This is a genomic window from Glaciimonas sp. Gout2, assembly GCF_035018905.1.
GTDB lineage: Bacteria > Pseudomonadota > Gammaproteobacteria > Burkholderiales > Burkholderiaceae_D > Glaciimonas.
In genome coordinates, this window is the sequence record NZ_JASJXA010000003.1 from 115,343 (window position 1) to 173,013 (window position 57,671).

Annotated in this window: 39 protein-coding genes (1 of these 39 cut by a window edge); 30 read left to right on the forward strand and 9 right to left on the reverse strand. The window is 49.3% G+C overall.

Annotation, left to right across the window (positions count from 1 at the left end):
- Positions 1–282: 282 nt before the first annotated feature.
- The 13 genes from rpsP (at position 283) to QN379_RS04240 (ending at position 16,282) form a co-directional block, all read left to right on the forward strand.
- Positions 283–537, forward strand: a complete 255-nt coding sequence (gene rpsP, locus QN379_RS04180) for a 30S ribosomal protein S16 (RefSeq protein ID WP_108439946.1) — start codon at positions 283–285, stop codon at positions 535–537.
- Between the two features lie 101 nt (positions 538–638).
- The gene (rimM, locus tag QN379_RS04185) at positions 639–1,187 is read left to right on the forward strand and encodes a ribosome maturation factor RimM (RefSeq protein ID WP_322240490.1); all 549 of its coding nucleotides are present in this window, start codon (positions 639–641) and stop codon (positions 1,185–1,187) included.
- 125 nt (positions 1,188–1,312) lie between these two features.
- On the forward strand, positions 1,313–2,068 hold the full coding sequence (gene trmD / locus QN379_RS04190) for a tRNA (guanosine(37)-N1)-methyltransferase TrmD (protein ID WP_322236367.1): 756 nt from the start codon (positions 1,313–1,315) through the stop codon (positions 2,066–2,068).
- Between the two features lie 195 nt (positions 2,069–2,263).
- Complete coding sequence (gene rplS, locus QN379_RS04195) at positions 2,264–2,647, forward strand: 50S ribosomal protein L19 (RefSeq protein WP_108439945.1); 384 nt, start codon at positions 2,264–2,266, stop codon at positions 2,645–2,647.
- 233 nt (positions 2,648–2,880) lie between these two features.
- Complete coding sequence (locus tag QN379_RS04200; protein WP_416186813.1) at positions 2,881–3,552, forward strand: CoA pyrophosphatase; 672 nt, start codon at positions 2,881–2,883, stop codon at positions 3,550–3,552.
- A 431-nt stretch (positions 3,553–3,983) separates the two neighbouring features.
- On the forward strand, positions 3,984–4,940 hold the full coding sequence (locus tag QN379_RS04205; RefSeq protein ID WP_323506088.1) for a CobD/CbiB family protein: 957 nt from the start codon (positions 3,984–3,986) through the stop codon (positions 4,938–4,940).
- A gap of 244 nt (positions 4,941–5,184) precedes the next feature.
- Positions 5,185–5,547, forward strand: a complete 363-nt coding sequence (locus QN379_RS04210) for a DUF3579 domain-containing protein (protein ID WP_323506089.1) — start codon at positions 5,185–5,187, stop codon at positions 5,545–5,547.
- A 731-nt stretch (positions 5,548–6,278) separates the two neighbouring features.
- Complete coding sequence (gene fumC / locus QN379_RS04215; RefSeq protein WP_323506090.1) at positions 6,279–7,670, forward strand: class II fumarate hydratase; 1,392 nt, start codon at positions 6,279–6,281, stop codon at positions 7,668–7,670.
- Between the two features lie 366 nt (positions 7,671–8,036).
- Positions 8,037–9,827 carry an autotransporter assembly complex family protein gene (locus tag QN379_RS04220; protein ID WP_323506091.1) on the forward strand — a complete coding sequence of 597 codons (1,791 nt, stop codon included), beginning with the start codon at positions 8,037–8,039 and terminating at the stop codon, positions 9,825–9,827.
- 197 nt (positions 9,828–10,024) lie between these two features.
- Positions 10,025–14,164, forward strand: coding sequence for a translocation/assembly module TamB domain-containing protein (locus tag QN379_RS04225; RefSeq protein ID WP_323506092.1), 4,140 nt, complete (start codon positions 10,025–10,027; stop codon positions 14,162–14,164).
- A gap of 85 nt (positions 14,165–14,249) precedes the next feature.
- Positions 14,250–14,774, forward strand: a complete 525-nt coding sequence (locus QN379_RS04230) for a M48 family metallopeptidase (protein ID WP_322236382.1) — start codon at positions 14,250–14,252, stop codon at positions 14,772–14,774.
- A gap of 154 nt (positions 14,775–14,928) precedes the next feature.
- Positions 14,929–15,489: a VTT domain-containing protein gene (locus tag QN379_RS04235; protein ID WP_322236384.1), complete on the forward strand. Its 561-nt coding sequence runs from the start codon at positions 14,929–14,931 to the stop codon at positions 15,487–15,489.
- A 190-nt stretch (positions 15,490–15,679) separates the two neighbouring features.
- Entirely contained in the window at positions 15,680–16,282 is a 603-nt protein-coding gene (locus QN379_RS04240; protein WP_322236386.1) for a DUF938 domain-containing protein, read from the forward strand.
- A 38-nt stretch (positions 16,283–16,320) separates the two neighbouring features.
- On the opposite strand, the gene QN379_RS04245 is transcribed toward QN379_RS04240, so the two are convergent.
- Complete coding sequence (locus tag QN379_RS04245; RefSeq protein WP_322236387.1) at positions 16,321–17,718, reverse strand: MFS transporter; 1,398 nt, start codon at positions 17,716–17,718, stop codon at positions 16,321–16,323.
- Between the two features lie 328 nt (positions 17,719–18,046).
- On the opposite strand from QN379_RS04245, the gene pabB reads away from it, so the two are divergent.
- Positions 18,047–20,008: an aminodeoxychorismate synthase component I gene (gene pabB, locus QN379_RS04250; protein WP_323506093.1), complete on the forward strand. Its 1,962-nt coding sequence runs from the start codon at positions 18,047–18,049 to the stop codon at positions 20,006–20,008.
- 139 nt (positions 20,009–20,147) lie between these two features.
- Here the strand turns inward: pabB and QN379_RS04255 are convergent, their stop codons facing one another.
- Complete coding sequence (locus QN379_RS04255; RefSeq protein WP_323506094.1) at positions 20,148–21,512, reverse strand: MgtC/SapB family protein; 1,365 nt, start codon at positions 21,510–21,512, stop codon at positions 20,148–20,150.
- A 437-nt stretch (positions 21,513–21,949) separates the two neighbouring features.
- Positions 21,950–22,891 carry a LysR family transcriptional regulator gene (locus QN379_RS04260; protein ID WP_322236392.1) on the reverse strand — a complete coding sequence of 314 codons (942 nt, stop codon included), beginning with the start codon at positions 22,889–22,891 and terminating at the stop codon, positions 21,950–21,952.
- Positions 22,892–23,315: 424 nt separating this feature from the next.
- Here QN379_RS04260 and QN379_RS04265 point away from each other — a divergent pair, with 424 nt between their 5' ends.
- From QN379_RS04265 to QN379_RS04275, 3 genes are all read left to right on the forward strand, one after another.
- Positions 23,316–24,101, forward strand: a complete 786-nt coding sequence (locus tag QN379_RS04265) for an SDR family oxidoreductase (protein WP_323506095.1) — start codon at positions 23,316–23,318, stop codon at positions 24,099–24,101.
- A 41-nt stretch (positions 24,102–24,142) separates the two neighbouring features.
- Positions 24,143–25,087 (forward strand): SMP-30/gluconolactonase/LRE family protein, encoded by a 945-nt coding sequence (locus QN379_RS04270; protein WP_323506096.1) that lies wholly within the window; start codon positions 24,143–24,145, stop codon positions 25,085–25,087.
- Between the two features lie 649 nt (positions 25,088–25,736).
- A complete protein-coding gene (locus QN379_RS04275) occupies positions 25,737–26,822 on the forward strand; it encodes a hypothetical protein (protein WP_323506097.1) in 1,086 nt (361 codons plus the stop codon).
- A gap of 185 nt (positions 26,823–27,007) precedes the next feature.
- Here QN379_RS04275 and QN379_RS04280 read toward each other — a convergent pair whose 3' ends face one another.
- Positions 27,008–29,173: an FUSC family membrane protein gene (locus QN379_RS04280; protein WP_323506098.1), complete on the reverse strand. Its 2,166-nt coding sequence runs from the start codon at positions 29,171–29,173 to the stop codon at positions 27,008–27,010.
- A gap of 493 nt (positions 29,174–29,666) precedes the next feature.
- On the opposite strand from QN379_RS04280, the gene kdpF reads away from it, so the two are divergent.
- The 8 genes from kdpF to rpiA all read left to right on the forward strand — a co-directional run bounded on the left by kdpF (position 29,667) and on the right by rpiA (position 39,941).
- The gene (gene kdpF / locus QN379_RS04285; RefSeq protein ID WP_322236400.1) at positions 29,667–29,756 is read left to right on the forward strand and encodes a K(+)-transporting ATPase subunit F; all 90 of its coding nucleotides are present in this window, start codon (positions 29,667–29,669) and stop codon (positions 29,754–29,756) included.
- Entirely contained in the window at positions 29,756–31,576 is a 1,821-nt protein-coding gene (gene kdpA, locus QN379_RS04290; protein ID WP_322236402.1) for a potassium-transporting ATPase subunit KdpA, read from the forward strand. The genes kdpF and kdpA overlap by 1 nt, the downstream gene beginning before the upstream one ends.
- 26 nt (positions 31,577–31,602) lie before the next feature.
- Positions 31,603–33,693 (forward strand): potassium-transporting ATPase subunit KdpB, encoded by a 2,091-nt coding sequence (gene kdpB / locus QN379_RS04295; RefSeq protein ID WP_322236403.1) that lies wholly within the window; start codon positions 31,603–31,605, stop codon positions 33,691–33,693.
- 10 nt (positions 33,694–33,703) lie between these two features.
- Complete coding sequence (kdpC, locus tag QN379_RS04300; protein ID WP_322236405.1) at positions 33,704–34,309, forward strand: potassium-transporting ATPase subunit KdpC; 606 nt, start codon at positions 33,704–33,706, stop codon at positions 34,307–34,309.
- Between the two features lie 344 nt (positions 34,310–34,653).
- Positions 34,654–35,388, forward strand: coding sequence for a TorF family putative porin (locus QN379_RS04305; RefSeq protein ID WP_323506099.1), 735 nt, complete (start codon positions 34,654–34,656; stop codon positions 35,386–35,388).
- A gap of 152 nt (positions 35,389–35,540) precedes the next feature.
- The gene (locus tag QN379_RS04310) at positions 35,541–38,357 is read left to right on the forward strand and encodes a DUF4118 domain-containing protein (protein WP_323506100.1); all 2,817 of its coding nucleotides are present in this window, start codon (positions 35,541–35,543) and stop codon (positions 38,355–38,357) included.
- A gap of 10 nt (positions 38,358–38,367) precedes the next feature.
- Positions 38,368–39,066 (forward strand): two-component system response regulator KdpE, encoded by a 699-nt coding sequence (kdpE, locus tag QN379_RS04315; protein ID WP_322236411.1) that lies wholly within the window; start codon positions 38,368–38,370, stop codon positions 39,064–39,066.
- Between the two features lie 203 nt (positions 39,067–39,269).
- Entirely contained in the window at positions 39,270–39,941 is a 672-nt protein-coding gene (gene rpiA, locus QN379_RS04320; protein ID WP_322240492.1) for a ribose-5-phosphate isomerase RpiA, read from the forward strand.
- 155 nt (positions 39,942–40,096) lie between these two features.
- On the opposite strand, the gene QN379_RS04325 is transcribed toward rpiA, so the two are convergent.
- The 3 genes from QN379_RS04325 to argA all read right to left on the reverse strand — a co-directional run bounded on the left by QN379_RS04325 (position 40,097) and on the right by argA (position 44,903).
- A complete protein-coding gene (locus QN379_RS04325) occupies positions 40,097–42,814 on the reverse strand; it encodes a M16 family metallopeptidase (protein WP_416348521.1) in 2,718 nt (905 codons plus the stop codon).
- A gap of 407 nt (positions 42,815–43,221) precedes the next feature.
- Positions 43,222–43,494: an oxidative damage protection protein gene (locus QN379_RS04330; protein WP_322236415.1), complete on the reverse strand. Its 273-nt coding sequence runs from the start codon at positions 43,492–43,494 to the stop codon at positions 43,222–43,224.
- Between the two features lie 98 nt (positions 43,495–43,592).
- The gene (argA, locus tag QN379_RS04335) at positions 43,593–44,903 is read right to left on the reverse strand and encodes an amino-acid N-acetyltransferase (RefSeq protein ID WP_322236416.1); all 1,311 of its coding nucleotides are present in this window, start codon (positions 44,901–44,903) and stop codon (positions 43,593–43,595) included.
- Between the two features lie 386 nt (positions 44,904–45,289).
- Between argA and QN379_RS04340 the strand changes: the two genes are divergently transcribed.
- The 3 genes from QN379_RS04340 (at position 45,290) to dcd (ending at position 51,524) form a co-directional block, all read left to right on the forward strand.
- Positions 45,290–46,333 carry an XdhC family protein gene (locus QN379_RS04340; RefSeq protein WP_322236418.1) on the forward strand — a complete coding sequence of 348 codons (1,044 nt, stop codon included), beginning with the start codon at positions 45,290–45,292 and terminating at the stop codon, positions 46,331–46,333.
- A gap of 101 nt (positions 46,334–46,434) precedes the next feature.
- Positions 46,435–50,607, forward strand: a complete 4,173-nt coding sequence (hrpA, locus tag QN379_RS04345) for an ATP-dependent RNA helicase HrpA (RefSeq protein WP_323506102.1) — start codon at positions 46,435–46,437, stop codon at positions 50,605–50,607.
- Between the two features lie 350 nt (positions 50,608–50,957).
- Positions 50,958–51,524, forward strand: coding sequence for a dCTP deaminase (gene dcd, locus QN379_RS04350; RefSeq protein WP_322236424.1), 567 nt, complete (start codon positions 50,958–50,960; stop codon positions 51,522–51,524).
- A 154-nt stretch (positions 51,525–51,678) separates the two neighbouring features.
- Here the strand turns inward: dcd and QN379_RS04355 are convergent, their stop codons facing one another.
- Both QN379_RS04355 and QN379_RS04360 read right to left on the reverse strand, forming a co-directional pair.
- The gene (locus tag QN379_RS04355) at positions 51,679–53,958 is read right to left on the reverse strand and encodes an arginine/lysine/ornithine decarboxylase (RefSeq protein WP_322236426.1); all 2,280 of its coding nucleotides are present in this window, start codon (positions 53,956–53,958) and stop codon (positions 51,679–51,681) included.
- A 326-nt stretch (positions 53,959–54,284) separates the two neighbouring features.
- Positions 54,285–54,809: a dihydrofolate reductase gene (locus QN379_RS04360; RefSeq protein ID WP_322236429.1), complete on the reverse strand. Its 525-nt coding sequence runs from the start codon at positions 54,807–54,809 to the stop codon at positions 54,285–54,287.
- Between the two features lie 541 nt (positions 54,810–55,350).
- Between QN379_RS04360 and QN379_RS04365 the strand changes: the two genes are divergently transcribed.
- Both QN379_RS04365 and mdoH read left to right on the forward strand, forming a co-directional pair.
- Positions 55,351–56,910: a glucan biosynthesis protein G gene (locus QN379_RS04365; RefSeq protein WP_416186814.1), complete on the forward strand. Its 1,560-nt coding sequence runs from the start codon at positions 55,351–55,353 to the stop codon at positions 56,908–56,910.
- On the forward strand, positions 56,883–57,671 hold the beginning of the coding sequence (gene mdoH / locus QN379_RS04370; protein WP_322236430.1) for a glucans biosynthesis glucosyltransferase MdoH. 1,917 nt of this gene lie beyond the right edge of the window; only the first 789 of its 2,706 coding nucleotides appear in the window; the start codon lies at positions 56,883–56,885; its stop codon lies beyond the right edge, outside the window. Before QN379_RS04365 ends, mdoH begins: the two co-directional genes overlap by 28 nt.

A 57,671-nucleotide genomic window follows, 5' to 3' on the forward strand; every position in this document is an offset into this window, starting at 1 on the left:
TGGTGGAAATCGCGGCGTCAGTATATCTAAAACAAGTATGGAAGCGCCCTATAAAAACTAGCGCGACATAATGGCGCGACCGAGCTCTCGGAGCAGGGAAAGCGTTAAAAAAAAATCACAGTAAGCCTATAATGAAGCCCTTTTAGAGCTGGCAACTCACCTTTATAGCGCGATTGATGCAGCGCCGCGACACTGTAGGATAGTCCGAGGTTGCAGGGTTGGCCTAACTTGCGTTATAATTTGCGGCTTTTTCCGTGTTCGACAACACTTTTTGGAATCATTATGGTCGTTATTCGTTTATCTCGTGGTGGCGCTAAGAAGCGCCCGTTTTACAACATCGTAGTAACTGATTCGCGCAATCGTCGCGATGGTCGCTTTATCGAGCGTCTGGGTTTCTACAATCCAGTTGCATCTGGTGCTTCGGAAAGCTTCCGTATTGCGCAAGATCGTCTGACCCATTGGGAAGGCGTTGGCGCGCAAATGTCGCCAACTGTTGCTCGTCTGGTCAGCCAGGCTGGTAAAAAAGCTGCAGTTTAATTCTGTAGCTGGTAACTGATTTGTCTACGCTTACTTCAGCAACTATCGTGGCTCCGGTCGCAACAGTCGCAAAATCAGCGGAAGCGGCGCAATCAGGAGTCATGACTTGCGTTGTGACTCCAGCAGATTTGATCATGGTCGGTTATATAACCGGCGCCTATGGACTTCAGGGCTGGGTGCGGATCAAACCGTATTCACCTGACGCTGATGCGTTACTGAATGCCAAAAAATGGTGGCTGGGTAGGCCAAATGTGGCAGATCTGCAAGATATTGAGATGATGCAGGCCAAAAACCACAGTGGTGACATTGTGGCGCGTTTGGTTGGCGTTGTTGGACGTGAAGCTGCGGAGGGCCTTAAAGGCACTGCAGTACATGTTCGCCGTAGCCATTTTCCTGCATTGGAAGATGGAGAATTTTACTGGATCGATTTAATCGGTCTGGCGGTTGAAAATCTGCAAGGCGAGCAATTAGGTGTTGTATCAGACCTGATGGATAACGGGGCGCATCCTATTTTAAGGATCGCGCTTCCGGCTATTGTCGGTCAGGATAAGGCTTCACCTGAATTGCTGGTTCCTTTTGTGGATCAATTCGTCAAGACCGTTGATCAGAAGGCAAAAAAAATCACGGTGGACTGGGGTCTGGATTATTAGATTCTTAATTGTAGGCTCTGCAAACCTGATGGTTGGTGTCGGATTTAGCCCGGCCTTCCATCTTGATGCGATCTTCCAGCTTAAGCGGCCGACAGTTCTGGTGGACGGTGAAATAGGTGGGCGTTATGCAATTTGATGTCGTCACACTGTTTCCAGAAATGTTTGCTGCGTTAACGCAGTCGGGTGTTACCCGGCGTGCATTCGAGCAAAAAAAGTGTGAGTTGGCGTTGTGGAATCCGCGTGATTTCACCATCGACAATCATCGCACGGTTGACGATCGGCCTTACGGTGGTGGTCCTGGCATGGTAATGCTGGCGAAACCACTGGAAGCGGCGATTGATGCTGCAAAAAAACGTCAGCAGCAACAGAATTTATGTTTGCCACGTGTTGTGTATCTGTCGCCGCAAGGCCAGCCACTTACACATCAGCGTGTCATGCAACTGAGCACCGAGTCTGGTCTGGTGTTGTTGTGTGGACGTTATGAGGCTATCGACCAGCGGTTGCTGGACCGCTGTGTGGATGAAGAAATCAGCCTTGGCGATTTTGTTTTATCCGGCGGTGAGTTACCGGCAATGGCATTGATGGATGCCGTTATCAGACAATTGCCTGGCGTACTAAATGACGGTGCTTCGGCAGTCGAAGACAGCTTTGTCAATGGCTTGCTGGATTGTCCGCATTACACCAGGCCAGAAGCATATGAAGGTGTGGTCGTGCCGCCTGTTTTAATGGGTGGGCATCACGCCGAGATCGAAAAATGGCGACGCCAACAGATGTTACTGGCAACTGTTAATAAACGACCAGATTTGATCGTGAAGGCACGTCAGGATGGTTTGCTGACGGCCAGTGACGAAAAGTTTATACGAACTATTGCCAGCGTTTAATTCAGCATTTTTACGCTGTTTGAAATGTTGCTAGCTTGTTTTGACAGAGGTAATAATAAGTGGCGCCCAATAAGTAGATTTTGTAATTCTTATAATGTTGTAAGAAGAGCGACCAACCGGTCGCATGTGTAACCCCATCCTCTACTGAGCAGTGCATTGCACATAGTGTCAGCAAGATGGTATTTGGAGCTAAAAATGGATCTGATCCAGCAACTTGAGCAAGAAGAAATTGCTCGCCTAGGTAAAGTTATTCCTGAATTCGCACCTGGCGATACTGTTATCGTTAGCGTCAATGTAGTCGAAGGTACGCGCAAACGTGCTCAGGCTTACGAAGGCGTTGTGATTTCACGTCGTAACCGTGGTTTGAACTCTAACTTCATCGTCCGTAAAATTTCTTCCGGCGAAGGCGTTGAGCGTACATTCCAGTTGTACTCGCCACTGATTGCTTCGATCGAAGTGAAGCGTCGCGGTGATGTACGTCGCGCTAAGCTATACTATCTACGTGAGCGTTCGGGTAAATCGGCGCGTATCAAAGAAAAATTGCCACAACGTCGTACTGTCGCTAAAACAGCAGCGTAAGCAGTTACAGATCTGGCATGTATTTTGCATGAAGAAGGGCGCCGGTAGGTGCCCTTTTTTGTTGTTTGATTTAAGTGTTTATAGTGATGTTGTTGGGGTATGAGTGCTGCCTCAACACGCTGCCACGTATGGGCAGACCTTGGTTTTGCGAATACCTCTCTTGAAATACATGTAGAGATACCACAGCAAAGGGATTGCACTAGATCGTAATGCGCCGCGGAATAGGAATTGTTTTGGTCAAACTTACTCTCGATCCTCTGATGATGCCAATTGATGCCGTCGCAGGTGAGTTGGCGCTCGCGCCTGATAGGATGAACGCCGACTGGTTACGTCAGCGTTTCGCACAGCCGCCCCTATGGTTTCCTGAAAGCGTCGGGCAACAATTACGAGGCCTGGCTGGAGAAGGAACGCCTACTGCCGCTGCAGTCCTGATTCCGATCATTATGCATCCTGAAGGGCCGACGTTACTATTCACCCAGCGTACGGCACATCTTACGGATCACGCAGGTCAGGTCAGTTTTCCCGGTGGCAGAACAGAGCTTACCGACAGTTCACCCACTGAGACGGCATTGCGCGAGGCCGAAGAAGAGATTGGATTACCGCGCGGTGAAGTAGAAGTGATTGGCACGCTGCCAGAATACTTTACAGGTACAGGATATCGGGTAACGCCTGTAGCTGGACTGATTCAACCCCCAGCATCGTTGCGCGCAAATCCCGATGAAGTGGCGGAAATTTTTGAAGTCCCACTCGCTTTTTTGATGGATGGTCTGAATCATCAACTGCGTACGTTTGATTTGCCAGATGGTTATCGACGTACGTTTTACGCGATGCCTTACGAGCGTTTTTTCATATGGGGCGCGACCGCGGCCATGCTGCGTAATTTATTCCACTTTCTGCGCGCGTAATTATCACGTTTTGGCTTATCTAAGGGCCACGAACCGGTGTCTCGTGTAATTGCTCTGGTCCGGCGAATACTAGTCAGCTGTCTTTCGATGCCTGGTATTGCTTCTTTTTGCTTCTAATACGCACAAAACTATCTTTTTCCAGCGCCTCTAAGAAATAAACTCTGTTAAATGACGGACAAATTTGATTCTGTCACTAGGCTGCGTTATCGTATGGTTTATCGTTTCGTTTAAATGACAATTCATGCAAAATTGTTGGAAGTAACACGCTTTATTGCGAGCTTGGCTGGAAGCCACACGAATCGTCGCGATCATTAAGACGTTATATTTTTTATGTACGCATGATTCGTACATAAAAAATGTAACTCTCTGCGACAATTTTGCATAGATTCTATAAATATAAAACAGGATTTGCTGACTTTTAAGGCTGGTTGATGACTTTTCTCTCTATTCTGTTTGCGTTATTAATCGAGCAATTAAAACCGCTCCGTGCGGACAATCCGGTGTACACGTGGGTTAAGCATTTTGCACTTATGGTGGAAGGCTGGCTAAACGCCGGTCAGGCACGCCACGGTCGCTTAGGTTGGTTTTGTATCATGTTGGCATTGATGGTTCCGACGGCGTTGATTTATTGGGTGTGCGTTCATATTGGTGCTTGGGCCGCGTTTGCATGGAACGTTATTATTGTCTATTTAACACTGGGATTTCGGCATTATAGTCATTACTTCACGTCGATCCAGCTGGCTTTAAATACCGGTGATGATGCCACTGCCCGGACTCTCCTGGCCGAATGGACCAAGCAAGATACAACCGATATGGAAGTGGGCGAGATTTCGCGTATTGCGGTGGAAAAGGCTTTAATCACCACGCATCGAAACGTATTTGGCGTATTTTTTTGGTTTTTGATGCCGCTCGGCCCGGCCTGCGCAGTGATGTATCGGGTTGCTGAATACTTGGCACGGGCCTGGAATGAACCTGACCACATGAAAAACGAACAGTTTGGTCGGTTTGCAACCCAAGCGTTTTATTGGATAGATTGGATTCCTGCGCGACTGACAGCGTCTGCCTTTGCCGTCGTTGGCAATTTTGAGGATGCTATTTTCGCGTGGCGCAATTTTGCTGATCGCTGGAAAAATGAGACTGATGGCATTATTTTGTCATCTGGTGGTGGGGCAATGGGTGTTTTGCTTGGAACCCCCAACGAGAATGCCAGCGATTTTCTTCCGATTGACGCCGCTACGGTAGACTCTACCGGGATTGAAACGGACAGTCCGCCTGGTGAATTGCCGACTCCGCGTGCATTGCAAAGCACAGTGGGCTTGGTCTGGCGTGCCCTGCTGCTATGGATGTTTTTGTTGTTACTTTTTTCAGTTGGCGTGTGGTTGGGCTAAGTGCTTTTTGAACGGAGCCATCTAATTTTTACATAGTCTTCTATAAGATATAATACGTAAGAATTGATCGCGTAATTGTAGATTGGATCAACCGACCGGCTTCGATCGAATGATTGGTTTATCGACGTGCATACGCTGCACGTCTGGTCTAATCATCCTCAATTACATAAAACCCTTGCTCTCATCTCATGAGGATGCTGAGAATACGTTTATTGTAAGTATCAAAAAGAAATGAGCTGTCCGCATGGCCGATATTATTAAACCCCCTAATGCGCCCGCCCGTGAATTTTTTATTCAGGGAATAACCTCCGATGGAAGACAGTTTCGCCCGAGCGACTGGGCGGAACGCTTGTGTGGCGCGATGTCCTGTTTTCGACCTGAAGGCGTTGGTGGCCGTAATTCACATTTACAATATTCTCCTTATGTTTTGCCAACGTTGCTTAACGGTATCCGTTCGGTCGTAGTGAATGAAGATTTAAGAGAAATCGAGCCACTCGCATATCATTTCGTTGTGAACTTTGCCAAAGACAATGATTTGCAGATTGTGCATGCGTGTTTGCTGCCCGATGCAGATCAATCTGGCGGCGAGTCACCAAAATCCTCCTGATATTGAAATCGGCTGAAAGCAGGTCGGCTATTCTGTCGCTACCTGCCTGATTGCGCCTGTAATGTGACTTCTGACGGAAACTTTATTCCTCCAATATTTGCCACACCACCAATTCTCCTTTAAATCTAGCAAAAAAGCTCTTCGACACATCTTCCAAGGCACGCGTTAAGGTATCTTTCAAGTGGCGCAGCGTAGTTAGGAGTTACTAGTAAATGGTGAGTAGTGAGTAGTAAGTAGTGAGTCCAACATTTTGCCCATATAGCCGGTACTGATTGAAATGTTGTAATGGTTGTAGCGCTTTTTTGATGCTACTCGATACGAATGTTGTTACATCCCATCCCATCCCATCCTTGAGCTGCTTTAACTTGGGTTTTTCTCCCGCAATAACCTCCAGACCATTTTTTAAAATCTCACATCAAATTACCATTTGTTCACTTTGATTCCGCTATTTTTATAGCTTGGACGAATCTCCTGATGAGCCGAAGTTTTCATCTATTTATCAGCAAAAAGTTTCCGATCGCTATTGGGAACGCCTGCACCAATTTGGGGTCGAAGAGGCCGCCAACTATCGGTGGATGCTAGACTGTAGACAAATCTGCTATAAAATTAGTCAAAGCATCTGGCTCTCTGCGTTTTGCATTGATGTATGGCGGTCTGAAAGACCTCGATTTGGGTGGCGCTTGATGGCGCAGCCAACACTCTGAAGTTGTATTTTTCTTTTGGAGCTAAAGATGGAAAGTACCAGAATTGAACGGGATACGTTTGGCAATATTGAAGTACTGAATGCGCGACTTTGGGGAGCGCAGACGCAACGCTCATTAGCGCATTTTCATATTTCCACTGAGCGTATGCCAGTCGAATTGATTACTGCGCTGGCATATGTCAAACACGCCTGCGCCCAAGTAAATTTGGATCTCGGCAAGTTGCCGGCACAAAAAGCCAATGCGATTATGCAAGCGGCGACCGAGGTCAGTAGCGGCAAGCATCCAGACGAATTTCCATTGGCAGTCTGGCAGACCGGTTCTGGTACGCAGAGCAATATGAACATGAATGAAGTGCTAGCGAATCGTGCTTCCGAGTTGCTTGGTGGAGAACGTGGCGAAACACGTTTGATCCATCCTAATGATGCGGTTAATCTAAGTCAGTCATCCAACGATATTTTTCCGACAGCGATGCATGTCGCCGCAGTGTTGGGCATGAGCGAATTGTTGCTGCCCGCGTTAAGTGCTTTACGCGACACATTGCAGAAAAAATCTGTCGCATTTGTCGACATCGTCAAGATTGGGCGTACCCATTTGCAGGACGCAACACCGCTCACGCTCGGTCAGGAATTTTCTGGCTATGTGGCGCAACTCGATTTCGCCGAACGTAATATTGCCGCTTCATTAGACGGTTTGTGCGCGCTTGCTGCGGGCGGCACGGCAGTCGGTACCGGCATGAATGCACATCCTGAATTTGGTGCGCGTGTCGCTGCCGAGTTAAGCAAAGCGCTGAATGTACCATTTCGTACGGCAGAAAATAAGTTCGCTGCGCTCGCCGCACATGATGCGTTGGTCGCGGCACATGGCGCATTAAAGACGTTGGCCGCAGCCCTGATGAAGATCGCCAACGATGTTCGCTGGATGGCGTCGGGTCCGCGTTCTGGCTTGGGAGAAATAAGTATTCCAGAAAATGAACCTGGTAGTTCAATTATGCCCGGCAAGGTCAATCCGACTCAATGTGAAGCATTGACGATGATTTGCTGTCAGGTCTTTGGCAATGACGTCGCCATTAACTTCGGTGGTGCATCGGGTAATTTTGAATTAAATGTTTTCAAGCCATTGATCGCGCATAATTTTTTGCAAAGCGTCCGTCTGCTTACGGACGGTATGCATAGTTTTGACCATCATTGCGCATCTGGCATTGCCGCCAACGAGGATCGTATCGCAGAACTGATGGCACGCTCGCTGATGTTGGTTACTGCGTTGGCACCGCATATCGGTTACGACAAAGCGGCTCAAATTGCCAAGCATGCGCATCACGATGGCAGTACTTTGAAGCAAGCGGCGCTGGATCTGGGTTACGTTACCGAAGATCAGTTTGTGGCTTGGGTGCAACCGTCCAGGATGACTTATCCAGAGTAATCTACAGCAGTTCAGCCTGTCATTGGTTGACGTGCCGGTTGAATAATTGATGCCGAAAAAATGTTAAATCAGGTTAAGTTTCCCTAAATATGCAGGTTTGCGAGGTTCTTGCGGCCTGCTTTATTTATAATGCACAATTAATGTCGATGGCTGCTTCGAAGATTGTCATCAATCTGTTTGCCTCAATTGCTATCGCCGCACTTCGCTACCCTGTTATGTTACTGAGATATTAATACGTACGTATTCTATTAGCGTAGCCTGACTTTTTTGTTAAATCCCGAACGCTATGCTTCAATTTCTTTTCTCTTATCAATGTTGTTGGGGCGCTGTTATGTCGAGCCGCTTTTGCTACGAGGACTATTGCGCATGAGGAAGTGCCACGGCAAGTCCGTTAGATGGTTCACAAACCGACTCTGCGGGGTTGTTTTCGGCGTTCTTTCCTTTAGTGCTACCGACGCCTTTGCCGTCTATAAGGTTGAGATTGAGGCTCCTAAAGAAATTAGTGCCCTATTGAAGCAGCATCTGGACCTAGTGCGCTATAAGGATCGCGACGACTTGAGTGACGATCAGCTAAAATTTATGCTCGATACGGTCAACGACCAAGTCACCCAACTCACGTCTACTGAGGGTTATTTTTTGCCCACCACCGAAGTGACGGTCGACGATGGAAAAGTCAAAGTCATCCATCTCAAAGTTGATGCACATAAACGGACGATCGTTTCCAGCGCAACTATCGATGTGACAGGGAAGGTAGCGACGGAGGTGCCAGAGCGGATTCCGCGTATTCAACGCAACTGGCGCTTGCCCGTTGGCCAGCCATTTCGTCAGAGTGATTGGGATGCGGCTAAGGAGCATAGTTTACAGCTGTTGCAATATAAGGGATTTCCGTCTGCGAAGATTGCCCATTCGGAGGCAAGGATTGAGGCCGACAACAGTGAAGCGCAGTTATCGGTTGAGTATGAAAGTGGGCCGTCATTTACGCTAGGTGCGTTGCAAATTACCGGAACTAAACGCTATCCGAATACGATCATCCAAAATGTTAATCCATTAAGTGTTGGCGAGAATTACGATCTGGACCGTTTGCTGTATCTGCAGCGGCAAATACAAAACACCGGCTATTTTGGTAACGTCATCGTGGGAATTGACGACGATGCGACCAACCCGGCGTTGACGCCGGTAAAGGTGCAGGTTACTGAGTTTCCAGCACAGCGTCTTAGAGCTGGAGTCGGTTATGCGACAGATACGGGTGCTCAGGTCCAGGGTGGCTACTCGAATTACAATGTGTTTGGCGATGCCTGGATATTTGACAGTACGGCCAAAATTGAACAGCGACGTCAGTATGGATCGCTCAGCTTAAACATGCCGCCGGACCAACGTAGTTTTGTGAATGGCATTAATACTTCATATGATCGCACTACTCTTCAAGGAGTGGACCTGCGCAGCCAGAGGATTGGGTTAAAGCGCGCACGTTCTCTGGAAAACTATGACACAGCATTGACGCTTGATTACTATCGCGATTCGCTGCAACAGACCGATGGCGCCGTTTTACCGCCGGACACTGTCGTTTTGCCAGGTAAACATCAAGCAGTAGTGCCAGGATTTAGCTGGACCCGGCGTGATGTCGACGATCAGATTTTTCCGACTGAAGGCCATATTTTTTCCGTACAAACGGGGATCGCTTTGAAGGGATTACTCACCGACCAAAGTTTTTTTCGCGCTTATCTTCGCTATAAAAAATATATTCCGATCGCTAAACGCGACATCATGATTTTCCGCGTCGAAGGCGGCGCGGTATTTACAAAAGGGGCCAGCGCGGAAGTCCCTGCATCGTTACTGTTCCGGGCTGGCGGGAATGAGTCTGTGCGCGGTTATAGCTATCAGGGTATCGGCAATACCCAAAACGGCACGGTCTATCCCACAAAATATCTAGTGACTGCCAGCGCCGAATATCAGCATTGGTTTAATCACAGTTGGGGCGCCGCAATATTCTACGATATCGGCGCTGCGACCAATAGCTTCGTCGATAGGGAAATTAAGGTTGGTACGGGAGTTGGTGCGCGCTGGCGCAGTCCCGTGGGTCCGGTCAACGTTGATCTGGCCTATGGCGTCCAGGACAGGCGTATTCGGCCTCACATTTCGCTCGGTATTGCATTCTGATGACTTTTTATGATTGTAAAAATATTTTTCGGTGCGGTGATTTTTTATAGACATAGGACAGATTTCTTATCTGTCATGCCCGTAAAATTTTGTTATTAAACCGATAGAAAAACAGCTGGATTGCAGTGGCCGTATAACGGTACTCAATCATTCGGGCAGGTGCCGGATCCATCCATTTACTACGACAAGATATTTGCATGACCAAAGCAATAGCATCAAACACCGATCAATCAGCCACGCCAAACCCAGCGCCGCCAGCGTCGGGAAAAAACGGCGGTGGCCGTTCAGGTTTCGTCCGCAGAATAGCCGCGCTAATGTTGACGCTACTACTCATTCTGGTGTTGATGATCTGCGCCCTGTTCATTGGACTCCGCACGGAATCCGGGACTAAAGCAATATGGAATACGGCGACTTGGCTATCGCAAAAACATCTAAGTGGCGAATTAGCTGGCGGTACGGTGGCGGAAGGCGTGCGGCTGAAGAACGTGGTTTATCGTGATGCAACGCAAGAATTTACTATCGATAAAATTGATGGAAGTTGGCGCCTGACATTTTCTCCATTGAAATTCAGTATCAACTATTTGCACATTGGCACCGTGGCAGCACGGATGCAGCCAACGCCGTCCGAGCCAATGGTATTGCCAACGCGATTAACGTTGCCGCTGGCATTATCGCTCGATAGTATTACGCTGGATAAGCTTGCCCTGACGGAAGGATTAAGTACAACGGAATATCGTAATCTATCGTTGCACGGACAATCTGACGGGACGCAACATACGCTGGTATTAGAACGTTTGGACACAGCATTCGGTAGCGCAAATGGAACGGTGCATTTACAGGGCACGAAACCGTTTTCGATTAGCGGTGGTGCAGAACTAAAAGGTGCTTACGAACAGGAAAAATATCAGATCGTTGCCAAAGTGTCGGGCACATTATCTGATTTGAATCTTGCTTTGCAAGGCAACGGCGACAAACTACGCGCCACTGCCGAGATTGCTGCGACACCGTTTGCACCGATCCCGTTTGAGCGCGTGCGTATCAGCGCTACGCACATCAACCCAAAATTATTCAGCGCCGGTGCACCGTTGGCGGACTTGAATATTCAGGCCGATCTGACGCCGATTTCTCCTCCGGAAGCGGTTGACGGTGTGCCAGCAAAGACGAACATATCAGGCAGCAAAGTTGATTTAGCGTTGCTGGCGGTGAGCGGCCCTTTGCATATCTCGAACGCGATTCCCGGTGCTCTCGATAAAGATCGCTTGCCGTTGATCTCCGTAGACGCGCAATTACGTCTGGACGCGAAAACCCAGCAACTATCAGGCTTGAAAATTAAATTACTGGATAAAGGTTTGATCAGCGGTGCGGGTGAATATCACGCCGATGGTAAAGAGAAAAATACCGGTAATTTTACCTTTGATGTTGCCGATCTCGATCTACATGCATTGCATGGAAAATTACAGACGTCGCAATTGCAAGGTCCAATTAGTGTCACTCTGACGCCGGATACACAAGTAATCGGATTAACCTTGGCCGACAAAAATTTTTCGGCAAAAATGGATGCGGTGATTGATCCCAAAAAAATAGATTTGCGCCTCGCAGAATTGGTAGCCGGGCCTGCACATCTTAATCTGAGCGGAACCGTGGATCGTACCAACGGTATGGCTTATACGATGAAGGGGAAACTACGTGATTTCGATCCTGCTTTATGGATAAAGAGTAGTTCTCCAGCGGCCAAAAAGTCGGACAAGAAATTTGAAAAGCAACCGCACATAAAGAGCAGCTACGTAAAGACAGCAAAACCTGTTTCTGCAAGCATCAACATGGATATTAATGCTGCCGGGAAGTTAGCGCCGACGTTGCAACTAAAGTTGGCATTCAATATTCTCGATAGCGTTTATGACCACCTGCCAATGACGGGGAAAGGCGTTATCAATCTGCTTGATAAGCGCTTATTGCCAAGTGAGGCGCAAATCTCCGTGGCAGGTAATAACGCCCAATTAAAGGGCAATTTTGGTGTGCCGGGAGATCATTTTAACTTCAAGGTAGATGCGCCGGAATTACAGCGATTGGGATTTGGTTTGTCAGGTGCGCTCAATACGGAAGGGCAGGTCAGCGGAAGCATTCAAAAGCCCGTCGTCAAGGCGACCTATCGCGCGGAAAAGTTAGTATTCGGGGCGCAGCAAATCGACAGTTTGTCCGGGCAGGCCGATATTCAAGCCGACTTGAGTGCCAAGGTATCCGCCGCCACCAACCGCCTCCAAGTCAGCATCGAAGCGCATGGTTACCGTGGCCCAGATATTGCGTTGAGCAAAATGAACGCAAGCCTATCCGGTACTTTTGGCGATCACAGTTTAAAGCTTGATACTGTTGGTATCGTGCGCGATAAGCCATTGGCACTGACTTTGGCCGCGCAAGGAAAAGTGATTCAAAATGCCACCGGCTATGGTTGGCAGGGCACGCTAGGCGAATTGAAAAATCAAGGTATTCCTCGTGTGTCACTAGACACGCCTTTGTCCATTAGCGTGGCAGGAGATAAGATTATTTTAGGCGCGACTCGGCTGACGATTGCCGATGCGGTCATTGATTTAAAAAATCTAAGTATCGATCATGGGCGCATACAGTCGGCTGGTGCCGTGAATGCGCTGAATGTGAAAACGGTAGTCGATCTTGTACATGAATTTACCGGCACTGCGCCACCGTTAAAAACAGACCTGGTCCTCGACAGTCGCTGGGATTTTGGATTGTCAGACAGCGCCACCGGGTTTGTTGAGATTAACCGACGTAGCGGTGATATCCGGGTGACATCAGGGCGCGGAGACATTCCGCTGGGATTGACAGAACTGCGCCTGCGTGCGGATCTTCAGGGAACACAGGTTAATGTGAATACGGCTCTCTCTGCCGCCAAAATCGGTTCAGTGAATGCGCAAGTGAAATTAGGTTTGAACCGTATCGGGAACGGGTTAATGATCACCGACAACGCGTCCTTATCGGGTGCAGTAAAAGCCAGCGTTCCGCAACTAAAAACGGTCGGCAGTCTGATCGGGCCGCTAGTCGGTTTAGACGGTAATCTGAAGATGGAGCTAAAGCTTGATGGGGTTTTAGGACAACCGACCCTGTCCGGTACGGTTGCAGGCGATAATCTGGCGGTCACCCTCTATGATCAGGGAATAAAATTACGTGATGGTATCGCACGGTTTAATGTGGAAAAAAATGTCATCGCATTACAGCAGTTGGAGTTTCATGGTGGCGATGGAACACTACGCGCCAATGGTCAACTTCAGCTTGGAAAATCGAATCCTGATGTGACGGCTACGATCGTCGCGGATCGGTTGCAACTATTTGCCAGTCCAGATCGTCAGTTGATGTTATCAGGGCAAGCCAAGGTAGCCAATGTCAACGAGCAGTTGCACGTGGATGGCAAGTTCACCATCGATAAGGCATTGTTCGATTTGCCTAAGACTAGTGCTCCGGCGCTCGGAGACGACGTCGTGATCGTTCGCAATGATGGGAAAACCCGTTCTGCGCCGTTGACCGACAAACAGAAAATAGCAAAAACGGCGGAAAAGCCAGCTGGAAGCTTGACCCCGATTATGAATATCGATGTCAATTTCGGCAATGATTTTCGTTTTCGTGGAAGCGGTGCCGATCTCAAATTAGGCGGCACGATGTCGGTGCATAGTGAACCGTTTGCGCCATTGCGTGCCAGTGGCACGATCCGTGTCACCGACGGAACTTATGAAGTATTTGGTCGAAAATTGGCAATTGAACGCGGGTTAATTAATTTTACCGGACCGCTGAATAATCCTAACATTAACATCTTGGCGATGCGGCGTAATCAAGATGTCGAAGCCGGCGCAGAAATTAGTGGTTATGCATCCTCGCCGCGGGTCAAGCTGGTATCTGAGCCAAATGTCTCCGACGAAGAAAAACTGTCGTGGTTAATGTTCGGTCATGGCAGCGACAGTAGTGCGCTCGGCCAGCGTCAGGCCGCCGGTCAGGCCTTGGCGTTTTTGGGTAATTATGGCGGCAAAAAAATAGCCCAAGGCGTCGGGCTCGATGAATTCTCGATTGGTTCCAGTGAGTCAGGTTTAGTCGATGAACAGGTTGTCAATATAGGCAAAGCAATTACCGAAAAAATTAATCTCGGTTACGAGCAGGGCCTGACCAGCGCAGCTAGCGTGTTAAAACTCACCTGGCAATTTTCGCGTCGATGGTCGATGGTTTTGCGTGGTGGCACCATCAACGGTCTGGACGTTTTGTTCACTAAGCGCTTTGATTCGTTTTGGGCAGAAAAGAAGGGGAAACCCCCCGCCGAGAAACCGGACGTAGATTTCTAGTAAGTAGTAGGGATGTGCAGTATTGCCGTCTTGGACAACAATTCTTCTTTTATACATGTAGTTATTTTTTAGATATCGCCGCTTTATGACTCCGCTTAAATACCTTCAGGCCTATCCGTCCGCATTGCAGGATCAGATACGCCAACTCATTGAACAAAAGCGTTTGGGGGAATATCTACTTAAGCGGTATCCGGGCAAACACGCGGTCCAAAATGATAAGGCTTTGTATGCTTATACTTTGTCATTAAAACAGGCACATTTAAAAAATGCACCGAATATTGATAAGGTGCTCTTCGACAGTCGGCTCGATTTGACGCACAAAGCGCTAGGACTGCACACCGCCATCTCGCGGGTGCAAGGAGGAAAACTGAAGGCTAAGAAAGAAATCCGCGTAGCGGCACTGTTCAAAGAGGCAGCGCCAGAATTTTTGCAAATGATCGTCGTACACGAACTGGCGCATCTGAAAGAGCAAGATCATAACAAGGCATTTTACAAACTATGTGAGTATATGCTGCCCGAATATCACCAGTTGGAGTTTGACCTGCGGGTTTTCCTAACCTTTCGTGAACTACGTAAAGCGGGGCTTGATATGGACAGTCAAGCGGTTTGATATGGTTACTTTTGCGGTACAGCAGACCCAAGAATCAGCATAGTGTAGTGGTAAATTGAATCCATGGCTAAACGATAAAAGATGGTTAACAACGATATGCTACTGACGTTGAGTTTGATCAGCAACATTTGACCTCCAGACGGAAAGGCGCACCATGCACCGCTACAAACGATTGTGTATCGTCATTCTGTTTTTGTTGGCGCTGCTCGCGCTATTTCAATTTTCTGGATTGAGAGAGCATTTCAACCTGGCTTTTGTCCGTCAACAGTTGGTCGATAACAAACTGACCGGGTTGCTGGTTTTTGTCGTGTTGTTCTGCGTCGGGAATCTGGTTCAAATACCAGGCTGGATATTTCTGGCAGCGGCGGTGCTCGCCCTTGGCAAAACCTGGGGTGGCGTGGCGACTTACATTGCGGCCACCATTTCGTGCTTGTTTACTTTCCTGACGATTCGCTTCGTCGGTGGCGATGCAATACGAGCAGTGAAAAATCGGTATGCGCTAAAGATACTGCATGGTCTTGATGCCCATCCGATTAAAAGTATTGCGTTGCTTCGCGTATTATTTCAGACCGTTCCAGCCCTCAATTATGCACTTGCACTTTCTGGCGTCAAATTTCACAAATATGTGATTGGAACGATGCTCGGTTTGCCATTGCCGATTATGTTGTATTGCTTATTTTTTGATTATATTGGCAAGGTGTTGCATGTGATTTGAAGCGTGCAGATGGTGCTGAAAATGATGCAATCTAGTAAGGCAATCATTCTCGATATCATGATTCTGTATTGCTGTTGAAACATGAAACTTCAATGAGCAGATAGCGCGGTAAGCCCTCACCATGCCGTCGAAGTTCGCTATTTTTGCTATTTCCGATAGTATATGCGTTCAATTGAACCGGAAAGCCACAATGACCAAACAGTTTTCAATCGCTTGCGAGCGTAACCGTCTTCCTATTGCAGCAGTTTTGGCAAGTAAATTGGTGGCATCGCAGCGCGTGTTAGAGATCGGCAGTGGCACGGGACAGCACGCGGTTTATTTTGCAGAGCAGCTTCCCCATCTGATATGGCAAACCAGCGATCTAACGGCAAATCACGCTAGTATTCTGGCGTGGCAAGAAGAGGCGCAGTTACCAAATGTATTGTCGCCGTTAACGCTAGACATGTCCGACGTTGATTGGTCGCAGTCACTGACTGGCCAGTACGATGCGGTGTTCACGGCCAATACTTGCCACATCATGTCGTGGCCCCAAGTACAGAATATGTTTTCAGGTGTCGGTCGTTTACTGAAGACGGGCGGCCGCTTTTGGACGTACGGACCTTTTAATGTCGACGGCCAATTTACTAGCGATAGTAATGCTGCGTTTGATGTCAGCTTGAAAAATTATGCTGCGCATATGGGACTTCGGGATATGGCAGATTTGGTTCTGTTGGCCGCAGAAAATAAGCTCCTTCTGGCGGCGGATCAGCTTATGCCTGCCAATAACCGGCTATTGGAATGGGAGCGGGTGTAACGCGATTAATCATTTTCTGCCCGGTCGCTTCTGAGGAATCATGAGATGGTGCGACGTCCAGACATTTCATCGCCGGCATCCGATTTTAATTTTATCGCGAAGGGCAGTGCGGTGGCTGCAATGATCGCGATAGTGAGGAACGTTGGCCAAAAGTCGGCGCTGACAATGGTGGTGTGGCCCTGAATCTGATTAGACAGTTGAAGTGAGTACCCGCCCACAGTCACACCCATGCCGATGGCCAATTGTTGCGCCACGCTGGTCAAGCTGGTTGCCTGGCTCATTTGTTGTGGCTTTATGTCGGCGTAAGCGATCGCGTTGATGCTGGTGAACTGCATGGAACGGATGCAACCACCCAACAGCAGTAAAGCGCCCACAATGATATGTGGCGTGTCCGCAGTCAGAGCGCCAAATGCCGCCATCGATGCCGCCCCCAATAGCGTGTTATAGATCAGCACCGTTCGAAAGCCAAAGCGTTTCAGCACGAAAGTGGTGATCGTCTTGACAAACATGGCACCGATTGACGATGCGCAGGTTAGCAAGCCGGATTGAAACGGCGACAGGCCGAATCCCAGCTGAAATAATAACGGCAGCAAGAACGGCAAAGCACCGATGCCGATGCGAAATAATGAACCGCCATAGATATTCATGCGTAGTGTCGGAATTGACAACAGACGCAGATTCAGCAGCGGATGTTCGCAGTGAAACGCATGCCACACATACGCCACCAGCGAAGTTGCACCGATTGCCATACAAATGAACGAGACGTCACTATTCACCAAATGCCGTCCGGCGCTGGCAAGGCCAAACATCAAGCAAGAGCAACCAACCGCCGAAAGAATAAAGCCGATCCAGTCTAACGGCACGGTTTGTTCTTCTCGCAGATTTTGAATATAGCGATTGGCGAGATAGATGCCGACGATACTGATCGGAATATTAATAAAAAATATCCAGCGCCAATGAAAGTAGGTAGTAATAAATCCACCAAGCGGAGGGCCGATGACAGGGCCAAGTAGCGCCGGAATGGTCAGATAACTTAGCGCCTTGACCAGGTCGGCTTTCGAGACCGTGCGCAATATTACAAGCCGCCCGACCGGAACCATCATGGCACCGCCAATACCCTGAAAGAAGCGCGCGGCGACAAATTCTGCCAAGGTATGCGACATTCCACACAGGATGGAGCCGAGCATGAATACGCCGATAGCTGTCCGAAACACAGTGCGCGCGCCGAAACGATCGGCCATCCAGCCGCTGATCGGGATGAATACCGCCAGACTGACAAGATAAGACGTCATGGCCAGTTTCAGCGCAATCGGACTTTCGCCCATGTCGAGCGCCATGGCGGGTAAGGAGGTGGCAATGACCGTCGCATCCATGTTTTCCATGAACAGCGCGCAGGCAACAATGAGGGGAGTGAGAAAAACACGAGAAATTGCCATGAGCGATGATGGATAGTGCCGTTCTATGGCACCGTCAAAGCTGCCGTTGGACTGAAGTGTTAAGTACGTCAGGAGCTGTCGGACTTATGGGATAAAAGCAAAAATAGCCCGTTATTGGACAAGAAACTGGCGAAATATGGATCATCCAGTTTATTTTAAAGCCGATTACCCCTAAGTCCGAAAGGCACTTAGTATAGCGCTTTGGCGTATCCTTCGCCGATCAGGTAGCATATGTGCTTCGTTGCAATGTTCTTTTGACGGCGTGCAGGATGCTTTTCGCTTTCTGTAAAATTCAAAAAATGATCTTTATTCCCGACTCGCATTAACTATGACTTCAGGTTTCACATTTTCGCCACCGCACATTGAGGCGCGCAGCGTTGATAGCATCACACTGGCCGATTCTGATTGTTTTGCTTTATTCGATGATCGATGTGCTGACGACGCGGCGAAGGTTTCTCGTTTGTACACTGATTATCGGTGCACATTGCAATGCCACGACGCAGACTCGTTGCCGCGATTGCTTGCTCAAATGCAGAAGGCATTGCAAGATGGCCTGCAAGTGGTGACGCTATTCCACTACGAACTGGGTGCGGCAATGCACCGTGTGCCGTTAGTTATTTCTAAATCGTCCCAAACAATTGAGCCGCTCGCTGAAGTATTGCTATTCGGAACCTGCCAAAAATTAACCGCGCTAGAAGTTGACGATTGGTTGAGGCAGCGCGCGCTGGTAATGAGTAATCCCCAGTTGAACGGTCTGCTACCAGATCAAAAAACGGCATGGTCGGATGCAAACAGCCTATCTGGCATAGCTAACGTTCTCCCTAATGTTGACCCGAACGAATTTGATCAGGCAATTGCGCGTATCCACGCTTACATCGAAGCCGGTGACACGTATCAGGTGAATTACACGTTTCGCCTGCATTTTGACGTCTACGGAAGTCCGTTGTCGCTGTATCGCCAATTGCGCGAACGGCAACCGGTCCCTTATGGTGCGCTGATCGCATTACCGGATGGTCGTGCGGTGCTATCGCTTTCGCCTGAGTTATTTGTGCGTCATGACCAAGGCGTGCTGACCGCACGACCGATGAAAGGCACAGCCGCCGCCAGTGATGACAGCGATCAGAATCAGCGGACAGCCCTGGCATTGGCCGCAGATCCAAAAAATCGCGCAGAAAATCTGATGATTGTGGATTTATTGCGCAATGATTTGGGCCGGGTGGCGCATTGTGGATCTGTATACGTACCAAAATTATTTGAAGTCAGCCGATTTAATACGGTATTGCAAATGACTTCTACTGTCACTGCGCAGTTACGTGGTGATCTCGGCCTGACCGACTTAATGACTGCGTTGTATCCGTGCGGTTCGATTACTGGCGCACCAAAACTACGGTCCATGCAGATTATTGCCGAACTGGAAAAGGCACCGCGGCGTTTATATACCGGTGCAATTGGGTGGTTTGATGCGCCGTTGGGAGAGGATCAAATAGGAGATTTTTGCTTGTCGGTACCGATTCGCACGTTGTTGCTGGAAGCCGAAAACGATGAAGGCATTCGTCATGGCGAGATGGGTATCGGTGCGGGTATCGTGTACGACAGCGTAGCCCAAGATGAGTACGCCGAATGTGTGCTGAAAGCACGGTTTTTAACGGGACTTCGTGCTGATTTTTCCCTGTTTGAAACGATCTATGCAACTAGCAAAGACGGTTGCCGAGCGCTGGATTTACACCTAAATCGTTTGCGGTCGTCTGCCGTGTATTTTGGTTTTGAATTTAACGAAGCGCAGTTGCGTAGCCGCTTGGATAAAGTCGTAGCAAGTTTGACCGCTAATGGTGCACATCGCCTGCGATTAAGTTTATCGGCGGATGGCACCTCGTCTGTTACCAGCGCACCCATGAATTCGCTGTCTCAACCGGTTAAGGTGATTATTTCTGATGCACCGACGGAAAAAAACGATCTGTTTTTACGTCACAAAACGACCCAACGAACTCTCTATGACCATGCGTGGAAATCCGCTGAACAGCAAGGTGCATTTGATATGTTGTTTTTTAATCAGGCCGGTGAATTGACGGAAGGTGGACGCAGCAACGTATTTATTAAGCTAGCCGGACGTTGGTACACGCCGCCGTTAGTGAGCGGTTTGTTACCCGGTGTGATGCGCAGCTTGATTCTGAATGATTCGACCTGGAATGCAACGGAACGCGCCTTGACGCGTGAGGATCTTCAATCTGCCGAACAGGTGATGGTATGCAATGCACTGCGCGGTGCGATGGCCGCCGAAATTATCTGCTAATTTCTGTCGTCATAAGTGTGGATAGATACTGGTGGATGGATACTGGTGGTTGGATACTTGTGTATGGATACTTGTTGATAGATACCTGTGGCTAGATACATGTTGATGAATACCTGCTGATGCATGAGATCAGATTGTCTTAATAAAACTGCGCCAGGATTGGAAACTGTTTCACCAGCAACGGTATTACGTGCGCGGAAGCTAACGCGCCAACAATACCGACGATAGATATCGACACCATCGCCAACGATAGCCGCACTGTCAAACCACGATTGCGCGCCCGTAATACCAAAGGAAGATTAATCAGGACGCTCGCCAACGATGCGATCACCGCGCCGGTCGATACGACATGCGCAGATATTGCGTTGTTGGTCAGTAAGCTAGCCGCGGCCGCGACAGCGCTGGCACTAGATACAATCCCACCGATCAGGCTGACGGCATAAAAGCCGAACTCGCCGAAGTAATTTTGGGTCAGGACGCCAGCGATGTGCAATATCAAAAACAGCAGTCCATACTTTAGCGCCGCAGGCACCGAGAATGGCAGCGGCAAATCGACCGGTTCAGCTTGATGATCATCGGTTGTGCGATTTGCATTGCGGTCCATGAAGAACCAGGCCGCATTGACTAATAGCATCAGGAAGAACGGCACCGCCGCCGTCAATGCCGCCGCCGGTGCCAGAATAAATAAGAGGCAAGCGTTACGTATCGTCATTGCAGAAGTTGCCAGCAAAATACCGCGATAGGCGGCACTGACTGTTTCCGGATGATTGTCTTTTGCGCGTGATGCCATCTCGTTGACGGTGACGCTGCTATTCACTAATCCACCCAAAAATCCCGCTAGAGCGATTCCCCGTGTTCCGTAGATTTTCCAGAGTACGTAGTTGACGAAGCCAATGCCCGCAATCAAAATGACTGTAATCCACGCTGCACGCGGTTCGATCAAATTCCATGGCCCAATCGGCCCCATCGGCAATGCCGGATAAATTACGATAGCCAAAATCGCCAACATCAACGCCGAGCGCATTTCGGCCTCAGTCAGGCCGACGCTGAATCCTGCAAGGCGATCTTTCCATGCCAATAACGCCGTGACGATCACCATCACGGAGGCCGGTGTTGCGGTGTGGCCCTTGCCACACAAGATACCAATCACGCAGGTAACCAACATGGCAGCCGAGGTCGTCAACTCGGTGCTGACGTGCGTTCGCAATCGTTGCAGGTTTAAAAAGATGGTCAAACCACCCGTCAGAAATAAAATAAGATAGGCGTAGTTATCGCCGAGAATACCGCCCATTCCACCCAACAGAGCAATCAGGCCGAATGTCCGTAAGCCCGCTTCTTTGCCGCGCCGCTCCCGCTCTAACCCTATCAAGAGTCCCAGCGCTAGTGCCAATCCGAGTCGTGTCAGGCTGATCAAATACGGCCATTTCACTTCGGGCAGCGACATGCCGATCTGGATCAGTGGTTGTGCGGCGATATTGATGGTATGAGGATCGATAACTGTCATGTAGGGCAAGCTTATTGTTGTTAGAGGAAACTATAAACGGAACGCGTGCACTTTGCTGAACTGAGATCAAAGTCTGACGATAAGACAAAAGAAATAGAATAAAGAAATAGAATAAAAAAATCGTTCTTTACTAAAGCAACCTCCCATCGGATTGTTGCAGATCGATGGAGGACACTTAATGAGAGGTGACTAAGGAAGCGCGCCCATTACATCTTAACTAAGCATGCGAGCATGCGTCCGCTTCTGGCATGTCAGTCGGGTTAACCGAGTAAGTCAAACTGAGACCGAAGCACAATCGACCCAACTGTCGATCAACTTATAGATTCTGCTAAAATTTCAGCGAGAATCCAACTACGAACAACGATGTATTATGCGCCAATTTATTATATAAATCATTTATTCGCCAATCGAGCGCTATTTGCTCAATCAGACTACGCTCAATAAATCGTTTTCGCAGCCTCTCGAATAGCTTGCTGCAAAATCTTGGCGCCCGGTGAAAGTAGTTGATTGCGCCGTGTGATGATGCCGAAGCCATCCATTTTGCAAGGTAACTCAATCGGCAAAATTGCCAGGACGTTTAGTTGAGCGTAGAAGCGTGATACCTCGACCGGCATAACATGCAAAAAGTCGGTTTGCTGAAGCAGGCTAATGATGGCCAGCGCCGCAGTGGTGTCGATCACATTTGAAGGCGGTGGCAAACCATTTTTGTGAAACATCATATCGCTACGATGACGCAAAATACTGCCGCGTGGCGAGAGTATCCAGCCCGCGTCAGCAATATCTTTTAGCTGCAAATTTGACACGTTCCGTAACGGGTGATCAATGCGAGCGACCGCACATACCGGTTCATCTGCCAGTTCTTCATATTCGAGATTGCCGTTATCTTCCTGATCAAGGATACGCGCCACCATAAAATCTAGCGAACCACGTTGCATGCGTTCCAGCAGGATATTACTGCTTTCGATTTCAATACCAATCCGTAACATCGGCGAGTGCTGCTTCACACGCGCAATCGCAGCGGGTACCAGATTCATCCCCGGCGTAAGAATCGCACCGACATCCACCTGTCCGGACAAGCCTGATTTGAGCGCCGTGATGTCATCGTGCGCCTGGGATAAACTCGTCAACGCCATTCGTGAATGGCGGATCATCGCATCTCCGTAAATCGTCGGTTTCATGCCGCGTGGCAAGCGCTCAAAAAGTTGTACATCCAGCATGTCTTCCAGATCCTTTAATTGCTTGGATGCGGCTGGTTGCGTCATGTTCAGTGCTTCAGCGGCCCGATGGATATTGCGTTCTTCGTCGAGTGCAATCAAAAGTAAAAGCTGGCGCGTTTTAAGCCGTGCGCGGAGAAACCAGTTGCTGTCGCTGTGTGACATATGTTGTCCCAATTAACTAATTATTATCAATAGGACTTACGCAAAATCTCAGTTACCGGAATGCGTTCTCCTAGCGACTTGTACGGCCCGACTTATGCAGCCCGGAATCCACAGACTGTCTTCCGTTGCAGTGTGGGCAGGCGGTTGCTCGGATCGTATTACGTAAACCTTGTTGAATAAGGTCTTTTTAAATGATACCAAATTCAGTATTGATTGGGCGTAATAATTCATTAGAAAGATATCGCATACTTCTTTACAATCATCGAGTAATAATCGGACACTAATGTCTAGTGAGCGCTATTTTCTCAAAGCAGTACTAGATGCGTCGGTCAATGCCTGGCGTTGAGGCAATAGTTTTACTGTCCTCCGTCAAATTTGAGCGTCAGCCAACGCGATTAATAATCTCTCAACAGGACACAAGAACATGACCAGCTTGAACAAAACTTACGCCAGCTATCCTAGTTTGATGGACCGCACGGTCTTGATCAGCGGAGGAACAACCGGCATTGGCGCCGATATCGTCGCGCAATTTGTGGAACAGGGCGCAAAGGTAAGCTTCCTTGGACGTAATCGCGATGCTGCAGAAAAATTGATCGCAGCAGTCGCGGCCGAAGGTTCTGGCCGTCACGTGCCACTTTTTTTGCAATGTGATGTCTGCGATATTCCGGCACTGCAAACTGCGATTAGCGCAGCGCGCGATCACTTCGGACCGATTTCGGTATTGGTAAATAATGCCGCCAATGATCAGCGTCATAGCATTGAAGAAACCACCGTCGCCAGTTGGGATAACGGCATGGCAGTTAACTTACGCCATCAGTTTTTTGCGGCGCAAGCAGTGATGACTGACATGCAAAAATTGGGAGGCGGTTCCATTATTAATTTAGGCTCAATTAGCTGGAAAAACAAAACCGGCGGCATGCCAGCGTACACCACATCAAAAGCAGCGATTCAAGGCTTAACCCGTTCTTTAGCGCGTGATTTAGGGCCACATAATATTCGCGTCAATACCTTGGTCCCTGGCTGGGTAATGACCGAGAAGCAAGTCACAATGTGGCTCGATGAAGCCGGTGATCGTGAAATTGATCAGATGCAGTGCCTGAAGGCCCGTCTTGATTCAGCCGATATTTCGCGCATGGCATTGTTTCTGGCAGCCGATGACAGCAAGATGTGTACTGCGCAGGATTTTATCGTCGATGGCGGCTGGGTTTAATGCAAGCGCCATTAGCACAAGCAATACAAACGGAAACCAAGATGACGACAGTTAAATTGCTGGTAGATGGCAAGCATTTGCTAGGCGAGGGTGTCTTATGGTGCGAACGCTCCGGACGCTTGTTGTGGACCGATATTCTGGCATCGCGGCTGTGGTGCCACACGCTTGCTAATGGCGAAACTCAAAGTTGGGCGATGCCTGAGATGCTGGCAACCTTTGCGCTGACGTTGGACGATGACAGATTGTTGCTGGGTCTTGCATCACAATTGGCGTGGTTTCACTTTTCCAGCGGCAAAGTCACGCCGATTGTCGCGGTCGAATCCGACCTGCTCACAACCCGTATTAACGACGGCCGTTGTGATCGTCAGGGGCGGTTCGTATTCGGCACAAAATCCGACGCCTCAGATCGTGCGCCGAATTGCAGCTTCTATCGCCTCAATACAGATTTGACACTTGAACGCTTACCGCTTTCTCCCGTCGTGATCAGCAACAGTATCTGCTTCAGTCCAGATAGCGCAACGATGTATTACTGCGACACGATCAGCAACACGATTCGCTGCTGCGACTACGAATCGTTAGACAAAACCGTACCGGTACAAGCCTTCAACAATGACCGCCTATTCGCGGACCTGCATGATCAACCCGGCTCACCGGACGGTTCCACCATCGATAGCCAGGGCTGTCTATGGAACGCCCAATGGGGCGGTTACCGTGTTGTGCGTTTCACCCCCGACGGTCAAATCGACCGTATCATCGCCATACCAGTATCCCAACCTAGCTGCGTCGCCTTCGGCGGACCCGGATTGTCCACGCTGTTTGTCACAACAGCCCGCGAAGACTTATCCGAACAAACGTTACAATCAGAGCCACAAGCTGGCGGTGTTTTTAATATATCGCTCGAAGATGTGCGGGGTTTGCCGGAAGGGCGGTTTAAGGGGGGGGCGGTGCTTAGCGGGTTAGAGTTGGACCTTTATAAGCCAACATAATTACGTGACTTAGCAAATTATGCGCAGTGACAAATGAATAAATCAATCTTTCAACGCCTGAAAAACTGGACGAAATCATCGTCGTAATTTGCGGTTGAAAGATTTTTTAAAACATAATAAAAAATGTTGAACCTGACGTTTTAATTTGCCGATGTTCACCTTTAAACGACAATTCATGTAGTGCGCAGCTCGTCTATCTTGGATAGTTTATCTATGTAAGCTGCCACATGCCAAAATGTATCATCGTCGCACGACAATCGTAGTGGATTTACCCATCCATAATTAAGTAATTTACTTATTAACTAGGTTCCGCCTATGTTATTGCCCAAAATTACGCCTATTATTTCGCACGTTACTTCACAAACTACATTCGGCAGGCGCGCTATATGGTGCAATTTTTTCAGTCAGGCGATGCGCATTGTCGAAGGCAGGCGAGGGAACAGCTATGATTTTTTTCGGCATCACTCATCCCCAGAATACGGGGGAGTGCTTTCTATTCTCTTTCACTGCTGGCAAGTGCAAGCACAGTATGTGCTAGCGATAAAAGCGGTGACGCTTTCTGATCGCTATTAAGTGAGAAGCGGCGTTAAAACAGAATTTTATTCGAACCAGCACTACAACTGACAAACACTAAAATCCCATGCTCTCTATGAAAAAATCCTATTGCTTTCTATTCCTGACAACAGCCGTAATTTTTACGACTCAACCGGTCTTGGGCAGTGAGGTATTCGTTTTAAAATCTTCTGAACCACACTATTTAACAACCGCAGTTGCTCCGTCCTGTGTCACAGAAGCGCGTGCAATTAGCGCGAATGGCAAGTTCGTCGTTGGAGGCAGCGACGTTAAGAGCGATGGCAATTGTAATCCCCATGCCTTCGTATGGTCTGAAAAAACAGGCATGATAGACATCAATGAAGATGCGGCACCTTGGTCATGGGCTACTGCCGTCAATATGGATGGAACTGTTATTGCCGGAATGCTGCAACGCCCAGGACGAGAAGATCCACGTCCATTTAAGTGGACGGCAGAAACAGGTATCGTTGATTTGACACAAATCAACGCTCAATTAGAAACTTTTTGTCCTGCTGTGCTAAGTGCTGATGGAGCAACAATGGGCGGAAGGATTCTTAATCCGAAGAACAGTGCAGAAACACGCGCCGTCTTGGTTTCAAACGATGTCATCACCTTTCTTGGATCGAAACAAAAAAATGAAGCTTCTCGTGTAAAAGCTATGACACCCAATGGTGAAGTTGTGGTTGGAGAAATTAATAACCATGTATTTAGGTGGAAAAAAGGAGATGGATTAAAAGATATATCTATAGTTAAAGGTCGACGCCTATCAAGCTATGCAAATGGCGTAAGCGATGATGGTTCGGTCGTCGTCGGTTCAGTGTTCATAGATGGCGCAGAGCGCGCATATCGGTGGACAGAAAAAGAGGGCATAAAAAATTTAGGCACGCTAATTAAGACCAAAGGTACATATGATGTGTATTCAAAAGCCTTCGCTGTCAGCGGGGACGGCAAGATTGTGTATGGAATTTCATCCGCCAACAGTGAAGAAGAAAATCACTTATTTCGATGGACTGCCGACACAGGAATGGTGGATTTAGGAAAAACAACCGGGAATATTTCAGAGCGCAATATTGCTGGAGTATCGTCCGATGGCAGCATATTGGCTGGGTCTGCACCTCACGGAGGATGGGAAAAAACTGCATTTATACAAAAATTAAACTAAATCTCAACATAAAACACTACAAATCAATTTAATTCGAGAATTCCAGCCGACTTAAATATTTACTTTTATTTGCAACTGCGCTAGTACTTTGAGCCTCTGAAATTTAGCTCTCCATAGATGATAAAAACAAACTCACCGATGGCATACTACATTTCAGGGAACTCCGAATAACAGTCAAATCACACTCAACCCAATATCCGTCCAATATCCGCACTTCTCAAAGAAATCTTATCCGCATCCTGATACAGCAACTCAACCCGACGCTGCAACGGCCACCAACCCTTCCACAAAGTAGTCTCAGCCGTTATGTCAACCGGCTCAACCGACAACTCATTCGTGTCTGTCAACGGATCACTTTTAGGGTTAAGAACCTGCTCAGCAAGCGTCAAAGAAAGGCAAACATGCGTAGTTGCCTGTTGCAACAGCGCATTCACCGCTGGCCGTGGCAAGCTCTCCTGATTTCGCCTGAGCAGCAAACGCATTGCCGCCACATGCGCCATGACCAGATAATTTTGTACGATAAATTGATTCAGTTCTTCCACCGCCCGATGTTTGCTGGCGGGCTCGTCCAGCATGCGGACAAGTGTGGAAACCAAATCCGCGATGCTGTCGAGAAAGCGTTTGCGAGATAGCCGATAAATAAAGTCATCCGGGGTTTTTGCTTGCAGCATATTATTCGCCGCTTCCAGATACCCCATATTGCTCGTGAGTACGCGACGCACAAGCTGCGGCAAGGTCCGATATTCCCAGCTTGGCAGCACAAAGCTGAACGCAGTGGCAATTGCGGCGCCTATAATCGTATCCAGCAGGCGCTCGCCAATGACATGGCCGCTACTTGGAATCACTAAATTAATTTGTAGCAGAATCTGCATACTGGCGGCAATCGCCGTGTAGCGGTATTTAACGTAAATGAATGCGGGTGCAGCTACCGTCGCGAGGAATAAAAAGCCCAGGAGGGCGACTGGTTCGTGTACGAAACGCAGGATCAAGGCGGTCGCTACGCAGCCAATCAGGGTGCCGAGCAGACGGTCGCTTCGCCGTTGTTTAGTCTGACTGAAACTGGGTTTTAAAATGATGGCAATCGTCAGCACGATCCAGTATCCATGCGAGGTATAGGGCAGATGCTCTGCGACCAGCAGGCCGACTGTAATCGCCATTGCTCCGCGCAAAGCAAAACGAAACGCTGGTGATTGCCAACGCAAATTGGCTAGCAATACGCCCAGTTGATATTTTTGCTGCGTCAGAAACGGCGTCATGTCCGCGCCCAGCATATCCGGTAATTCGCCGTGCGCGCCTTGCGTAGCGCGATGTAATTCGTCGATCATGTCGACTGTGTCGCGTATTTTGTTATAGGTGACGCGGATCAAATCCATTGCCGCTTCCGGTATTTTTCCGGCCAGGCTATCTTGTTGAAGCTGTTGCAATTCGACTTCAATGGCACGAAATTCAGCTTTATAACTGATCGTTCGGAAGGAAGCACGCTTGCGCGTGATGGCGTAAGCGATAGTCTCGATATCCTTGGCCGCCTTGTTGATCAGGTCGCGAAAATAGGTCAGGATGTCGGCATCGGCAAAATTCTGGCGCAACTCCATATAGTCGGTGTGGGTCGACAATATATATTCATACAAATCGAACATGCCGAAATGTACCTGTACGAGAATCGCATTTTGTTGGCTTTTTGGACCACGTAAAATCAGATCGCGCGACGCTTGCTGTTTGTCTGCCAGTACAATTTGTTGGCGTACCAATCGATTAAACTGATTGTTTAGTTCGACATGCATGTCGTAAAAGTCGGCTTTGATATCAAGGTAGCGCGCCAACTCAAATAATGCTTCGGCCAGAATTTGTTGTTTAATACGACGGCGCAAAAACCACGACACCACCATCGAATATCCCAAATAAGCCATGCCGCCGCCAAAAAATACGCCGGTATGCAGAAATGCGCCTGCGATGGAGACGGTATTGCTCATGGATAGCGTCATCGCGAACAGTGCAGCGAATTGCAAGGGCATTGCCTTCTTGCCGTAGACCACCATCATGCAAGCCAAAAATGTGACGAGTACCAGCATGATGCTTAACAGCCATTGAAACGGTGCGCAGAGACTAATAATCAACGTCACGATCGAACACAGCAATACGCTTGAAAGCATCTCGTTAAACTTGTGCCGCAAGGTGCTGGGCAAGTCCATCAAGCTGGTTGATAGCGCACCGATGCAGACCGTCATGGCGGTCGGCAGATCGGTGAACGGCAATACCAGCAAGGTGAAGCCGACGATGCCGGTGCCTATTCGAAGGCCGGTATAAAAATAGTGACTGAAAATAAACGTCCGTAAATCCAGGGCGTAATGCATAAGTAGTCTCTATAGCAATGACGGCAACGCGGGAAGTGTACCGCGTTTGCCCGTCGTTATTGTTAGCATCAAGGCAAAAAAATGCTGCGCTAACGATCCTAACAGGTTCAATTACGCAAAATAAATACTGCGAACGTCTATCGCTACATTCCCGTCCGTCGAGCGCCCGTTATGCAAACGATTAGCTTTAACTGGCGTAGCGGCGGTTTTTATCACGTTGCTCCGCCTGCTTGGGTTAACAGCTTTGGCATGTGCCCGATCAATTTGATCGCGATATAGCATTTATACCCGCATTTTTACACTTTGTTTACACCCATCATCATAGTCTTTACACCGTTTTTAGAAGCTTCCCGATAGCCTGTAGTTGTTGAAACAATGTAATGAGGGCAATGATGGATTTTCTAATGGATGGACTATTTGTCGCAGGGATCGTGGTGTTTTTCGGCCTGACCTGGGCATTGGCAGTTGGTTGTAAAAAGCTGGAGGATCGGAAATGAATCCCTTTTATGTGCTCGGCGCGGTCGTAACGGTGGCGCTGCTGGTGTATTTGATATTGGCGTTGTTGAACGCGGAGGATTTCTGATGACTTCCCAATCAATATTGCTGCTGGCAGCGTTCTTAATCGTCTTGCTGGTGCTGAGCTATCCGCTTGCTAAATTGATCGTCCGGATTGCGGGTGATGAACCAATGCCGGGCATGGGTTGGTTGGCGCGCTTTGAGCATGGCTTATATCGACTTGCTGGTATTACGTCGAAAGACGAAATGGGTTGGAAGAGCTATGCGTTAGCGTTGCTTATTTTCAATACGCTCGGCGCGCTTGTGACGTATGCGTTACAGCGCGTTCAGGTTTGGCTTCCGCTCAATCCGCAGCACTTTCCTAACGTTTCACCAGATTCTGCCTTTAATACGGCTGTGAGTTTTATTAGCAATACCAATTGGCAAGCCTATAGCGGTGAAAGCACCATGAGTTATCTCACTCAGATGCTCGTTCTGGCTGTGCAGAATTTCTTTTCAGCCGCTACCGGAATTGCCGTGGCATTTGCATTGATTCGCGGATTTGCGCGCCACTCGTCGCATTCGGTGGGTAATTTTTGGCGCGATATTACCCGTTCAACGATGTATTTATTATTGCCGTTATCGCTGATATTTGCCGTGTTGTTGATGGGTCAAGGCGTAATTCAGAATTTTGATGCCTATAAAGATGTTTCGCTGGTGCAAGCGCTAACTTACCAACAACCAAAAGTGGGCGCTGATGGCCAGCCGATAAAAGACGCGAGCGGCAATCCGGTTCTGGAAACGCTGAACACGTCGACTCAAACCCTAGCGATGGGTCCCGTCGCATCGCAAGAGGCGATCAAGATGATCGGCACCAATGGCGGCGGCTTTTTCAATGCCAATTCAGCGCATCCTTATGAAAATCCGACCCCGATGTCGAACTTCATGCAGATGTTGACTATTTTCCTGATTCCTGCGGCGCTGTGCTTTGTATTTGGCCGCATGGTCGGAGATATTCGTCAGGGTTGGGCAGTGCTGGCGGCGATGACCATCATCTTTGTGATTATGACGGTGGTCGTGTTGATCGCTGAGCAGCAATCACATCCGGGTTTAAGCGCGCTTGGTATTGATCAGGCCAATAGCTTGTTGCAGTCTGGCGGCAATATGGAAGGGAAAGAAACACGTTTTGGCATTAGCGCTTCGGCTTTGTTTGCCGCTATCACTACCGCTGCTTCGTGCGGTGCGGTGAATGCAATGCACGACTCCTTTACCGCACTCGGTGGCATGGTGCCATTGGCTTTGATGCAAATGGGTGAAGTGGTATTTGGTGGTGTTGGTTCGGGTCTGTACGGCATGTTGGTGTTTGCCATTATGGCGGTGTTTATTGCCGGATTAATGATCGGTCGCACGCCTGAATATCTTGGTAAAAAAATTCAGTCATTCGAAATGAAGATGACCGCGATTGCGATTCTTGCGGTGCCTTTATTGGTTCTTGGTGGCACGGCCATTGCGGTGATGGTGACAGCTGGTACGGCCGGCATTCTCAACCCCGGCGCGCATGGCTTTACCGAGATCCTGTACGCCTTCAGTTCTGCTGCTAACAATAACGGTAGCGCCTTTGGTGGCTTGTCAGCCAACACACCGTTCTACAACATCACGCTGGCAATTGCCATGTGGTTTGGACGCTTTGTGATCATTATTGCGATTCTGGCGATCGCTGGCTCGCTCGCAGCAAAGAAACGGTTGGAAGTGAATGCGGGAACGATGCCGACACATGGTCCTTTGTTCGTCGTGCTGTTGATCGGGATTGTTGTGTTAGTGGGTGTGCTGAATTATGTGCCGTCATTGGCCTTAGGTCCGATCGTTGAGCATCTGCAAATGTCCGTCGCGCCAGCGCTAGCACATTAGTCGCCACATAAATAATAAGGAACATCATGTCCTCCAACAGTTCTCGCAGTAAATTGACGTTGTTTGATTCCAAGCTACTTGGTCCTGCAATCGTCGCATCGTTTAAAAAATTGACGCCACGCACACAGCTGCGCAATCCAGTAATGTTTGTGGTGTATGTCGGTAGTATTCTCACCACGCTGCTATTTTTTCAAGCATGGTTTGGAAAAGGCGAAGCCAGTCCGGCATTCATTCTGGCTATTTCGGTCTGGCTCTGGTTCACGGTTTTGTTCGCCAACTTTGCGGAGGCATTAGCGGAAGGGCGCAGTAAAGCGCAGGCCGAATCGTTACGGGCGCTTAAGCAAACCGTGACCGCAAAAAAACTCCTTGGTGTTGAAGGAAAAAGCGGCGCTGAAAGTAAGTGGTCACCCATTTCTGCCAGTGAACTCCGCAAAGGCGATGTCGTTCTGATTGAGGCTGGCGATGTGGTGCCAGTCGATGGTGAAGTGATCGAAGGTGTCGCATCGGTCGATGAAAGCGCAATCACAGGCGAATCAGCACCGGTGATTCGTGAATCCGGTGGCGACTTTTCAGCCGTTACCGGGGGAACGCGGGTATTGTCCGATTGGCTGGTCGTCCGTGTTTCGGTTAATCCTGGTGAAGCGTTTCTGGATCGTATGATCGCCATGGTTGAAGGCGCAAAGCGGCAAAAGACGCCAAACGAAATTGCGTTGACGATTTTGCTGGTAGCGTTGACCATCGTGTTCCTGTTGGTCACCGTCACATTGTTGCCATTCTCATTGTTCAGCGTATCTGCCGCCAAATTCGGTACGCCAATCACCATTACGGTGTTGATTGCTTTGCTGGTTTGCCTGATTCCGACCACCATTGGCGGTTTGCTGTCTGCGATCGGGGTTGCTGGTATGAGCCGCATGATGCAAGCTAATGTGATCGCCACGTCAGGCCGTGCGGTCGAAGCGGCTGGTGACGTAGACGTGCTGTTGCTCGACAAAACCGGCACCATCACGCTCGGTAATCGTCAAGCCGCTACTTTTATTCCGGCACCCGGCATTAGCGAACAGCAATTGGCAGATGTTGCCCAGTTGGCCTCGCTGGCGGATGAAACGCCAGAAGGTCGCAGCATCGTCGTGTTGGCTAAACAGCGGTTTAATATTCGTGAACGCGCTATGAGTTCGCTCCATGCCGTGTTTGTTCCGTTCACGGCCCAAACGCGTATGAGTGGGGTCGACATTGGCGATCGTCTGATTCGCAAAGGCTCTTCAGAAGCGTTAAAGAGTTACGTCGCTTCTTTAGGACAGCCGTTCCCTGCCGAAGTCGCACGATCTGTCGATGACGTTGCGCGGCGCGGTAGTACACCGTTGGTTGTGGTTGATAACGGCGTGGTAATGGGCGTGGTTGAACTGAAGGATATCGTCAAAGGCGGTATCAAAGAGCGTTTTGCGGAATTGCGGCAGATGGGGATTAAAACGGTCATGATTACCGGTGACAATCGCTTGACGGCAGCTGCGATTGCTGCTGAAGCCGGGGTCGACGATTTTCTGGCCGAAGCAACCCCGGAGGATAAACTCAAACTGATTCGATCCTATCAGTCCGAAGGTCGTATGGTGGCGATGACCGGCGACGGTACCAACGATGCGCCAGCGTTGGCGCAAGCGGATGTCGCAGTGGCGATGAATAGTGGCACGCAGGCCGCTAAAGAAGCAGGCAACATGGTTGATCTGGATTCCAATCCCACCAAGTTATTGGAGATCGTAGAGATCGGCAAACAAATGCTGATGACACGCGGGGCGTTGTCAACGTTCTCGATTGCGAACGATATCGCTAAGTATTTTGCGATTATTCCAGCCGCTTTCGTCACCACTTATCCGCAACTTGCGGCGCTAAACATCATGCATCTGGCGAGCCCATCCTCAGCCATCATGTCGGCTGTCATTTTTAACGCATTGATCATCGTTGCGTTGATTCCACTGGCGCTCAAGGGGGTTAAATATCGCGCTGTTGGCGCGGCCGCTTTGTTACGCCGCAATCTGTTGATCTATGGATTAGGCGGAATCATTGCGCCATTTATCGGTATCAAGTTGATCGATATGCTGCTGTCCGCTCTTAATTTAGTTTAGGAAATTTCAAATGAAAACCTCCCCTCTCGTTATTGCTAGCGCCCCTGGCCCGATGTTGCGCCCGGCGCTTGTTTTGTTCACGGCTTTGAGTCTCATTTGCGGCATTATTTACCCTGTTGTCGTCACCGGTATTGGCAAGGTCGCTTTTGCCGATAAGGCGGCAGGTAGTCTGATTATTCAGAATGGTAAAACAGTCGGATCACGACTGATTGGACAGGAGTTTTCTGCTCCCGAGTATTTCTGGGGACGCTTGTCCGCTACCAGCCCTATGCCCTACAACGCGACCTCATCTGGGGGTTCTAATTTTGGTCCCAGTAATCCAGCGCTGATTGAGGCGGTCAAAGGCCGCGTCGCTGCACTCAAGGCTGTGGATCCTACTAATACGCTCTCTATCCCGGTCGATCTGGTCACGGCATCTGGCAGCGGGCTTGATCCAGAAATGAGTACTGCCGCCGCGTATTATCAAGCCGCTCGCGTTGCGCGCGAGAGAAAACTGAGCATCGAAGTAGTACGCGGCATCATCGACGCCAAGCAACTGACCCGCAGTGTGGGATTTCTCGGCGAGCCACGCATTAATGTGCTGGATCTCAATCTCGCGCTGGATCAAAAGCATTAATGAGAAAAAATCGCCATTGCGTACTAATTGCGCGCAGTGGCTAATGTGGATGACACTTCAGCAGGCAAGATCAACATTCCTATTTTTAGGGCAGCATCGCTTGCGCTGACGTTACTTTGATTGGCAAGTCAGGCAACTTAATCCCAATAGGATTTTTCACCAATCTTGCTTGACGTAATCTGAATGTCGCGACGCTGTTTATGCAATGGTCTTGTATGAACGATTGCGGCGCCTAAGGTTTCTTTGTCATCGCGATCAGTGATCAGTAATTAGTACGCAATATTCACCGCCACCAGCGCCAATGCGCTATTTCACTTTTACCTTTAATGCGAATGAAATAATTCATGAAAAAAATTACTCTTGCAGTGGCAATCATCATTACCTGTAGTGCTTCGTTTTCGTACGCAGAAGATGCACCTGTGCCGGATAATGTTGTTAGCTATAACGCCAGTGTGGTGTCTGACTATCGGTTTCGTGGCATTTCACAAACCAGGCTTAAGCCAGCAGTACAAGGTGGTGCCGATTATGCGATAAATCCAACCGGCTTATATGTCGGGACATGGTTGTCGACGCTGAAATGGATCAAAGATGCGGGTGGAAGCGGCAATGTTGAGTGGGACGTTTATGCGGGTAAAAAAGGAAATTTTTCCCAGAACTGGACCTATGATTTGGGTGTATTAACCTACGTTTATCCATCCAATGACTTGCACCCGAACGCGAACACCACCGAAGTCTATGGTCAGGTGGGTTATGGTCCTATGTATCTCAAATATTCCCAAGCGGTTACTAATCTTTTCGGTTTTGCTAACAGCAAGAACAGTGATTACGTGGATGTAGGTGCCAACATTGATGTGACTAACGGCTATGTGGTCAATCTTCACGTTGGTCATCAAACCGTCAAAAATAATTCCGCTTCAAGCTATAACGACTGGAAGGTTGGCCTTACAAAAGACTTCGGTATATTGGCGGGTAGTGTGGCGCTGGTCGGGACCGATTCCAAAAGCTATGCCGGACCGGGTCCAGATTATAAGGATTTGGGAAAGACCGCGTTATTGTTGTCTGTGACCAAAACCTTTTGATGTTATGCAATTGATGACAAAATGCCTCTACAATCAAGGGAATGATTTCATTTAATTGCGTGGGCGGCCCCTCAATGCGTCATTGGAGGTGTGTGCTATTGGTTCATTGGTTGATTTGTTGCTGATTTTTTGTTGATTTACTCTCACTACTTATGTCATCCAATTATCCGAATAATAATGATCAACGGCCTGATCCAGACGCGTTGCTGGCCCGTATGCAATCCGAACAAATCCACGCAGCACGAGGCAAGCTACGTATCTACTTTGGTGCTTCGGCTGGCGTAGGAAAAACCTATGCAATGCTTTCCGCCGCCCACAAACTCCGCGCTGACGGGCGCGAAGTGTTGGCCGGAGTCATCGAAACCCACGGACGAATCGACACGGCAACTCAGTTAACCGGTTTAGAAGTACTTCCACTAAAACAGCTCACCTATCGCGATAAGCAATTACCGGAATTCGATCTGGATGCTGCGCTGGAGCGCAAGCCATCGCTGATATTAGTCGACGAACTGGCGCATTCCAACGCACCCGGCTCCCGACATCCCAAGCGCTGGCAGGATGTGGAAGAGTTATTGAGTGCGGGTATCGATGTCTTCACCACACTCAATGTCCAGCATCTTGAAAGTCTGAATGACGTAGTTGGCGGTATCACAGGCATTCGGGTGGCGGAGACGTTGCCGGACACCGTATTTGATGCCGCTGATGAAGTGGTACAAGTGGACGTCCCGGCCGATGAGTTGCTGGCCCGATTACGCAGTGGGAAAGTCTATAAATTGCCGCAAGCCGAGCGTGCATCACGCAATTTCTTTCGCAAGGGAAATTTAATTGCCTTGCGGGAGTTGGCATTGCGTCGCACTGCCGATCGTCTTCAAGGTGACGTACAGGCATATCGGGTGGAGAAGTCGATAGGCGCGGTGTGGCAGACTGATGCAGCTTTGCTAGCCTGCGTCGGTCCAACTATTAACGCCGAACACGTGATTCGCAGCACGGCACGACTTGCGACACAATTGAACACCGAGTGGCGAGCAGTGTATGTTGAGACACCACGCCTGCAGCGAATGTCGTCAGCGCGCCGAGAGGCGATTCTGGAGACGCTCAAGCTGGCACAAAGTCTGGGCGCGACCACCGCCGTTTTAGCAGGAAACGATGTCACTCAGGTGATTGCAGATTTTGCGCGGAATCACAATATTTCAAAAATCATCGTTGGACGGAGTCAGTATTACGGTCAATGGCGTTGGCGTTCACTTTGGCCTTTGCAGAGTAATTTTGCGATGCGAATTGCCGCTCAGGCCAAGGACATTGATCTTATTGAGATCGGTCAGCCATCGATCCGGGCGGTCACTAAACAATCATCTTCTGCTACTTCGGCAATCTCTCCATCGCTCCTGAAGCCGAAGCGGATGCTTGAAAAATCGCGCTCTTTGGGATACTACTGGGCGGTTGCGGTCACGATATTGGTTACCCTCCTGGCGACTCCGATTTTGCCGTATTTTGATTTGGCAAATATCGTCATGCTTTATTTACTGGCAGAGGTATTGATCGCGGTGCGTTTTGGGCGTGGTCCAGCTATAACGGTGGCGCTGTTGAGTATTGGCGCATTCGATTTCTTTTTTGTGCCGCCACGGTTTTCGTTTGCTGTCAGCGACTTTCAATATTTGATGACGTTTGCGGTCATGCTGGCAGTCGGTCTGATCATTACGCACCTGACTACCGGTCTACGATATCAAGCACGGGTTGCGTCTTATCGTGAAGCGCGTTCCCGGGCTTTGTTTGAATTTTCCCGCGAACTATCTGGCGCGTTGCAAACTGAGCAGATATTCGAAACCAGCCGAAAATTTTTACAACGTACATTTAACGCTCAGACACTTTTGCTAGTGCCCGATTTGCACGGACGATTACAAGTCACCGTGGCGGAAGATGGAACAAATACGGATCAAAGTCTTCACGACTCAGTTCATAAGTCCCTGGATATCGGAATCGCCCAATGGGCCTTCGATAATGCCAGGAATGCAGGTATCGGCACGGATACCTTGCCAGCCAGTAATTGTCTCTATTTGCCTCTAGTTGCACCAATGCGTACCCGTGGCGTATTGGCAATTCTTCCGCACAGCCGCCGTTGGTTACTCATCCCGGAGCAGCAGCAACAACTCTACACTTTTGGGGCGTTGGCTGCGATTGCTTTAGAGCGCGTGCATTATATTGAAGTAGCCCAGGACGCATTGATCAAGATGGAGTCGGAACGTTTGCGCAATTCATTATTGTCGGCGTTGTCGCACGATCTGCGAACGCCGTTGACCGCATTGATCGGTTTGTCGGAGTCCTTAGTTCTTTCCAGGCCGCCTTTGCAAAGTGCGCAGCAAGGTTTGGCGACCGCGTTGCATGACGAGACCTTGCGCATGAGCGCACTGGTGACCAATTTGCTGGATATGGCCCGCATACAAAGTGGTGAAGTGAAACTCAACTTGCAATGGCAGCCTTTCGAAGAAGTTGTTGGTAGTGCGTTGCGCGCCAGTACTTCACCGTTGGCCGCGCATCGGGTGGAGATCCGCGTCGCTCACAGCCTGCCGTTGGTTCGTTTCGATGCGGTACTGATTGAACGCGTATTGTGTAATTTATTAGAAAATTCTGCCAAATACTCGCCGCTTGAATCTGTTATTGTGTTGTCCGCAAAGGTGGCAGGGCGCTTCATGTCGGTCACCGTTTCGGATGACGGTCCAGGGCTTCCGACCGGTATGGAAGAGGCCATCTTCGACAAGTTCACGCGTGGTGAGCGCGAGTCGGCGAAGCCCGGCGTTGGATTAGGACTCGCAATTTGCCGTGCGATCGTCGAGGCGCATGGCGGCACTATTGGTGCAAAATCCAGTGCAGAACGCGGTGCCGAATTTACCTTTACTCTGCCGCTCGGCGTGCCACCTAGCATGCCGGATGTTGAAGAAGGTGATTTCAATCCGGTCGAACCATCTATATAAAAGGGCCATCATGAGCCAGCCACAACCCGTAGCGATTCTGGTCGAAGACGAACCACAAATCCGACGCTTCGTGCGTGCGGCGCTGGAGGACGAGGGTTGGCAAATCCATGAGGCCGACACTTTGCACCGAGGATTGATCGACACCGGCACGCGTAAGCCGAATTTGATTATTCTCGATTTGGGTTTGCCAGACGGTGATGGTATTGAATTCATTCTGGATGTCAGAAAATGGTCTAAAGTGCCGATCATCGTGTTATCCGCTCGCGTCAGTGAAAACGACAAGATTAAGGCGTTGGATGCTGGAGCGGATGACTACTTGAGCAAACCTTTTGGAGTCGGCGAGTTGCTGGCCCGGGTGCGGGCCACGTTACGTCGTCAGCATCAGCCTTTAGGGGATGCCGACGGATTGATCCGGTTTGGTGATGTAACGCTGGATCAACAGGCGCGACTGGTTACTAAAGCACAACAACAAGTGCATCTCACGCCAACTGAATATCGTTTATTGACGGTACTAGTGGCGAACGCTGGTCGGGTGGTGACCAATCCGCAGTTATTACGCGAAGTATGGGGACCGTCGCATTCCGAGAGCGGCCACTATTTGCGGATTTACATGGGCCATTTGCGCCAAAAGCTGGAAGACGATCCGGCCCAGCCAAAATATTTGCTGACGGAGACGGCAGTCGGCTACCGGATCATGTTATCCGTGTAAGTGTGGTTTGGTCGCTCTGCAAACCGGATTTTCAGCTAGGCAATTCTCTTGTGTTACTGATGTCTATAAGTCTCTCAATTTTTTTTGCATTTAGTAATTGTCATCGCCAACTGGCAACGTTAAATGGCGGTTTGACCGATGGAAGGCCTGATTGGTTAGAATAGCGTTTTTAATTCTTTTCTAAGAAGATTGCCATGGCCGCTATGACGCAAGACGAAATGAAGCAAGCTGTTGCTCGCGAAGCAATTAAATATGTCGTGGAACGCGACATTGTTGGTGTCGGTACTGGCTCCACTGCGAATTTTTTCATTGATGAACTGGCCAAGATCAAGCATTTGATCAAAGGTGCGGTCGCATCCTCTGAAGCGACAGCTGCCCGCCTGCGTAGTCATGATATTGAAGTATTTGATCTCAATCAGGTGTTGTCAATGCCGGTGTATATCGACGGTGCGGACGAAGTTAACGCGCAGGGCGCGATGATCAAGGGCGGTGGCGCGGCGCTGACGCGTGAGAAAATCGTAGCATCGGTTGCAGAAAAATTTATTTGTATCGCTGACGGCTCTAAACTCGTCAACGTATTGGGTAAATTTCCGCTGCCGGTGGAAGTGATTCCGATGGCGCAGGCGGTGGTAGCACGCAAGCTGGCAAAACTCGGCGGAGAACCGCGCTTGCGCTTCAAGGATGGTATTCCTCTCATCACCGACAACGGCTGCGTCATCATCGATATGCACGGCCTGAAGATCGTGGACCCGATTGCAATGGAAGCCCAGATCAACCAGATCACTGGCGTCGTATCGGTTGGCCTGTTTGCTAAACAAGGCGCAAACGTGTGTTTGCTGGGAACCCCGGAGGGCGTTAAAACGTTGACGTTTTAATGTGTCGATAAGTTGGGTCAGCCGCTGAATGCATTTACATTAGTTTAATTTCAGCCGCAATGAAAAAAGCCTGCAACTTCACAAGTTGCAGGCTTTTTTATCGATAAGAAGGTCAAATCTCTAGCGTCTCTACGTTAGGTCCTTGGCATACTTATTTAAGGCCTCGCCACATTCGGATTATTAATCTTGGTTTCATCGCGTGCAATCACGACACTTAATTGGGCAGGATCAATCCGACTATGGAACGCCTTATTGATCTGGTCGAGTGTCAATGCGCTGATTTTGTCTTCAAGTTGCTTACTCCATGCGTACGTTCGGTCTAGATCCAATAAGCGCACCCAGCCGGCACCGACTGCACCATCTTGCGCCCGGGCCTGAACGTTTTCTTGCAATATGCCGGATTTTGCGCGGGTCAGTTCGTCGGCAGTGAAGCCATCTTTACGAACGCGCGCCAACTCTTCCTTCACCCCTAGATCGACTTTGGAGAGATTTTGTGGAGCGGCGATCGCCTGAATGCTGAAGCTTGCAGCGCGGCTGATGGCGCTGATGCCGAGTGAAGAGCCGACGCTATAGGACAAACCATCTTTTTGGCGTATCCGGTCAGCTAGACGAGACTTCAGGCTGCCGCCTCCAAACAAGTAATTCGCCACCAACAGAGCAGGATAGTCAGGATCACTGTCGCGCATATCCAGATTCATGCGGGCAATATAGACGCCGTTTTCTTTATCTGGCGTATTGATGACCTCTGCAATCGGCGCGACATCAAAGTTTTTCCTTATCACGCGCTGGTATGGCGAGGCACTTTTCCAGTTGCCGAATTCGGCCTGAACCGTCTTGGAGATGGGTGTTGGGTCGAAATCCCCGACGATGGCGATTTCACTGTGTGACGCGCCATAAAATGCCTTGTGAAAAGCAATCACCTGTTCCAGAGTGACCGCTTTGATGTTTGCGATCTTCTCGTCAACGGTGGGTGCAGACAACCAGTCACCTTTTGGATATAAATTGAAATGTTGCGCCATTGCTTCTGCTGCGCGGCTATCGGGATTGTTGCGCGAAGCCTCAAGGCCAACGAGCACTTCCTTGCGCAAACGCTCAAATTCAAGGGGATCAAAACGCGGGTGCTGAAATACATCGGCAACCAGCGCCAGCGCGCCGGGAAGATCACTACGCGTTGTCTCAAATTGATAGAGGCTGCCGCTCACCTTAAGCTTGGAAAAAGCATCTGCTAATTGCTGACGGTTAAGTGTTGTGCTGCCGCGGCGCAGCATTGCACCGGTCATATCCGAGACAGCATTCTTATCGAATAGCGTTTTTTCATCACCCCAATTTAATTTTATGTGGACTGAAACGGTCTCGCCACGGGTTTTCTTCGGTAGCATCGCCAATTTCATATCGCCGAAAGTTTGATGCTGCGTACGTGCATCAATATTCGCCTGCGAAGGATCAAAAATTTCTCCGCTTGCCAGCCCTTGCTGCGGCTTGTAATCTTTTAGTATCTCGGCCAGCGCAGGTGCAGCCGGTACCTCGGCGCGCTGCGGTGGATCGTTTGGTTGAAAGATGCCGACAGTACGATTGTCGCGTTTAAAATATTTGGCCGCAACTTCTGCAACCTGTGCTGATGTGACTTGCTTAAGTTGGTCGCGCCCTAAAAAAAGCAAGCGCCAGTCACCCAGCGCAATGGCGCTCGACATGGCAACCCCAATTTGCTGTGGATCGTTCATCAAGTTTTCATAACCGTTGGCTGTGTTTCGTTTTATACGGTCCATTTCTTCAGCGGTTGGGGGCGTAGTTGAAAAACTTTCGATGGCGTCTACCAAGGCTGCGCGAACCGGTTCAATTGGCTCATTTTTTTTCACGACCGCAGCGATGACCAATAATCCCGGTGCATAACCGGTCATTTCATAATTGAATACCGATGTCGCCTTGCCTGTTTCGACCAAGGCTTTGTAAAGCCGCCCGTTTGGGGTGTCGGCCAGAATGCTCGCTGCGAAAGATATCGCGTTGCTGTCCGGGTGCAATTCGCTCGGTACTTTGTACGCCACGGCGACGATTTGTATGTCACCTTCACGCCGGATGACAAAGCTGCGCTCACCATCCTGCGTTGGTTCCACGGTCCAGAACTCAGGTAATTTACGGCTTGGTTTCGGCAGTTTTCCAAAGGCCTCGTTTACCCAGGTCAGCGCCTTTTCAGTGTCGAATTTTCCCGAAATGAGTAGTACCGCATTATCTGGCTGGTAATAGGTGCGATAGAACGCTTGCAGATTTTCGATCTTGACGTTCTCCACATCACTGCGGTTGCCGATAGTGGGTTTGCCATAACTATGCCAGTCAAAAGCGACGCCTTGCATGCGTTTAAACAAGACGCTGACTGGAGAGTTTTCCCCTTTCTCAAATTCATTACGAACAACGGTCATTTCACTATCGAGATCTTTTCGAGCGACAAAAGAATGCAGCATCCGATCCGCTTCAAGGTCGATGGCCCATTTCAGATTGTCATCGCTCGCTTGCGAAAATTCGTAGTAATTGGTGCGGTCAAGCGAAGTAGTGCCGTTGAAAGACATACCGCGTTGGCCGAAATCTTTTGGAATGGTCGGATGCGTTGGCGTGCCTTTGAACATCATGTGTTCCAGCAAATGCGCCATCCCGGTTTCACCATAATTTTCCTGACGCGAACCGACCAGATACGTCATATTGACGGTCACCGTTGGCTTGGTGGCATCTGGTAGCAACAACAATTTGAAGCCATTACTGAAACGGTATTCGGTGATGCCTTCGGCTGAGGGGCCTTTGGTGATGTTGGCGAATTGGGTGATCTTTGCATCACTGGTCGGCAATGTCTGTGCTTCTGCAAAATAGGGCGTTACAAGCAACATCACGGTGAGTGTTAGCGCGCCAGACGATGCACGCGTCAGCAATCCAGGAATACGTCTGAAGATGTTCGCGGTTGCAGTATCAGCGAATAATGTCGAATGATGAATTTGAGGGAATAAATGCATGACGTTTTCGATCAGTTAGAGGCGTGATGGACGGGAGACGGGACGACACGATTGGTGCATGTTGTTCGGTGAGCTGATGCGTGCTGGCGGTAGCGCTGAGACAAAAAAACTAAGCAACGTCAATGCCCAGCTATTACAACGAAATTCAACATCAATAAGCCGCTATCAATACATGGATTGATGACTGTATTCACATCGGGTGATGTTAATGCTACCACTTTCCGGGATCAAAAAACTGATCGGCCAAATGGTAGCGGGGAAGGGAGCGTCGTTACGAAACGAGTTTATTCTGTCGGTGGAACGTAACCGACGGCGGCATCTGCGCCGTTGCCGAAGAAATGATTTTCCATTTGTGTCGCAAGATATTTACGTGCACGAATGTCAGCCAGGTTCAGGCGATTTTCATTCACCAGCATCGTTTGATGCTTCAGCCATCCAGCCCATGCTTCTTTTGAAACGCTTTCAAAAATACGCTTGCCCAGTTCACCCGGATACGGTGGGAAATCCAATCCTTCAGCTTCTTTATCGAGTTTGATGCAATGAATAGTACGTGCCATGATTTTCCTTGTTTGTTACCTGTGAGTATCAGCGCCCACTCCGGCCTGAATGCCTGAGTGTGGCGATAAATGAGAGTCAGCGGTTAAAGTTGCTTACATTAAAGTTGTTTAATCAGTACCAATGATTTACGTTGCCAGTTATACATATGTTGACGATTTTTCGGTAAGTCGTCGACTGTCGCGCTGACAAAGCCGCGCCGCAAAAACCAATGTGAAGTTCGTGTAGTCAATACGAATAGTTTGGTCAGGCCAGCGGCGCGCGCTCGGCTTTCCATATGTTTCAGAATTTTCTCACCGTCGCCCTGCGCTTGCACTTCCGGATTAACCGTCAGACAAGCCATCTCTCCCATTTTTTCATCTGGGAAAGGGTACAACGCTGCGCAGCCAAACAGCACGCCATCATGGTCGATGACAGAGAAATAATGGATTTCGCGCTCAATCAGTTCGCGGCCGCGCTTGACCAGCGTGCCATCGGCTTCCAGTGGTTCGATCAATTTCAGGATACCGCCGACGTCCTCAATCGTTGCTTCACGCAAGCTTTCCAGATTCTCGTAAGTAATCATGGTGCCAATACCATCATGCGTAAATAATTCAAGCAACGCCGAACCATCAGTCGCAAACGGTACGATGTGCGCACGTGGCACGCCAGCGTTGCAGGATTTGATGGCGTGCTGCAAGTAGAAGGCTGAATCGGACGGCAGACAACCGCTTTCGAGCACTGCCTGCGCCTGATGAGACGATAGTTCTCGGATTTCAGTTCCTGCGGCGTCTTTCAGTAACGGCGTTTCGCTGATGAAGATCAATTTCTCGGCGCGCAGTGAAATGGCAGCGGCGACCGCAACATCTTCCATGGTCAGATTAAATGCTTCACCAGTCGGCGAAAAACCCAATGGCGAGAGCAGAACCAGATTACCCGCGCTCAAAATAGGGTGGATGGTTTCGTAGGCGATCTTACGCACCACGCCAGTCAATTGAAGGTCTGCACCATCAATCACGCCTAGTGGTCGCGCTGTCACAAAGTTGCCTGAAATAATCCTGATGGCGGCGTGCGCCATGGGGGTATTTGGCAAGCCCTGACTAAATGCCGCTTCGATATCGAGCCGTAATTCGCCCGCGGCTTCTTTTGCGCATTCCAATGCCGCGATGTCGGTGATCCGCAAGCCGTTAGAAAAGCGCGTTTCAACATTGCGTAGTGTCAATTGTTCTTCAACCTGCGGTCGTGAGCCATGCACAATCACAATTTTGATACCTAACGCGTGCAGTAACGACAGATCTTGTGCAAGCACGGGTAAGGCCCCAGCCATGACTAACTCGCCCGGAAAGGCGATCACAAAGGTCTTGCCGCGAAAGGCATGAATGTAGGGCGCGACAGAGCGCAGCCACTGGACGAATTCGGAGGTGTTTTCCATGGTGTGCATTATATACATACAGTGGCACTGAGCACACTTTGTCCCAGCAGGATTGATGTGAAAGTACGCCATCGGCGTTGGGCTTTCCTTGCCACCTCGGCGGCCCCGTACTATCGTACTGTCTTCGTCGGCCCGCCTTGCTGGGACAAGATTACGTCAATACTATAATTTTGCATTGGCATAAACCCGTCCTGTGACCTTGATTGCAATAGAAGTAACTCTTATGTTTCTGGTAATTTTAGCAATTAATGGTGTAATTCGACTGTTCTTAAGAATTTGCGATGATAGTTTCTGTGACCGTTAAAATCCTGTCGGCAAGTGAAGATGTGATCTCTTCTATATCATAGAGTTGTCCAGGAATAAGTTGTATAAATTGAAAGTAAAAAATGAACGCGGTCGATTATCAGGTATTAAATAGCGCGGTGAGTTGGTTGCGACAGGGCAAGCGCGTCACATTGGTGACGGTAGTGCGCAATTGGGGATCGGCACCGCGTCCACTTGGATCGCTGTTCGCCATCACTTCCGAAGGTGATTTTACCGGATCGGTATCGGGTGGCTGTGTCGAGGATGATTTAATGGCGCGTTTTGCCGCATCCTTTCCAGAAAAAATTGAAGTCGTGCGCTACGGCATTACTGCCGAACAGGTGCGCCGGTTCGGTTTGCCATGTGGTGGCACACTCGAACTAGTGGTCGAACCGCTTGTTAATGCAGCCGCACTGGAACCGTTGCTGGAGGCGGTTGCATCCCGACGGTTGGTGCAAAGGCGGCTTAATCTTATTAGTGGCGTGGCGGTCATCGAGCCAGCAACTGCCGACTTTACGGTGCGTTTTGGCGATAATGAATTGGTTCATGTGTTCGGTCCGCATTGGCGTTTACTGATTATTGGCGCCGGTCAGGTATCAGAATATCTGGCGCAAATGGCGCCAGCGCTAGATTTTTCGGTCTATTTAAATGATCCGCGTGAAGAGCAACGGCGCAACTGGCAAACCAATGAGCAGGCTAATGGAAACACACACATAATCTCAGCGGCTTCTGCCGTTGAATGGCTTGAAGGCATGCCGGATGACGCGGTGCATGCATTTGCACCAGATAAACGGACCGTGATCGTAGCGCTCAGTCATGATCCAAAGGTAGATGATATGGCATTGATGGAAGCGTTGAAAACCGATGCGTTTTACGTCGGAGCAATCGGTTCTATGGCCAGCACCATTGCGCGCAAGGCGCGTTTGCTGACGCTGGATGTGACACAGGAAGAAGTGGATCGCTTACACGCCCCAATCGGTCTGCCGATTTTTAGTCGTTCTCCAGCGGAAATCGCGGTCTCGGTACTAGCGGAGCTGGTCGCCTTGCGCAATTGCGATGTTGTGGCGAGGTCTGTGTCAAGTTGTGCGATTGGTGCGCCGCTCGAAGAAAAGGTTGTTTCTTCGTAACGAAGGCACGATTACCTGCGCCGTGGATTCTCTCGTTTGTGACCGCTTTTCGCGAAGCGGTTGCTGCGTAGGCGTGCTGCGCTCTGTATAATTCTTATCCCATGCCAGTATCAGAATCCAATAAACCAATGCGGCCCGCAGATTCACGCCGGCCGCCACGCTCTGAAGCCCCTCCGCGTCAGGAAAATTCATCACGTCCGGCGCAATCACCTGCACCAAGTTCGATATCCGGACCTGTTCCCGTCACTATCAGCGCTGATTCAAATCGACCCCGACGTTCTGAAGGTCGTTTGCCGCGGGAAGCAAGACCGCGAACCGCACCGGAACGCAATCCACTGCCGCCGATCATATTTCCAGAGGAATTGCCGGTATCGGGCAGACGCGCTGAAATTGCTGAAGCTTTGCTGGCTAACCAGGTCATTATTGTCTGCGGTGAAACCGGATCAGGGAAAACCACGCAGTTACCGAAGATATGTCTTGAATTAGGTCGTGGTCTCAATGGTTTGATTGGGCATACGCAGCCGCGCCGGATTGCTGCGTCGTCGACAGCTAAGCGGATTGCGCAGGAACTGGGATCGCCGTTGGGCGAGCACGTTGGTTTTAAAGTGCGTTTTAACGATACGTTGACCAAAGGTGCGTGGGTCAAGCTGATGACTGACGGGATATTGCTGGCCGAAACGCAGACCGATCCGATGTTGCGGCAATATGACACCATCATCATTGATGAGGCGCACGAGCGCAGTCTTAACATCGATTTTCTGCTCGGATACCTGAAGCAATTACTACCCAAACGGCCTGATCTGAAGTTGATCATTACTTCAGCGACGATTGATGCTGATCGTTTTGCGCGTCATTTTGGTCACGGTGATAAATTGGCACCCGTGATAGAAGTATCTGGACGCTTGTACGAAGTGGAGGTGCGTTACCGGCCGGTCGATAACGCGGATCGTAGCGGCGTTAATCCGTCGACTACAGCGGTAAGGCCGGGTGGTGCGTCAAGTGCGCCCAATGCAGCACACAACGCAGCTCCGAACGCAGCACAGCGCGACCGTGATCAACGCGATTTGATGGATGCGGTGGTTGATGCCGTTGATGAACTGGCGCGGGTTGGTTCTGGTGATGTGTTGGTATTTTTACCCGGCGAGCGGGAGATTCGCGACGCTGCCGAAGCATTACGCAAACATCATCCGCCGCATGTAGAGATTTTGCCGTTGTTTGCGCGTTTATCGGCGCAGGAACAAGAGCGGGTATTTAAGGTATCGAATGCCCGCCGCATTGTCCTCGCGACCAACGTAGCTGAAACCTCGCTCACTGTTCCCGGTATTCGTTACGTGGTCGATGCCGGTTTGGCACGTGTTAAACGTTATAGTTATCGCAATAAGGTTGAGCAATTACAGATTGAACCGATTGCCCAATCGGCGGCGAATCAGCGCGCAGGGCGTTGTGGTCGGGTGGCTGCGGGTGTGTGTATTCGTCTATACGAAGAACGCGACTATCTTCAACGTCCAAAATTTACCGAACCGGAAATCATGCGATCGTCGCTGGCTTCGGTGATTTTGCGGATGAAATCGTTGCATTTGACCGATGTTGAAACGTTTCCATTCATTGAGCCGCCGCCGGGACGCGCCATTGCCGACGGTTATCAATTGTTGCAGGAACTTGGCGCCGTTGATGACAATAATCAGTTGACCAAAACTGGGCGCGAATTGGCAAAATTACCGCTCGATCCACGCGTTGGCCGCATGATATTGGCATCGCTGGATAACGTTTGTCTATCCGAAATGCTGATCATTGCATCGGCAGTATCGGTCCAGGATCCGCGTGATCGACCGATGGATGCGCAAGCTGCCGCTGATCAGGCACATAAGAAATTCGCCGATGAAAAATCCGAATTCCAAAGCTATTTAAAAATCTGGAAATGGTTTGAAGAAGCCATCGAGCACAAGAAAACCAATCGCCAGTTGCAGGATAATTGTCGTGCTAACTTCCTGTCGCAATTACGATTGCGGGAATGGCGCGATGTTCACTCGCAACTGTTGACCATCGTGAGGGAACAAGGCTGGCGACTAAACGAAGCGCCAGCAACTTACGATAATTTGCACACGGCGTTGTTGACCGGGTTGTTGGGTAACGTTGGCTTTAAGGCTGACGACGATCCGCATTATCTGGGCGCACGCGGCATCAAGTTTCATATCTGGCCGGGATCTTCATTAACGAAAAAAGCCGGAAAGTGGGTGATGGCGTCGGAACTGGTCGATACCACGCGCTTGTATGCGCGTTGCGTTTCTCAGATTCAGCCGGAATGGCTGGAAAAAGTCGGCGCGCATTTACTGAAAAAATCCTACGGCGAACCGCGCTGGGAAAAGCGTGTGGCGCAGGTTTCTGCCTCAGAGCGCGCAACACTTTATGGGTTGGTGGTGTATAGCCAGCGGCGGATTAATTTCGGCCTGATCAATCCTAAAGAGGCGCGGGAGATTTTTATTCGTGATGCGCTGGTCGGCGGCGAATATGACACGCGTGCACCCTTTTTTGCCCACAACCAAAAACTGATCCGTGAGATCGAAAATCTGGAACATAAGTCGCGACGTCTGGATGTGCTGGTCGACGAAGAGCTGATTGCGGCGTTTTACGACAAGCTGATTCCGGTCGATATTTGTAATGGTATTACTTTTGAGAAATGGCTCAAGGATACGACGCATAAAAATCCGACCTTGCTCTATTTGAATCGCGACGATTTGATGCGTCATGAAGCGGCGGGTATCACGACGGATTTGTTTCCCAAGGTGATGCGGGTTGCCGGTATTGAGATGGGATTGTCGTATCACTTTGAGCCCGGCACACCGCGGGATGGCGTTACGCTGACCGTCCCGCTCTATGCATTAAATCAGGTGTACGTTGATCGGTGCGATTGGCTGGTAACCGGGATGCTGAAAGAGAAAGTGCATCTGCTGTTGAAATCGTTGCCCCAAAAAATACGTCGTAACTGCGTGCCGCTGCCTGACTATGCTGCCGGATTTTGTGAGCGGATTCAGGCGCGTAGTGCCTTCGGCCACGGCAATTTGCTGGACGCATTGATTGCTGACGTACGCGCTGAAACGACCGTCGCGGTGCGAATCTCCGACTTTAAGGTGGAGACTTTGCCAGCGCACCATACGATGAATTTCAAAGTCATCGACGAGCATGGCAGGCAACTTGATATGGGCCGTAATCTTGCTGCGCTTCAAGCTGAATTGGGCGGACAGGCGCGTGAGAGTTTTCAGAAGCTGGCGGAAAAGACCGGGGTTGTTTCAAGCGAAATAGCTGCCACACATGCCGGGCTTGTCACCCCTCCAGCGTCATCAAGCCACGCTGCGGCTTCGCAAGGTGCGACTAAAGTGGTGTCGGCAAACACGGGTGCACAGACTGGCACCAGCGTCGCTGCTTATAGCAATTTGACCAGTTGGAGTTTTGGAGAGTTGCCAGAACTACTGGAAATCCAGCAAGGCAAACAGACGCTGATTGGTTTTCCGGCGCTGGTTGATAAGATCACACATTGTGATCTGGAAGTCTTTGACGATCCGAACGAAGCGGTGCGCATCCATCGATTAGGTTTGCGCCGTTTATTTGCGCTTCAGTTAAAAGAACAACTGAAATTTCTTGAAAAAAATATTCCTGGAATGCAGCAAATGGGAATGCAGTTTATGGCTCTTGGATCGCATGAAGAATTGCGTGACCAGATTATTTCGGCCGGACTCGAGCGCGCCTGTCTCCAAGCGCCACTGCCTATGAATGCGGCACAATTCATGCAACGTAAGGACGAAGGCAAATCTCGTCTTGGTTTGCTATGCAACGAAATTGCACGATTAACCGCATTGATACTGGTTGAATATCACGGATTGCCGAAAAAGTTACAAGGCGTTAAAGCGCAAACGGCGGCAGTTGCAGATATTCAGGCGCAAATAATGGGTTTGGTGAACAAGCGTTTTATTGCTGAAAACGATTATGCGAATTTAACGCATTTTCCGCGCTATCTGAAGGCAATTAGTGTGCGTTTGGAGAAGTTGCGCGCTGAGCCTAGTCGCGATGCGCGTTCGCTAACTGAATGGTCGCAGGTCGCAACACCTTGGCAACGGGCGCAAAAAGAGCGGCAAGGGAAGGGCGTCGATCCAAAAATGCAGGAATTTCGCTGGATGCTGGAGGAGCTGCGCGTCTCGCTATTTGCGCAGGAACTAAAAACACCGATGCCGGTTTCAGTCAAACGGCTGCAAAAAGTATGGGAGACAATGCAGCGGTAAGCGCATTGGTAACTAAGCTGCAAGGCGCTGATGGACGGGATCAACGTCATTGTAATGACAGGGAAGTTGCCTGCGTGACGGTGGTACGTTGGGTGCCTCAACACTTTGTGGTCGAAGAGCGCCGTTGATTCGCGTAAAATTGCGCAAACATATTTTATCTATTTCGCTATTTTCATTACTGAAATTGTCGATTAATCAGTTTAATCTTGGTACGTTAGGCTAACGTCTGGCATCTCCGTACATTGTGGTAATTTTGTGGCGGCATTGCTGCCCTACGACTGAAAAAGATTAATAATTGCTCCACCATTTCTGGTTTGAAGTTGCACTACCTTTACAAAGAAGAGAACACTATGGCTATCAAATCCGATAAATGGATCCGTCGCATGGCGCAGGAAACCGGCATGATCGAGCCGTTCTCGCCCACGCAGGTGCGTGAAGAAAATGGTAATAAAATCGTCTCATACGGCACTTCGTCCTACGGCTACGATATTCGTTGCGCCAATGAATTCAAGATTTTTACCAATATCAATTCGACCATTGTAGACCCGAAGAATTTCGATGAAAAATCATTTGTCGATTTCGTCGGTGACGTTTGTATCATTCCACCAAATTCGTTTGCGTTGGCGCGTACCATCGAATATTTTCGTATTCCACGGAGCGTCCTGACGATCTGTTTAGGCAAGTCGACTTACGCCCGTTGCGGCATCATTGTCAATGTGACGCCATTCGAGCCAGAGTGGGAAGGTTACGTGACACTGGAATTTTCCAATACGACGCCATTGCCAGCAAAAATTTATGCAGGCGAAGGTTGTGCACAGGTCTTGTTCTTTGAGAGCGATGAAGTGTGCGAAACGTCTTACAAGGATCGCGGCGGCAAATATCAGGGCCAGCAAGGCGTCACATTACCTAAAGCTTAACCTGCATAGGTTGTTTGCGTTGATTACCGCGCTGCTGACTAAGTTGATGACTAAGTTGATGACTGTGCGATAGGTTGGCGCATTCAGAATGGAATAAGCCATTGATGGCCATATCACATTTGATATGGCCATTTTTTTGGCTATTTTTTATTTGCTATTGGTTTGTAGCTTCGATGCGAACGCAGTCGACAAAGTAATCCCGCTTGCCATTCACTTCACGCTTCACCAGGCCATGCACGTCTGTTTCAAATCCCGGAAATTTTTCATTGAAATTCCGTGCAAATTTTAAGTAGTCAACAATAGTCTTATTGAAACGTTCGCCAGGAATCAGCAACGGAATGCCGGGCGGATAGGGCGTCAATAGGATCGATGTCACGCGGCCTTCGAGCTGGTCAATTGGTACGCGATCTATTTCACGATGCGCCATCTTGGCGAAAGCGTCGGATGGTTTCATGGCCGGTTGCATCGCTGAAAGATACATTTCAGTGGTCAGACGCGCGATATCATAGGCTTTGTAGGTCTCATGAATTTGCTGGCACAAGTCGCGTAGACCAAGACGTTCGTAGCGAGAGTTTTTACCGTTATTAGCGCGAGCGAATTCCGGCAGAATACGCCAGATGGGCTGGTTCTTATCGTAATCGTCTTTAAATTGCTGCAATGCTGTCAGCAACGTGTTCCAGCGGCCTTTGGTAATGCCGATAGTGAACATGATAAAGAATGAATACAAACCACATTTTTCAACGATAACCCCATGCTCGGCCAAATACTTGGTCACAATCGAAGCCGGTATTCCGCTATCACCAAATTGACCGTCAAGTGACAACCCTGGCGTAACGATGGTTGCCTTAATCGGATCGAGCATATTGAAGTTGGGTGCCAGATTGCCGAAGCCATGCCAATCGTCTTCAGCCTTGATTACCCAGTCTTCTCGTGAGCCGATACCATCCTCTGAGAACGAGTTTGGTCCCCACACCTGAAACCACCAATCCGCGCCCCATTCGAGATCGATTTTTTTCATGGCGCGGCGGAAATCGAGCGCCTCAAGAATACTTTCTTCGACCAGCGCAGTACCGCCCGGCGCTTCCATCATCGCCGCTGCGACGTCGCAGGACGCAATGATGGAATATTGTGGCGAGGTGGACGTGTGCATCAGATACGCCTCATTAAAAGCGTCCTGATCGAGTTGCACGGTTTCCGATTCACGCACCAGCACTTGCGATGCCTGCGATAGACCCGCTAGCAATTTGTGGGTTGATTGCGTTGAAAAAATCATTGATTTCTTTGCACGCGGGCGATCTTTGCCGATCGCGTGCATGTCTTTGTAGAAATCATGGAAAGTGGCGTGCGGTAACCATGCTTCATCAAAATGCAAAGTATCGATCTCGCCATCGAGCATGTTTTGCAGCGTCTCAACGTTATAAATAACACCATCGTAAGTCGATTGCGTAATCGTGAGGATACGTGGCTTTTTATTCAATGCTTCCCGGGCAAACGGATTGGCTTCGATCTTTTTCCGAATGCTTTCCATCGTAAATTCTTCTAGCGGAATCGGACCGATAATACCCAGGTGATTACGGGTCGGCATCAGGAAGACCGGGATTGCGCCGGTCATAATGATCGAGTGCAAAATCGACTTGTGACAATTGCGATCCACGACGACGATATCGCCGGGCGCAACGGTTGAATGCCACACCATCTTGTTTGAGGTGGACGTTCCGTTGGTAACGAAGTAACAATGATCGGCGTTGTAAATGCGTGCTGCGTTGCGCTCGGATTCAGCGATTGGGCCCGTATGATCAAGCAACTGACCGAGTTCTTCGACGGCGTTACAAACGTCGGCACGCAACATGTTTTCACCAAAAAATTGATGAAACATCTGGCCAATCGGTGATTTTAAAAAGGCGACGCCGCCAGAATGGCCGGGACAGTGCCAAGAGTAAGAGCCATCTTGGGCGTAGTGTACCAACGCACGAAAGAAGGGCGGCGAGAGGCCGTCCAGATAGGATTTGGCTTCGCGAATAATATGCCGGGCGACAAACTCAGGCGTGTCTTCAAACATATGAATAAAGCCGTGCAGTTCACGCAGAATGTCATTTGGTATATGACGTGAAGTGCGGGTTTCGCCGTATAAATAGATCGGGATGTCGGCATTCTTGTAGCGGATTTCTTCGACAAAGGCGCGTAACGATTTCAGCGCGTGATCGGTCTCTTCGAATGAACCTGCCCCGAACTCCTCATCGTCGATCGAGAGAATAAAGGCGGACGCTCGCGATTGTTGCTGGGCGAATTGCGACAGGTCGCCATAACTGGTGACACCCAAAACTTCCATGCCTTCTTTTTCCATCGCGTCGGCGAGGGCCCGGATACCGAGACCGGAGGTATTTTCTGAGCGGAAATCTTCATCGATGATGACGATAGGGAAGCGGAATTTCATGCGGTCTCCAAGAGACGGGTGTGGATAACAGGAACAGCGAACGCGGTTCCCGGTTGGGCCGCTGGTTCGCTGATCAATGACTTGCGTCGCTCGCTGCTCTTAAGGTAGAGGGCAACTTTGCGGCACTAAAAAGGTGAAAGTCGAATTTTCGCAGATATGTGCAAAATTGGGGTGAAATGTACCAAAACACTAGCAAAAAAATCAGCCCGCAACGTTGTCCTAAAAATAGGGTGCAATAAGATGACTTAACACAATGACTTAATACAATGATTTAATAATATGGCATTAAAAGTATGATCAAAAAATTCGACCCATTACAGCTGTTCTTAAGCGTTAAACGATTGTCGTCTTTGATATTCTACAAAGGCGTAGTCGAAATTGTTGGCTGCGGAGTGATGTGAGAGACGTGACGTTTCTTGCCATTGTTGCGGATCTAATGCCGGAAAGAAGGCGTCGCAGTCAAAGCGTTTGCTGATTTCAGTCACGATTAAACGGTCACAAAGGCGTTGCGCAGCAGCGTAGATTTCGGCACCGCCGATGACGAAGGCTTCCCCAGCAGCATCGGCATCATTAACACTTGAATTCGCTAGCGCGGCGGCGGCTTCGAGAGAGTTCACGGTTTCCACGCCTTCGTGTTGCCATTCTGGATTACGGGTAATGACGATATTGCGCCTATTTGGCAGAGGCCGCCCAATGGATTCAAATGTTTTACGACCCATAATAATCGTGTGACCCGACGTGGTGCGTTTGAAGTGCGCCAAATCCTCCGGTAAATGCCATGGAAGGGTATTGCGAATGCCGATGCCATTTTTGGCATCAGTGGCGACAATGATAGTGAGAATAAAAGGCATGGCGGGCGCAGGTTTGGTCAATGGAGGGACTTTTTAAAATGTGCGGTAAATTTTGTTGCTTTATCGAACTGATCAGGTGGTGACGGAGGTTTGATACGTTGGCGTCATTGGCGTCAATGATTACATTTGATCGCTTCAAGCATATAAATTTAGCTCTCAACACTTCGCTATAGTGGGACAGTATGATGACATACGCGTGAATTGCTGCGATTTTACTATAAACATCCAGAGGAACTTTGGTGGCTTACGCTGATCATAACTCGGTATGTAAATTTGCTTATTAACAAGAAAGAAGCTGGGTTAATGCGTATTGTCCCTTAGCATTGATCGCTTTTATGTAATGTTAATTCGTGTCAATTAGCAGGTATTTTTGTTTGATTTAATGTAAATTTGGCAAATAATTCTGTATTAAAGCATCCAAAGATGCTTCTTTGCGAAAATAAATAAACAATCCAACGCTGTAAGCTAATATCTATTGATAGTGGCAATCAGCTAACGAGCGGTGATTTCGCAAATCAAAGCAGTGCCAAATGGGAATCCAATGTTTTTAAAATATTTTTCTTCGGTGAAGTCATTTATTTCGACACCAACGCGCGTCATGTTGGCGCCAGCACTAATCATTATGGGATGCCTACTTCCTATTCAGTATGCTTCAGCGTTTAATTTTAACGACGTTGCGCAACGGGCTAAAGCGTTATCAGCTAAGGCTTATGTTAAGCCTGTCCCGGATATACCAAAAGAGGTTGATGATTTAACCCTGGAGCAGTATCGAGACATTCGGTTCAAGTCTGAAAAATCACCGTGGGCTAGTGCTAAGTTGCCATTTGATTTAGCTTTTTTTCATGAGGGCCACCTGTTTAACCAGCCGGTCAAAATGAATGAGATCCTCGGTAAAAACGTACGTGAGATTCGCTTTGATCCCAACAATTTTACCTATGGCGCAAATAAAATAGATCCAAGTAAATTGCGCGGGCTTGGGTTTGCTGGCTTCCGTGTTCATTACCCGCTTAATAACACCAGTTATAAAGATGAAGTGTTGTCGTTCTTGGGCGCAAGCTATTTCCGTGCTATCGGCAAGGATCAGCGCTATGGATTATCGGCGCGCGGATTGGCGGTTGACACTGCGTTGAACTCGGGCGAAGAATTTCCGCAGTTTGTAGAATTTTGGATTGAACGGCCAAAAGCCGGTGATAAACAACTGACGATCTACGCATTGCTTAATTCGCGTCGGGTGACTGGCGCATATAGCTTTATTCTGAAGCCCGGAGTTGATACGGCGATTGAGGTCAAAGCGCAACTTTATTTGCGCGAAAACGTGAGCAAATTAGGCATTGCACCGCTTACAAGTATGTTTTTATATGGCAAAAATCAACGGTCACCTGTTGAAGATTATCGGCCAGAAGTGCATGATTCAGATGGGTTATTGGTAGCGTCTGGCACTGGCGAGTGGATTTGGCGACCATTGGTTAATCCTAAACGTTTGCTGGTCACGTCTTACACCTTGAGTAATCCGATTGGTTTTGGGTTGATGCAGCGCGAGCGTAACTTTGCCGCGTATCAAGATCTTAGCTCGCGCTACGAAAAAGGGCCGAGTGCCTGGGTTCAGCCCAAAGGAAAGTGGGGCTCTGGGAGAGTCGAGTTAGTGCAGATCCCGACACCGGATGAAACAAATGACAATATTGTTGCTTATTGGGTACCTGATACCCCGCCAAAAGTGGGCCAACCTTTCAACATTGAGTACACACTTTTATGGCAAAAAGACGCTGAGAAGAGTTCACCTTTATCATGGGTAACGCAAACGCGACGCGGCAATGGGTTTCAGGCTAAGCCTGATGACAGTATCGGTTTGTTAGTAGATTTTGAGGGTCCGGCCTTTAAGAAGCTGCCTGAAAACACAAAATTGGATGCGGTTGTCAGTGTTGATGATAACGGCAAACTATTGAGCAGCGAAGCGGTCAAAAATGAAGCTACCGGCGGGTGGCGCATCAATATCAAGTTGCGCCGGAACGAAGAAAATAAACCGGTCGAGATACGTGCTTTCTTGCGTAACGCCAATACAACCTTATCTGAAACGTGGAGTTACATATTACCGCCCAACTAGCGCTCAAGCCAGTATCGCAGGTGATTGACGAACATTCGCCTAGCGATTCCTATCTCCAGCGCCTTCCTCTGTCGCCGCGGCAGCGTAAGCTGTTGTCCGAGCGAATGCATTTTAGTCCGTCAGCGACATCGACCGAAGAAATGGCCGCGTTGCACCTGGCGCTGGCCGAGATTGACGATGCCAGCAGTGTTTCTAATGCAACTAATCCGGCATATGCATCAATCGCCAATCGTTTGCAGTTGGCGTATGGAGTTCCGCAGGACGTTGATAGCCTGTCTGACAGCGTATCGGGTACGGTTTTAAACAATCCATCTGACAATGTATCAAACTATAACGGCTCGTCCGGGGAAGACAATCGTGATTCTACGGGCTTGACACCGGAGATCGTTACTGATGCAAGTGGCAGAACACGGATAACAATTGCGCTGCCATTGAAGCGGACGCCGATCGTTGCTCGTCCTTGGGGGACGTTGAATCCTATCGTGCGCTGGATCGAAAACGCTAATCGCGCCTTTGATCGCCGCCCGAGCTTGAAATCCAGAAGGCGTGCGACGGCGCAGGAAACCGCGCAACAAACTAGTGTTGAACACCCCGTCCTGAAAGAGAAAACGCACGATCCACGTGGGATCTGGCGACACAATGGAAATCTGCGCCGCCTCGTGTTAGTCATGTTGATGTTGGCACAGACGGTGGTTGCCACCTATTTCATGAGTACGGTGCTGCCGTACCATGGCACTAAACCATTGGAGATGCTGACTCTC

Excerpts from the sequence above, each read along its gene's own strand:
- rpsP (WP_108439946.1), top strand. The coding sequence starts at position 283 with ATGGTCGTTATTCGTTTATCTCGTGGTGGCGCTAAGAAGCGCCCGTTT.
- rimM (WP_322240490.1), top strand. The coding sequence starts at position 639 with ATGACTTGCGTTGTGACTCCAGCAGATTTGATCATGGTCGGTTATATA.
- trmD (WP_322236367.1), top strand. The coding sequence starts at position 1,313 with ATGCAATTTGATGTCGTCACACTGTTTCCAGAAATGTTTGCTGCGTTA.
- rplS (WP_108439945.1), top strand. The coding sequence starts at position 2,264 with ATGGATCTGATCCAGCAACTTGAGCAAGAAGAAATTGCTCGCCTAGGT.
- QN379_RS04205 (WP_323506088.1), top strand. The coding sequence starts at position 3,984 with ATGACTTTTCTCTCTATTCTGTTTGCGTTATTAATCGAGCAATTAAAA.
- QN379_RS04210 (WP_323506089.1), top strand. The coding sequence starts at position 5,185 with ATGGCCGATATTATTAAACCCCCTAATGCGCCCGCCCGTGAATTTTTT.
- fumC (WP_323506090.1), top strand. The coding sequence starts at position 6,279 with ATGGAAAGTACCAGAATTGAACGGGATACGTTTGGCAATATTGAAGTA.
- QN379_RS04220 (WP_323506091.1), top strand. The coding sequence starts at position 8,037 with ATGAGGAAGTGCCACGGCAAGTCCGTTAGATGGTTCACAAACCGACTC.
- QN379_RS04225 (WP_323506092.1), top strand. The coding sequence starts at position 10,025 with ATGACCAAAGCAATAGCATCAAACACCGATCAATCAGCCACGCCAAAC.
- QN379_RS04230 (WP_322236382.1), top strand. The coding sequence starts at position 14,250 with ATGACTCCGCTTAAATACCTTCAGGCCTATCCGTCCGCATTGCAGGAT.
- QN379_RS04235 (WP_322236384.1), top strand. The coding sequence starts at position 14,929 with ATGCACCGCTACAAACGATTGTGTATCGTCATTCTGTTTTTGTTGGCG.
- QN379_RS04240 (WP_322236386.1), top strand. The coding sequence starts at position 15,680 with ATGACCAAACAGTTTTCAATCGCTTGCGAGCGTAACCGTCTTCCTATT.
- QN379_RS04245 (WP_322236387.1), bottom strand. The coding sequence starts at position 17,718 with ATGGCAATTTCTCGTGTTTTTCTCACTCCCCTCATTGTTGCCTGCGCG.
- pabB (WP_323506093.1), top strand. The coding sequence starts at position 18,047 with ATGACTTCAGGTTTCACATTTTCGCCACCGCACATTGAGGCGCGCAGC.
- QN379_RS04255 (WP_323506094.1), bottom strand. The coding sequence starts at position 21,512 with ATGACAGTTATCGATCCTCATACCATCAATATCGCCGCACAACCACTG.
- QN379_RS04260 (WP_322236392.1), bottom strand. The coding sequence starts at position 22,891 with ATGTCACACAGCGACAGCAACTGGTTTCTCCGCGCACGGCTTAAAACG.
- QN379_RS04265 (WP_323506095.1), top strand. The coding sequence starts at position 23,316 with ATGACCAGCTTGAACAAAACTTACGCCAGCTATCCTAGTTTGATGGAC.
- QN379_RS04270 (WP_323506096.1), top strand. The coding sequence starts at position 24,143 with ATGACGACAGTTAAATTGCTGGTAGATGGCAAGCATTTGCTAGGCGAG.
- QN379_RS04275 (WP_323506097.1), top strand. The coding sequence starts at position 25,737 with ATGAAAAAATCCTATTGCTTTCTATTCCTGACAACAGCCGTAATTTTT.
- QN379_RS04280 (WP_323506098.1), bottom strand. The coding sequence starts at position 29,173 with ATGCATTACGCCCTGGATTTACGGACGTTTATTTTCAGTCACTATTTT.
- kdpF (WP_322236400.1), top strand. The coding sequence starts at position 29,667 with ATGAATCCCTTTTATGTGCTCGGCGCGGTCGTAACGGTGGCGCTGCTG.
- kdpA (WP_322236402.1), top strand. The coding sequence starts at position 29,756 with ATGACTTCCCAATCAATATTGCTGCTGGCAGCGTTCTTAATCGTCTTG.
- kdpB (WP_322236403.1), top strand. The coding sequence starts at position 31,603 with ATGTCCTCCAACAGTTCTCGCAGTAAATTGACGTTGTTTGATTCCAAG.
- kdpC (WP_322236405.1), top strand. The coding sequence starts at position 33,704 with ATGAAAACCTCCCCTCTCGTTATTGCTAGCGCCCCTGGCCCGATGTTG.
- QN379_RS04305 (WP_323506099.1), top strand. The coding sequence starts at position 34,654 with ATGAAAAAAATTACTCTTGCAGTGGCAATCATCATTACCTGTAGTGCT.
- QN379_RS04310 (WP_323506100.1), top strand. The coding sequence starts at position 35,541 with ATGTCATCCAATTATCCGAATAATAATGATCAACGGCCTGATCCAGAC.
- kdpE (WP_322236411.1), top strand. The coding sequence starts at position 38,368 with ATGAGCCAGCCACAACCCGTAGCGATTCTGGTCGAAGACGAACCACAA.
- rpiA (WP_322240492.1), top strand. The coding sequence starts at position 39,270 with ATGACGCAAGACGAAATGAAGCAAGCTGTTGCTCGCGAAGCAATTAAA.
- QN379_RS04325 (WP_416348521.1), bottom strand. The coding sequence starts at position 42,814 with ATGTTGCTTGTAACGCCCTATTTTGCAGAAGCACAGACATTGCCGACC.
- QN379_RS04330 (WP_322236415.1), bottom strand. The coding sequence starts at position 43,494 with ATGGCACGTACTATTCATTGCATCAAACTCGATAAAGAAGCTGAAGGA.
- argA (WP_322236416.1), bottom strand. The coding sequence starts at position 44,903 with ATGGAAAACACCTCCGAATTCGTCCAGTGGCTGCGCTCTGTCGCGCCC.
- QN379_RS04340 (WP_322236418.1), top strand. The coding sequence starts at position 45,290 with ATGAACGCGGTCGATTATCAGGTATTAAATAGCGCGGTGAGTTGGTTG.
- hrpA (WP_323506102.1), top strand. The coding sequence starts at position 46,435 with ATGCCAGTATCAGAATCCAATAAACCAATGCGGCCCGCAGATTCACGC.
- dcd (WP_322236424.1), top strand. The coding sequence starts at position 50,958 with ATGGCTATCAAATCCGATAAATGGATCCGTCGCATGGCGCAGGAAACC.
- QN379_RS04355 (WP_322236426.1), bottom strand. The coding sequence starts at position 53,958 with ATGAAATTCCGCTTCCCTATCGTCATCATCGATGAAGATTTCCGCTCA.
- QN379_RS04360 (WP_322236429.1), bottom strand. The coding sequence starts at position 54,809 with ATGCCTTTTATTCTCACTATCATTGTCGCCACTGATGCCAAAAATGGC.
- QN379_RS04365 (WP_416186814.1), top strand. The coding sequence starts at position 55,351 with ATGTTTTTAAAATATTTTTCTTCGGTGAAGTCATTTATTTCGACACCA.